Origin of the sequence: Geobacter grbiciae (genome assembly GCF_018531165.1) — a bacterium.
Classification (GTDB): Bacteria; Desulfobacterota; Desulfuromonadia; order Geobacterales; family Geobacteraceae; genus Geobacter; species Geobacter metallireducens.
On sequence record NZ_JAHDIW010000021.1, the window covers coordinates 1 to 51,702 of the forward strand.

At 54.4% G+C, this 51,702-nt stretch carries 56 protein-coding genes and 1 pseudogene; 19 read left to right on the forward strand and 38 right to left on the reverse strand.

All coding sequences use genetic code 11. The features are described 5' to 3' along the window. The first annotated feature begins 133 nt into the window (after positions 1–133). From KJB29_RS19760 to KJB29_RS17190, 3 genes are all read left to right on the forward strand, one after another. A complete protein-coding gene (locus tag KJB29_RS19760) occupies positions 134–3,010 on the forward strand; it encodes a DEAD/DEAH box helicase (RefSeq protein WP_343213578.1) in 2,877 nt (958 codons plus the stop codon). Next, entirely contained in the window at positions 3,007–4,392 is a 1,386-nt protein-coding gene (locus KJB29_RS17185) for a hypothetical protein (RefSeq protein WP_215735564.1), read from the forward strand. The genes KJB29_RS19760 and KJB29_RS17185 overlap by 4 nt, the downstream gene beginning before the upstream one ends. 63 nt (positions 4,393–4,455) lie before the next feature. Continuing rightward, positions 4,456–4,629: a hypothetical protein gene (locus tag KJB29_RS17190; RefSeq protein ID WP_215735565.1), complete on the forward strand. Its 174-nt coding sequence runs from the start codon at positions 4,456–4,458 to the stop codon at positions 4,627–4,629. 8 nt (positions 4,630–4,637) lie between these two features. Here the strand turns inward: KJB29_RS17190 and KJB29_RS17195 are convergent, their stop codons facing one another. Both KJB29_RS17195 and KJB29_RS17200 read right to left on the reverse strand, forming a co-directional pair. Beyond that, on the reverse strand, positions 4,638–5,285 hold the full coding sequence (locus tag KJB29_RS17195) for a hypothetical protein (protein ID WP_215735566.1): 648 nt from the start codon (positions 5,283–5,285) through the stop codon (positions 4,638–4,640). Next, a complete protein-coding gene (locus tag KJB29_RS17200) occupies positions 5,254–5,481 on the reverse strand; it encodes a DUF2188 domain-containing protein (RefSeq protein WP_215735567.1) in 228 nt (75 codons plus the stop codon). The genes KJB29_RS17195 and KJB29_RS17200 overlap by 32 nt, the downstream gene beginning before the upstream one ends. Before the next feature lie 170 nt (positions 5,482–5,651). On the opposite strand from KJB29_RS17200, the gene KJB29_RS17205 reads away from it, so the two are divergent. The 4 genes from KJB29_RS17205 to KJB29_RS17220 are packed head-to-tail and all read left to right on the forward strand — an operon-like array spanning position 5,652 to position 8,696. After that, positions 5,652–6,788 carry a helix-turn-helix domain-containing protein gene (locus tag KJB29_RS17205; protein ID WP_215735568.1) on the forward strand — a complete coding sequence of 379 codons (1,137 nt, stop codon included), beginning with the start codon at positions 5,652–5,654 and terminating at the stop codon, positions 6,786–6,788. After that, entirely contained in the window at positions 6,769–7,284 is a 516-nt protein-coding gene (locus KJB29_RS17210) for a hypothetical protein (protein WP_215735569.1), read from the forward strand. The genes KJB29_RS17205 and KJB29_RS17210 overlap by 20 nt, the downstream gene beginning before the upstream one ends. A 54-nt stretch (positions 7,285–7,338) precedes the next feature. Beyond that, on the forward strand, positions 7,339–7,974 hold the full coding sequence (locus tag KJB29_RS17215) for a hypothetical protein (protein ID WP_215735570.1): 636 nt from the start codon (positions 7,339–7,341) through the stop codon (positions 7,972–7,974). 2 nt (positions 7,975–7,976) lie between these two features. Then, on the forward strand, positions 7,977–8,696 hold the full coding sequence (locus KJB29_RS17220; RefSeq protein ID WP_215735571.1) for a hypothetical protein: 720 nt from the start codon (positions 7,977–7,979) through the stop codon (positions 8,694–8,696). A 365-nt stretch (positions 8,697–9,061) separates the two neighbouring features. On the opposite strand, the pseudogene radC reads toward KJB29_RS17220, so the two are convergent. From radC to KJB29_RS17345, 25 genes and pseudogenes are all read right to left on the reverse strand, one after another. Further along, positions 9,062–9,436 (reverse strand): annotated as a pseudogene (radC, locus tag KJB29_RS17225) (RadC family protein); the annotation flags it as partial. A gap of 193 nt (positions 9,437–9,629) precedes the next feature. Further along, entirely contained in the window at positions 9,630–10,145 is a 516-nt protein-coding gene (locus tag KJB29_RS17230) for a CHC2 zinc finger domain-containing protein (protein WP_215735572.1), read from the reverse strand. Positions 10,146–10,158: 13 nt separating this feature from the next. Beyond that, the gene (locus KJB29_RS17235; protein WP_215735573.1) at positions 10,159–10,680 is read right to left on the reverse strand and encodes a hypothetical protein; all 522 of its coding nucleotides are present in this window, start codon (positions 10,678–10,680) and stop codon (positions 10,159–10,161) included. Between the two features lie 2 nt (positions 10,681–10,682). After that, on the reverse strand, positions 10,683–11,381 hold the full coding sequence (locus KJB29_RS17240; protein WP_215735574.1) for a hypothetical protein: 699 nt from the start codon (positions 11,379–11,381) through the stop codon (positions 10,683–10,685). 84 nt (positions 11,382–11,465) lie between these two features. After that, positions 11,466–11,879 (reverse strand): hypothetical protein, encoded by a 414-nt coding sequence (locus tag KJB29_RS17245; RefSeq protein WP_215735575.1) that lies wholly within the window; start codon positions 11,877–11,879, stop codon positions 11,466–11,468. A 77-nt stretch (positions 11,880–11,956) separates the two neighbouring features. Then, positions 11,957–12,367, reverse strand: coding sequence for a hypothetical protein (locus tag KJB29_RS17250; protein WP_246561852.1), 411 nt, complete (start codon positions 12,365–12,367; stop codon positions 11,957–11,959). A 79-nt stretch (positions 12,368–12,446) separates the two neighbouring features. After that, positions 12,447–14,147 (reverse strand): group II intron reverse transcriptase/maturase, encoded by a 1,701-nt coding sequence (gene ltrA / locus KJB29_RS17255; RefSeq protein WP_215735576.1) that lies wholly within the window; start codon positions 14,145–14,147, stop codon positions 12,447–12,449. Positions 14,148–14,741: 594 nt separating this feature from the next. After that, positions 14,742–16,721 (reverse strand): DEAD/DEAH box helicase family protein, encoded by a 1,980-nt coding sequence (locus KJB29_RS17260; RefSeq protein ID WP_246561854.1) that lies wholly within the window; start codon positions 16,719–16,721, stop codon positions 14,742–14,744. 118 nt (positions 16,722–16,839) lie between these two features. Continuing rightward, on the reverse strand, positions 16,840–18,540 hold the full coding sequence (gene ltrA, locus KJB29_RS17265) for a group II intron reverse transcriptase/maturase (RefSeq protein ID WP_215735577.1): 1,701 nt from the start codon (positions 18,538–18,540) through the stop codon (positions 16,840–16,842). Positions 18,541–19,128: 588 nt separating this feature from the next. Next, complete coding sequence (locus tag KJB29_RS17270) at positions 19,129–20,085, reverse strand: DUF6094 domain-containing protein (protein WP_246561856.1); 957 nt, start codon at positions 20,083–20,085, stop codon at positions 19,129–19,131. Positions 20,086–20,178: 93 nt separating this feature from the next. After that, positions 20,179–20,403, reverse strand: coding sequence for a hypothetical protein (locus KJB29_RS17275; RefSeq protein WP_215735578.1), 225 nt, complete (start codon positions 20,401–20,403; stop codon positions 20,179–20,181). After that, positions 20,375–20,950, reverse strand: coding sequence for a hypothetical protein (locus KJB29_RS17280; RefSeq protein ID WP_215735579.1), 576 nt, complete (start codon positions 20,948–20,950; stop codon positions 20,375–20,377). Before KJB29_RS17280 ends, KJB29_RS17275 begins: the two co-directional genes overlap by 29 nt. Continuing rightward, positions 20,947–21,597, reverse strand: a complete 651-nt coding sequence (locus KJB29_RS17285; protein WP_215735580.1) for a hypothetical protein — start codon at positions 21,595–21,597, stop codon at positions 20,947–20,949. The genes KJB29_RS17280 and KJB29_RS17285 overlap by 4 nt, the downstream gene beginning before the upstream one ends. A gap of 86 nt (positions 21,598–21,683) precedes the next feature. Continuing rightward, the gene (locus KJB29_RS17290) at positions 21,684–23,399 is read right to left on the reverse strand and encodes a VWA domain-containing protein (protein ID WP_215735581.1); all 1,716 of its coding nucleotides are present in this window, start codon (positions 23,397–23,399) and stop codon (positions 21,684–21,686) included. A gap of 9 nt (positions 23,400–23,408) precedes the next feature. After that, positions 23,409–24,368: a DUF3150 domain-containing protein gene (locus KJB29_RS17295; RefSeq protein WP_215735582.1), complete on the reverse strand. Its 960-nt coding sequence runs from the start codon at positions 24,366–24,368 to the stop codon at positions 23,409–23,411. 81 nt (positions 24,369–24,449) lie between these two features. After that, positions 24,450–24,866, reverse strand: coding sequence for a hypothetical protein (locus tag KJB29_RS17300; protein ID WP_215735583.1), 417 nt, complete (start codon positions 24,864–24,866; stop codon positions 24,450–24,452). Next, complete coding sequence (locus tag KJB29_RS17305; protein WP_215735584.1) at positions 24,863–25,804, reverse strand: AAA family ATPase; 942 nt, start codon at positions 25,802–25,804, stop codon at positions 24,863–24,865. The genes KJB29_RS17300 and KJB29_RS17305 overlap by 4 nt, the downstream gene beginning before the upstream one ends. Before the next feature lie 93 nt (positions 25,805–25,897). Beyond that, positions 25,898–26,299: a TSCPD domain-containing protein gene (locus KJB29_RS17310; RefSeq protein WP_215735585.1), complete on the reverse strand. Its 402-nt coding sequence runs from the start codon at positions 26,297–26,299 to the stop codon at positions 25,898–25,900. Between the two features lie 40 nt (positions 26,300–26,339). Next, entirely contained in the window at positions 26,340–26,609 is a 270-nt protein-coding gene (locus KJB29_RS17315) for a hypothetical protein (protein WP_215735586.1), read from the reverse strand. Next, on the reverse strand, positions 26,606–26,806 hold the full coding sequence (locus tag KJB29_RS17320) for a hypothetical protein (protein WP_215735587.1): 201 nt from the start codon (positions 26,804–26,806) through the stop codon (positions 26,606–26,608). The genes KJB29_RS17315 and KJB29_RS17320 overlap by 4 nt, the downstream gene beginning before the upstream one ends. A gap of 85 nt (positions 26,807–26,891) precedes the next feature. Beyond that, on the reverse strand, positions 26,892–27,866 hold the full coding sequence (locus KJB29_RS17325) for a PD-(D/E)XK nuclease family protein (protein WP_215735588.1): 975 nt from the start codon (positions 27,864–27,866) through the stop codon (positions 26,892–26,894). 13 nt (positions 27,867–27,879) lie between these two features. After that, complete coding sequence (locus tag KJB29_RS17330) at positions 27,880–28,044, reverse strand: hypothetical protein (protein ID WP_010942798.1); 165 nt, start codon at positions 28,042–28,044, stop codon at positions 27,880–27,882. Positions 28,045–28,168: 124 nt separating this feature from the next. Beyond that, positions 28,169–29,125, reverse strand: a complete 957-nt coding sequence (locus KJB29_RS17335) for a hypothetical protein (protein ID WP_215735589.1) — start codon at positions 29,123–29,125, stop codon at positions 28,169–28,171. A 113-nt stretch (positions 29,126–29,238) separates the two neighbouring features. Beyond that, positions 29,239–29,658, reverse strand: coding sequence for a single-stranded DNA-binding protein (locus KJB29_RS17340; RefSeq protein ID WP_215735590.1), 420 nt, complete (start codon positions 29,656–29,658; stop codon positions 29,239–29,241). Positions 29,659–30,230: 572 nt separating this feature from the next. Next, the gene (locus KJB29_RS17345) at positions 30,231–31,151 is read right to left on the reverse strand and encodes an AraC family transcriptional regulator (protein WP_215735591.1); all 921 of its coding nucleotides are present in this window, start codon (positions 31,149–31,151) and stop codon (positions 30,231–30,233) included. 186 nt (positions 31,152–31,337) lie between these two features. Between KJB29_RS17345 and KJB29_RS17350 the strand changes: the two genes are divergently transcribed. The 7 genes from KJB29_RS17350 to KJB29_RS17380 all read left to right on the forward strand — a co-directional run bounded on the left by KJB29_RS17350 (position 31,338) and on the right by KJB29_RS17380 (position 37,503). After that, complete coding sequence (locus KJB29_RS17350) at positions 31,338–32,324, forward strand: aldo/keto reductase (protein WP_215735592.1); 987 nt, start codon at positions 31,338–31,340, stop codon at positions 32,322–32,324. A gap of 21 nt (positions 32,325–32,345) precedes the next feature. Beyond that, on the forward strand, positions 32,346–33,644 hold the full coding sequence (locus tag KJB29_RS17355; RefSeq protein WP_215735593.1) for a multidrug effflux MFS transporter: 1,299 nt from the start codon (positions 32,346–32,348) through the stop codon (positions 33,642–33,644). Positions 33,645–33,710: 66 nt separating this feature from the next. Beyond that, entirely contained in the window at positions 33,711–34,895 is a 1,185-nt protein-coding gene (locus KJB29_RS17360) for an iron-containing alcohol dehydrogenase (protein ID WP_215735594.1), read from the forward strand. 58 nt (positions 34,896–34,953) lie between these two features. Further along, positions 34,954–35,097 (forward strand): hypothetical protein, encoded by a 144-nt coding sequence (locus KJB29_RS17365; RefSeq protein ID WP_207163526.1) that lies wholly within the window; start codon positions 34,954–34,956, stop codon positions 35,095–35,097. Between the two features lie 106 nt (positions 35,098–35,203). Further along, complete coding sequence (locus tag KJB29_RS17370; protein WP_215735595.1) at positions 35,204–35,716, forward strand: (R)-mandelonitrile lyase; 513 nt, start codon at positions 35,204–35,206, stop codon at positions 35,714–35,716. Then, positions 35,709–36,449 carry a carboxymuconolactone decarboxylase family protein gene (locus tag KJB29_RS17375; protein ID WP_215735596.1) on the forward strand — a complete coding sequence of 247 codons (741 nt, stop codon included), beginning with the start codon at positions 35,709–35,711 and terminating at the stop codon, positions 36,447–36,449. The genes KJB29_RS17370 and KJB29_RS17375 overlap by 8 nt, the downstream gene beginning before the upstream one ends. A 232-nt stretch (positions 36,450–36,681) precedes the next feature. Next, positions 36,682–37,503 (forward strand): DUF169 domain-containing protein, encoded by an 822-nt coding sequence (locus KJB29_RS17380; RefSeq protein WP_207163523.1) that lies wholly within the window; start codon positions 36,682–36,684, stop codon positions 37,501–37,503. Positions 37,504–37,622: 119 nt separating this feature from the next. Here the strand turns inward: KJB29_RS17380 and KJB29_RS17385 are convergent, their stop codons facing one another. After that, on the reverse strand, positions 37,623–38,264 hold the full coding sequence (locus KJB29_RS17385; protein WP_207163522.1) for a TetR/AcrR family transcriptional regulator: 642 nt from the start codon (positions 38,262–38,264) through the stop codon (positions 37,623–37,625). Positions 38,265–38,324: 60 nt separating this feature from the next. Then, positions 38,325–39,251, reverse strand: coding sequence for an AraC family transcriptional regulator (locus KJB29_RS17390; RefSeq protein ID WP_246561860.1), 927 nt, complete (start codon positions 39,249–39,251; stop codon positions 38,325–38,327). A gap of 324 nt (positions 39,252–39,575) precedes the next feature. Here KJB29_RS17390 and KJB29_RS17395 point away from each other — a divergent pair, with 324 nt between their 5' ends. The 5 genes from KJB29_RS17395 (at position 39,576) to KJB29_RS17415 (ending at position 44,069) form a co-directional block, all read left to right on the forward strand. Next, positions 39,576–40,562 (forward strand): alpha/beta hydrolase, encoded by a 987-nt coding sequence (locus KJB29_RS17395; RefSeq protein WP_215735597.1) that lies wholly within the window; start codon positions 39,576–39,578, stop codon positions 40,560–40,562. Between the two features lie 174 nt (positions 40,563–40,736). Beyond that, the gene (locus KJB29_RS17400; protein WP_215735598.1) at positions 40,737–41,195 is read left to right on the forward strand and encodes a MarR family winged helix-turn-helix transcriptional regulator; all 459 of its coding nucleotides are present in this window, start codon (positions 40,737–40,739) and stop codon (positions 41,193–41,195) included. A 71-nt stretch (positions 41,196–41,266) separates the two neighbouring features. Further along, entirely contained in the window at positions 41,267–42,109 is an 843-nt protein-coding gene (locus KJB29_RS17405; RefSeq protein WP_215735599.1) for an SDR family oxidoreductase, read from the forward strand. Between the two features lie 258 nt (positions 42,110–42,367). Beyond that, complete coding sequence (locus KJB29_RS17410; protein ID WP_215735600.1) at positions 42,368–43,147, forward strand: type IV toxin-antitoxin system AbiEi family antitoxin domain-containing protein; 780 nt, start codon at positions 42,368–42,370, stop codon at positions 43,145–43,147. Continuing rightward, entirely contained in the window at positions 43,140–44,069 is a 930-nt protein-coding gene (locus tag KJB29_RS17415; RefSeq protein ID WP_215735601.1) for a nucleotidyl transferase AbiEii/AbiGii toxin family protein, read from the forward strand. Before KJB29_RS17410 ends, KJB29_RS17415 begins: the two co-directional genes overlap by 8 nt. Here KJB29_RS17415 and KJB29_RS17420 read toward each other — a convergent pair. From KJB29_RS17420 to KJB29_RS17460, 9 genes are all read right to left on the reverse strand, one after another. Beyond that, complete coding sequence (locus KJB29_RS17420) at positions 44,062–44,466, reverse strand: hypothetical protein (protein ID WP_215735602.1); 405 nt, start codon at positions 44,464–44,466, stop codon at positions 44,062–44,064. The genes KJB29_RS17415 and KJB29_RS17420 overlap by 8 nt on opposite strands. A gap of 22 nt (positions 44,467–44,488) precedes the next feature. Next, positions 44,489–45,973, reverse strand: coding sequence for a conjugal transfer protein TraH (locus tag KJB29_RS17425; RefSeq protein WP_215735603.1), 1,485 nt, complete (start codon positions 45,971–45,973; stop codon positions 44,489–44,491). Between the two features lie 37 nt (positions 45,974–46,010). Beyond that, positions 46,011–46,850, reverse strand: a complete 840-nt coding sequence (locus KJB29_RS17430; RefSeq protein WP_215735604.1) for a conjugal transfer protein TraF — start codon at positions 46,848–46,850, stop codon at positions 46,011–46,013. After that, positions 46,835–48,247 carry an HD domain-containing protein gene (locus KJB29_RS17435; protein WP_215735605.1) on the reverse strand — a complete coding sequence of 471 codons (1,413 nt, stop codon included), beginning with the start codon at positions 48,245–48,247 and terminating at the stop codon, positions 46,835–46,837. Before KJB29_RS17435 ends, KJB29_RS17430 begins: the two co-directional genes overlap by 16 nt. Continuing rightward, positions 48,244–49,569 carry a type IV secretory system conjugative DNA transfer family protein gene (locus KJB29_RS17440; RefSeq protein WP_246561863.1) on the reverse strand — a complete coding sequence of 442 codons (1,326 nt, stop codon included), beginning with the start codon at positions 49,567–49,569 and terminating at the stop codon, positions 48,244–48,246. Before KJB29_RS17440 ends, KJB29_RS17435 begins: the two co-directional genes overlap by 4 nt. A gap of 40 nt (positions 49,570–49,609) precedes the next feature. Beyond that, positions 49,610–50,332 carry a hypothetical protein gene (locus KJB29_RS17445; protein WP_246561866.1) on the reverse strand — a complete coding sequence of 241 codons (723 nt, stop codon included), beginning with the start codon at positions 50,330–50,332 and terminating at the stop codon, positions 49,610–49,612. Continuing rightward, the gene (locus KJB29_RS17450; RefSeq protein ID WP_215735607.1) at positions 50,319–50,825 is read right to left on the reverse strand and encodes a lytic transglycosylase domain-containing protein; all 507 of its coding nucleotides are present in this window, start codon (positions 50,823–50,825) and stop codon (positions 50,319–50,321) included. The genes KJB29_RS17445 and KJB29_RS17450 overlap by 14 nt, the downstream gene beginning before the upstream one ends. 80 nt (positions 50,826–50,905) lie before the next feature. Next, positions 50,906–51,184 carry an integration host factor subunit alpha gene (locus tag KJB29_RS17455; RefSeq protein WP_215735608.1) on the reverse strand — a complete coding sequence of 93 codons (279 nt, stop codon included), beginning with the start codon at positions 51,182–51,184 and terminating at the stop codon, positions 50,906–50,908. Positions 51,185–51,258: 74 nt separating this feature from the next. Further along, positions 51,259–51,702 (reverse strand): hypothetical protein (locus KJB29_RS17460; RefSeq protein ID WP_215735609.1); only part of this gene is annotated, 444 nt, incomplete at its 5' end.

A 51,702-nucleotide genomic window follows, 5' to 3' on the forward strand; every position in this document is an offset into this window, starting at 1 on the left:
CGTATTTGCCATGAACTTCTCCGCAAACACGGCCGCCGCTTGAGTTGGGAGTGTCTACTATTGACAGGACACCTCAATCGCCACGCGACTGACTTACCTGCCCAGACAAGTACGGTCGCTGCGAAAGAACAAGGTGAATTTCATCAGTCTGACGCCCGGCACCGCCTTCGACCATGCCCGCAGTCGAGGGGGGCATGCCGACGAACGGGCAATCCTCTATCGGATGCTGTATGACTTGCCCCTTGCGCAAAATGAACGGCGTAGGCGGTTGCGCATAGGCCTGCTCAACCTCCTGCAGGCGACAGCAGGCAAGGATAACTGGCGATCAAAGGCCAAAAACCTCCCTACGGAGGATCTGGATGCAGATCTTTCCAAGGCTTTCCGCCGGGCAGTTCTTGAAGATGCAGAACTGTACGCGGCACTGAAGGAAGGCTGTGAATGCTTTGCCTGTTACCGGGACTACAGCAGAATCCCCTGGGAGGATTCTGAGCTTCGTTACGACCTGATCGGAAAGCTCAGAAGCAAGCTGGCTTCAGTGTGCCTTTCCGCGCTTGAGCCCGACCTGGTCATCCTTGATGAGTTCCAACGATTCAAGCACCTGCTGGACGGCGATGACGAAGCCTCCATGCTGGCAACAGCACTCTTTGAACATCCCGACGTTCGTGTTCTCCTCCTTTCCGCAACGCCCTACAAGATGTTCACACTCGACCAGGAGACTGACGAGGACGACCACTATCCTGATTTCATCAGGACGCTGAATTTCCTGTTCAATGACTCCGGCAAAGTCGATGAGGTCAAGAGTCTCTTGTCAGAACATCGAACGACGCTTCACGTCTGCGCGAAGGGCTCGACATGTCATCCAGGGAAAAAGGCCGAACTTGAAAAGGCTCTCCTAAAGGTAATGTGTCGAACGGAGCGGGTCGCGACAACCCGTGATCACAACTCAATGCTGACCGAGATTGAACGGACGGCCCCCCTTACGCCGGCAGATCTTCAGCATGCCGCGACGGTTGACGCGGTGGCTATCTGTGTCAAGGCCGGGGAGCCAATCGAATACTGGAAGTCAGCGCCTTACCTGATCAACTTTCTGAAGCATTATGAGCTGAGGCATAAGCTGGATGCCCAGTTGAATGCTCCCTCAGATGCTCTTCGAGGGACTCTTTCCTCGGCAAATGGACAGTTGCTGACGAAAGACAAATTGGAAGGCTATCAGGCTCTCGACCCTGCCAATCCGAGGATGCGCGTGCTTTTCGAGGACACGATTGATAAAGGCATGTGGCAGCTTTTGTGGATGCCGCCGTCCATGCCGTATATCGAGCCGGGTGGTGTGTATCGGGACAAGGATGGATTGACCAAGGCTCTTGTGTTTTCCTCCTGGAGCGCCGTTCCAGACGCGGTTGCGTCAATCTGCTCTTACGAAGCCGAAAGGAAGATGATTGCCGGGACTTCGGTTTCCCACAGCGAACTCTATGACAAAATCAAGCCTTTGCTGCGGTTTGCGGTGGCCTCAAACGATAATCGCCTGACTGGCATGCCGATCATTGCCTGGTTGCTGCCATCGCCAACACTTGCCAGCAAGATAGATCCGCTTGAGATTGCTCTTCGTCGAGGCGGAACACTGAGCGTCCAAGAGCTAAAGGACGAGGTTAAGGCTGTTTGCCGCAGTTTGATCGAAACCCTGCCTGATGCCAGGGAAGGGACGCGGGCTGATGAGCGATGGTATTGGGCAGCTCCCATTCTTCTCGACTCCCACAACGGTCTGTCGGACTGGTGTAAAGGCCAGTCGGGATGGAGGTCCGCTACGCCGGACCATGAATCAGGCACCCGCTTCAAAGATCACATCGACCTGCTGCTCAGCATGGCAGAGGGTAACGAGAAACCTCTCGGCCCCCGGCCGGATGATCTGGTAGATGTGCTTTGCGATCTTGCTCTGGCCGGTCCTGGCGTATGTGCCTTGCGATCACTTCGCCGTATCGGTGCCGGGCTCGAAGCATCCGATCCGAACTTGCTGTCAGCCGCAGCCAGAGTCGCATCCGGCTTCCGATCTCTCTTCAACATGCCGGAAACGATTGCCATGCTGCGGGGCTCCGGCGAGGATACCTTTTGGAGGTTGACGCTTCAGTACGGTATCGACGGCAACCTCCAGGCGGTCCTCGACGAATATGTGCATGTCCTTCGAGAGTCATTGGGTCTCCAGGAGCACACCCCGGAAGAACAGGTGGCTGGCATAGCCGAGTGCATCCAATCGGTGTTGTCACTGCGTGCCGCTCAGATTGGAATCGACGAAATAAAGATGTCGGGCGAAGGCTTCGCGGTTGAACCTTTCAACACCCGCTGCCGTTTCGCGCTCCGGTTCGGGGATATTCGAGACGACAACAACCAGGCTCTTGTTCGCGCCGATTCGGTTCGTGATGCTTTCAACTCTCCATTTCGTCCCTTCGTTCTGGCTTCGACCTCAATAGGTCAGGAAGGATTGGACTTTCACACATGGTGCCATGCGGTGGTGCATTGGAACCTCCCTTCTAATCCCGTTGATCTTGAACAACGAGAAGGTCGGGTTCATCGCTATAAAGGCCATGCGGTCAGAAAGAATATTGCGGAACGGTATGGTCTGACTGCTCTCTCTGGGGCTCATGAGGGAGGCGACCCGTGGCAGACTCTTTTCCAAATCGCGGCCCGAGGCAAATCCAATGGGCATTCCGATCTCATCCCGTATTGGATCTTCGAGGATGGTTCTGCCCGGGTGGAGCGCCGCATTCCGCTGCTCCCGTACAGCAAGGAGGTCGGGAAGCTCAAACGACTGAAGCAGGGTTTAGCTCTCTATCGTATGGTTTTCGGTCAACCACGCCAGGAAGACCTGCTGTTCAGCCTCAGCCAGAATGGCAACCATGAATCAGTGGATTTGGCTGAGTGGCTGATTTCGCTTCAGCCCCCGGAAACTGATTTGAATGATAAACCGGAAAACTTGAGTTCTCGAGGGGAGATCTTGTTTACCCAGGAGGGGCCATGAATCAACAGGCGCTGCCGTCACCAAGAGAGCATCATTTCTACGTAGCGATTGCCAAGTTCCTTTTCCACCATCAGCAGCATGGCATTGTATCAGTGCAGGACCCGATCAAGATCAACGATGCAGAGCGATACGGGCTCAGCCCGCTTATACTCTATGGATTGACCGTTGCCGGGTTGCCCATTCGGTGGATGACCTTTACCCCAGTCGATCAGCCCAGGGCAGTCCGGGATGTTCTTCTGGAAGCGTGGCGTAACGCCGAGGGCTTGCGTGGCCGACCGGACATCTTGCGGATCAACCGCCACCTCGCGACGGCCAGCCCTGAACTGGCAGGGGAAATGGCAATAATCGGAGTCCAGGTTGAGGTCGCCGATGCCAGGGAGAAATCCCTTCCTGCTTCCCTGCGCTCAGCACAGGACTCCAGCAAGTGGCTGCTGGGGAAGCACGACAGAAAAGGCCGGTCTCTTACCGGGTCCATCCAGGCCCTTTGCCGGGACGCTCAATATGACCACGAATTTCATGTCAGTGGTCGTCTCAGAGGCGTTAACAGCCGTGAGGTGGAAGAAAGAATCCGGCAATGGCTGGCCTTACCGGCGCAAGTGCCGGAACCAACATTGACCGGTGAACTCGACTGGGAACCCGGTCAATGGCTGTCATCCTGGGAGACCTCCCTGCCGCCCGATCAGCCCCGTTATTTTAACCTTGATGGGTTTAATGGCAGGACCTGGCTGCTGACAGGTGAGAAGGCACCGGAGGATATCGTTGAGGATGATGATTTCTGGGCCGAAAGTGACCATGACAACGCAGCCGAGATCGCCAAGAACCTCGTGGCGTGCTGGCCCAATCCGCCTGCAGAGATTGCCAGGCGTGCAGGGGTCACCCTGCGGGAACTTCAGTGGTTCACCTCGGGAAAAGCCCCCCTTGACCGGCATGCGCGCTTTGACCTGGAAGACTTGCTCGGCATCGAATACGACGAAAGAATGGGTGGTTACGTAGGGGCCGGGCCTTATGTCCTGATGGCCAACAAACCCTTGGCCCTCAAAGAAGTCTATGAATCCATTTCCAAAGGCGGAGATGCATGCCCCTGTGAGATTGTCCCTCGACTGGGAGCCGCAGACCCAAGCTGGCGATACGTGTTGATCAACACGTATGGCGAGCCTCCGAGCATTGTGATGGCACCTCGCGGAGCAAAAATCACGGAGCGCCTTCCAGAGTTGTTTATGAATTATAACGGCATCAGGCCTGTCGCTCCGGAGTTTTACCGGGATGTCGTTTCTACCTGCGCCCGGGCCTGCCGTGAACCTGTGGCCAACATTCGCGAGATGAAAGACTTTGTGAAGCGCTACGAAGAACACTGGGTAGGTTGCGCCTGGCAGCCGGAGTAATCATCATAACATCGCATAGTATGTCCAAGATGCTAGGCATGCTATGCATGATATGGAGGCTTTGTGGTTGATTATGAAGACTTACTGGCAGCCCTTCAGGAGCTGTTGGAAGCATCCAGTGCCATGACCAGTGGCCAGTTGCCGACGGCAAACCAACTTGAACGTTACCAGCGTGCACGGGAGTGGGCGCAGCGACTCCTTGATCGTGAGGAAAAGGCCAAGAATTCTCGTCTGTAGGATTCTTTCTACTTCTTCGGCGGTGGGGACGTCGATGGACCCTGACCTGTTGAAGGGGTTGGCAGGCTTGGCGGCGAGTATCCTGCTCCTGGTTTTGGGTTGGATGGCAGTTGTGCTGGTGCATATCCGCGGTTACCGTTGGCTGATCCGATCTTGTTGTTCATTTCCGAGTACCTCCTGACGTTGAACGTTGTGAAAAGAATGGTGAGTATGAGCCCAGTAAAGAAAAGGGCGCCTGCGAAAATGTTTAGCCTGTTTGTCCGGTTGGTGTGCGGATTTGGTTGATTCGCACTCTCAAAATCACGGGCAATTTGTGATTCGAGGCGTTGCATCTGCACGTCAATGGCTCTTCTGCTTTCGTACTGAGAAATCAAAACACAAGCAATCGAACTGCCGAAGGCGCACCAAGCGGCAATGATCAGCGGAAGTTCTATGACATCCTTCAGCGGAACAATATCCTTGAGAAAAGTCATGGAAAGGGCGAGCGCACCGGCGGAAAGAGTCAGGATTGCTTTGTCGGTGTGCTCGCTCGCAGCCTTTCCGGCTTCCCAGAGATGCTTGCGGTATTCCAGATAAAGCGCATCATCGTTATTCCGGATTTCATTTCTGCGTCGTGGCCGCATGCTAACCTTTGGGCGGGAACGGGTCATTGCCATGGCTGTCTGATCCGGAAATTCTGCCGTCCTTGTTGTGAATGATGAATTCACTCCCCTGGTTCTGGCTGATCCTTCTCCCCTGATCAATCGCTTCTTTCTTCGTCTCGGTATGAACCGATACACGCTGTGCTCCCGGCTTCACGACATCCCATCCTCCATTTGAACCTGGTACTACATGATGTTCCTTGCGTGGCATGGTCATTCTCCTTTGATTGTTGATTTACTAGATGTGGTGTTAAGTTTACCGATATCGTCAATATATGGAGTGTGGGTTGATTTGTCAATGGGGTATATAATAAAATATTATATTATTGACAAGAAGGTATAATATTATTATATTTATGGTTAACAGAAAGGGGGATTTTGATGTCGAGAATGGAGTTGGCTGAGCGCCTGCGAAGAGCCCGAGAGGCCGTCGGGCTGTCAATCGGCGAAGCTGCTACACGGCTTGGTTTCGGTAATTACCAAACGCTGAGTAATATCGAGAAAGGTGATCGTGAAGTCAAGGCGAGTGAGTTGACCCAGTTCGCCAAGACCTATTTCTGCAGTCTGAACAGCCTCCTGGTGGGGGAAGATGTACCGCAGCCGGCAGTTCATTTTCTCTGGCGGAGAGCGCCTTCCGAAAGGAAGGCAGAAATTGAGGCATCGATAAAGCACAGGTTCGAGGAATATCATCTACTCGAAAAGCTGTTGGGCTTAGCAGAAGAAGGGACCGGGCTTGCAATAACGGTCTCGCCGGCAGATATTCGCAACTACCATCAGGTTGACGCGCTTGCGGCTAGGGTGAGCAACCTTCTGAATATGGGGAGTAGGCCGGCGCTGTCTCTCCAGAAAGTTATGGAGCAGGTACTGCGAACCAAGATCCTCTTCGTGGAGTTGTCAGAGTTTGGTTCGGCAGCCTCAACGGTACATCCGGATTTTGGCGCAGCAATTGTCGTCAATAGTGAGGAAGCTCCCTGGCGCATCAATTTCACGCTTGCCCACGAGCTCTTCCATATCATCACTTGGAATACGTTCAATCCTGCCGATCTTGAACAGGATGAAGTCCTTTTCAAAGACATCGAGAAAAAGGCCGAGCGTTTCGCATCGACACTTCTCCTGCCGGAAAGTGCTGTCCGGGAAGAACTGAGTGCGAGAATAAAGGAGCAGAAACTCTCTTTTTCGGACATAGTAGATGTTGCAAGGGAATTCGGGGTTTCAACAAAGGCTTTGCTCTATCGAATGGCTAACATGCGCTTGATCGAGTGGGATAAAGCGAACGATCTGGCAAACAACGACGAACTGCTCATGATTGACCGGCGTATCAGAAGGGATACGGCAATCGAGGCTCCCTCCTCGGAACGATTCTCACTTCTGGCAGTAAAATGCCTCCGGAAGGGGTTGATCTCGCGCGGCAAATTCTCTGAACTGCTTGACATTGACCGTGCAGATATCGACGAGTTTCTTGAATACCGGGGATTGAGTGAGGTGGAGGGCGAGTCGATTGAAATTATGGCTTCTTGATGCTGATGTTATCATCAAACTACTCGAAATCGATGTATTCGACAGGCTCGTTGCCATGCATGAACTGCACGTCGCCTCGACCGTGGTCGATGAGGTAAAGTTTTTCCGCAGAGGTGGGCAGAAATTTCAGGTTGATTTTCGTCAGCAGTATATTGAAACCCGTCGTGTGATTGAGACTACGGCAAACCCCGAAGAGATGCAGGATGTTCTTCGCCGGTTGCCGCCATTGCGTCAGCAAGCTGTTCACGCTGGCGAGATTGAATCGCTTGCAGTTCTTGTCAGACAGGAAGATCTCACCCTTTGCACGTTCGATTCAGCGGCAATCAAGACACTTCCTTTTCTTGATGTTACCGAGCGTGCGGTTTCTGCAGAGCGCCTCCTGCAAACTTCGGGACTGACCTTGTCGCCAGGCTTCAAACTTGATCCCAGGCTCAGCGAGGAATACTTTCGATCCAACATCGAGCAAGGCTTGCAAGAGTATATCTATTCACATTGAGCTGAATTTCGGTAGATCTGTTTACGCTGAATGAACAAAGGGAAGGAACAGGAAATGAAAGTATTTCGCGACTTGTACATCAAGCTGAACGGAGTCAAAGTTGAAGAACTTATCGAGCAGTTCACTGCTCGATGTGGCGATCATTGGCACCGTGCATTGGATCGAGAGAAGGATGCCGGCTCGATGGGGGAAAAAGCCTTCAGTTTTGAGCATACTGCGGAGGATGGACTTGAGAGGGCAGGACTTTCCTTGTTTCAGAAAGAGGGCGACACCTGGTACGTTCCTAACATTGTTCCCCTGGATAGCAGCCAGCTTTCTCGTGATCAGTACAACAAGATTCTGGAAGAATTTCTCAACACCATTGTGCGTCCGTCTATCGCAGGCCTCCCGGTAACAGCCGAATTGTCAGGAGACGTAGTGTTCCTGAAGGATGTTGTCGGTGAAGATGAGGCAGTGCTGTTCCATAATTTTTCAGTGTTGGCGAATAAATCAACCGGTAGCTCTCACCCGTGTGATCGGAATCGCTGGTTTGATTTCCTCATTGCTGTTCAGAGAAAACGAATCTCTCTCGACACTGACTTGCTGATTCATTCATTGATGGAGGAGGGCTGGTCAGAGGACAGAGCTCACGATCTTGCAATCGAGTACGAATTTGCGATTGGTCTTCTTGATTACAAAGAAGGCAGATGACCATGTTCATAGAAGTTGACGAGGTATGTGCCGCCATTACAGCCAAGCCGGCGCCGGTTCTTTTCCTCGATACATGCACCATACTGGATGTGCTCCGCGCTCCGTGCCGGGAGTCGATTGCCGTGGAAGAGATTTCAGCGGCCATGGCTTTAATAAGGCTGAACGGGCAACTTACTCCTGGCGTATGGCTTGTGACCAATGAAACAATTCATGGTGAATGGACTGCTAATCTCGACACCGTCAAAACCGAGTTGGAAAGGGAATCGAAAAAAATTGAGAGGCTTCGCTCCAGGCTTGTCGATGTTGTCGATATCGTCTATGGCAGAACACACGAAGTCGGTCATCGAGTTGAACACCTTAATCTTTCTAAGCACCTTGAGAACCTTTCAAGGCAATTGCTTTCCGTCTCACAGAAAGTGAGAATAGCCGATTCGCATAGCCTCAATGCTATGAACAGGGTCCGAAAGTATATGGCTCCAGCAGGTCGCGGCAAGCAGGAGGCAAAGGACTGTGAGATTTTCGAGGCTTTTCTTGATGTAGGCCGAACGTTACGCAGCAAAGGATTTGCAGGCTCCATCTGCTTTGTGACGGCCAATTCTGATGACTACGGAAAACCCATGGAACCAAAGAATCCGCTCGGCGCTGATCTGCTGGCCATAAATGCCCGGTATGTTGGATCGCTAACCTGGGCACTGGCTGTTGTCGAGGGACGCGTAAACTAATCTTTATTCCCTCCACATAACAAAATTGAAAAAAGGCGACCATATGGGTCGCCTCTATCCAGGTCGGACGGGTATCCGGCCTGAAGATGCTAGCAAGGTCTCCCGCCGGCATATATGGCAAGAACCTCGAATTCGCCACCGACAATGTTGTTCCGGTGCAGCGCCTTCTCAAATTCCTCCCAGCTCAGCGTGAATTCCCTACCGTTAATACGTGCTCTGACTGACATGACCCTATCCCCCTTGTAGTTTTTTGTGGTGGCCCAAAAGGGCTCCCTACAACCACCGCCGGAACGGTGGCTCTAGGGAACCCTCTTGAGCCGGGGAAAGAGTCGAGGGAGGGCGCCTGAACGCCACTCCCTCGTTATTTACAAAAGTCCCTGTTCGACAAAACTCAGGAACTCGTCATCACCGACAATGATGTGATCCAGTACCCGGATGCCGAGAATGTCGCCGCTCTCCTTGAGACGCTTGGTGATGGCGATATCTTCGCTGCTGGGGTTCGGATCACCGGTCGGATGGTTGTGTACAAGCAGTATGGCTGCCGCGTTGGACAGGCATGCCGTCTTGAACACCTCCCGAGGATGAACGATGGCCTGGTTGAGCGAACCGATGGATACCCGGTCGAAACAGACGATCCGGTTCTTGCCGTCGAGATGCAACACCACGAAATGCTCCTTCGTCTCACGCCGGAGATCCCGGAACATTTCATAGACCTGTTCTGGTTTCGTAAAACGCATCGACACCCATTCCGGGGCATCGTCACGCACGACTTCGTTTCGGTAGCGTGCCTCGATTGAGCGCACCATGATTCGTTTGGTGACCGGCGGTACCGGTTCACCGAAGAGATTGAGATTCATGTCCTCCTCCGATAGCGGGGGCGGACTTCCCCCTGGGGGCAGTCATCGCCCCCACAGGGTTTGAGATAGATTATGTTCAGCGCTGGAGAGCCAGTACGGCTTCCCGGAAGGTCACTCCATCCAGCGCCATCGTGGCACTGATTGAATCCCAGGTCCGGTTGCAGACGAAACAGTGGACGTGGTTTTCGTACAGGGCCATGGACGGATTGCGGTCCGCGTGAAACGGACAGCAGCGGTACCGCCCCTTGGAAAATTCGATGATGCTGGTGATGGGGTACTGCCGGGCCTGGTCGATCATCTCCGGGGTTATTCCGCCGGGCGCCTGCACCGTCTCCTTGCCGTTGACATGGTTGAGGAGCGCCGTCGCCTCCCGTTTCAGGGGGCGCAGCTCCTTTTCCTGGTCTCTGATGAAGGATTCGGACAGCGCCTTGATCAGCGGGTCTCGACTGCGATCCATCCGCCGTCGCGCTCCCCAGATTTCCCGCTCCAGATGCTTGATCTGCGGCTGCAAGAAGGCCAGCCGGCGCATTACCGCGTAACGCACCGGCACACCCATATCCCTAGCCGCCTGCAACGTTGCGTTCAGGGTCATTGTCAGCCTCCTTTCAGTCACGCAGCCGTTCGTCCCAGCAGCACTCGCCGATGAAGTGGGCGTAGTCGTCCCGCTGGTACAGGATGCGTGCGGATGTTTGCGGTATCATGCTGCCGCAGCCGACGCATTTGACTGCTCGCTGGAGCGGGCTGTCCGGGGCATTCAGCTCACGGATGAAGGTTTCGTCGCATTCCTGGCAGTCGTACAGCTCCCGGTCGATCCCCAACAGGGTGTCGGTACGGGTGACTTCCAGAAAGCAGCCGCACACCGGGCAGCCGAGCTGGCCGTTGTCGCCCTGTTCCGCGAGCCGTTCATGGTTGTAGTTGTTGCGGGCGACGCGAAGATTTTCCTCGAAGTCAATCTCCATCCGCTCACAGAAGTGCATCAGGTCGGTGAGCAGATCCTTCACATCGTCTTCGTCACCATCGAAGTCCCGCCCTTCGAGGGTCAGGCAGTAGGCCTGCATGACCGTGTCGATCCTGTCGGCACGGTCCTCGTTGGTCGGTTCGTCAGTCTGTCGGTTGAGAGGGCTCATGGTCACCACCCCCTCTGCTGCATCTGGCCGAACACCGCAGAAAGGTCGATGTCGGACAGGGTGATCTGTTCGATCCGTCCGACCGCCTGAGCTGTTGCTCCATTTCCCTGGGGGACATGGAGCAGTTCGTCAGCGTCGGCCCCCTCAACGTCATAGTCGAGGATGACCAGGTCCAGATCCGGGAGCCGCTCCGGCGCCGTGCTGACAACGCTCTGCACCAGACCACCTTCGATGATGACCCCGACAACCGGCCTGGCCGGGGGCGGGTCATCCGTTCCCGGGCCGATGTCGCCGGTTTCCGCTTCACTGATCCGCTGTTCCAGCCATTGGCCGGTGAAGCAGTACTGGATATCGTCGGCGGTAATGAAAATCGCTCCGCCGCCGAAACCATCTGGTCTCATCCGTGAACAGGTGTAGGCACTCTCCTTGGAGATCCAGGGGAGTTCGCCGTTGGAACGGCGGATTATCTCCTGGAAGCGGTTGAGAAGATCGTCCTCGGTGAGTTCGATTTCTTCCCCGCCGGGCTCCTCCGGATCGAGGTAACCGTTGCAGCACCATTCGTCCGCGTAGAGGTAGAACTTGTCCTCGCCGTCCGGTTCGAAGGTAATGCCGAACGTCTCGATGAAGCGCCGGTCCTCGTCGGTGAGCAGGTGCTTTGGAATGGATGGTCGGAATACTGATTGGTTCATGTAGTCTGCCATGGTCTGTCTCCTTTGATTGGTGGTGCGAGGAGACAGATCCCCCGAAGGGAGACGTGTCTCCCCGGTGGGGTTGGTGAATAATGATCAGGAAATTACGCACGCTTCCCGCTCATCCAGGACGTCCGGTTCATCGAGCGACTTGATCAGCACCGTATCGGTTTCCCACCGGACATCGGTGTGCTTGTAGTAGCCCGACCAGAAGAAATCGCTGTCGGTGACGTTCAGAGTGGAACACTCCATCCGCCCCTCGAACTCCTTCAGGGCTACCTTGCCTTTGTCCGGCTCGACATCCCAATCGGCGGTCCTGAAATCGCAGGTATGGTTGAATTCGCTGATCTTGTAGGACTTCATCTGCCTTACGACCACCGCCAGCTTCTTGATCCGCTCGATGAGGGCGGCGTCAAGATCGATGACGGCGTAGTCAGCGTTGTCGGAAAAGAACTCGCTGTTGTCGTGCATGGGGATGATGAGGCGCTTTACGGTGTTTGTATCGGTCATGGTCGGTCTCCTTGTTGGTTGCGGAGACCGATCACCCCCGGCGGGGAGTCGGTCCCCGCGAGGGTTGTTGGTGATGGTCAGGCCCGCTTCCGTAGGGGAGCGGGTTGGCGCAGATAGACGCCGAACAGGGTGAACTCCAGCGCTCCAGAATCCAGCAAGGTCTGGTACATGCCGAATGGCAGTTCTCGGGTGACCTCTCTGCCGTCTTCACAATGGATGACGGCAATGGATTGGGACGGTGGAGGTAGCGCCGGTTTGATGACCGGCAGTTGGATGATGTTATTCTTGATTGGTGTTTCTCCCTTGTTGTCCCCCCTGACTCTAGCGTTCTCGTGCTGGGTCATCTTCTTCAACAGGGACGACGGGTCCGTGTAGTTGAAGTTCCCCTCCTTGAGCGCCTTGGTCATCAGTGACGAGAACGACTGGCTGCTGCTGCATTCCGCCGGGTCGATGTCCGGGGTTTCCCCCTCCGCCAGCTTGGCAACCATCCTCTTGTCGGGTAGGTCGGAAACATCTCTGTTTCTTTCCCCCCAAAGAACCGTACGTGCCCCTTTCGAAGCATACGGCTCAGGCCTTTTGTAAGTTTCTCCTTCGAGAAACCGGCTTCTTCACAGTTAACTTTTGGCTGTGAACTTTCCTGTGGCAGTTGATGTGAAGCAACACTCTGTTCTGGTTTCCGTCTTTTCCTCCCTTGGATTTCCATACAACATGATGGCTTTCCCATCCTGTGGTTGCGGTTATCTTTTGGTTGCAGATCGGACAGATACCTTTCTGAAATCTCCAGAGTGCCCGAAGCGCCTTACTTCCACTGAGAGTGTGTTGCATCTTGAAGCCCAACCGCTGCTCAAAATACTCCTCCCACTTAGTGTCGAAGGGATTCGCTTCGGATTTAATCTTCACATGGCGACGTATGGGCACGGAAGTTATGTTACGTAACTCAATTCCGTTCCCGCAGGCGAAAATCCAATCGCGGGAGCCTTTTTGGATGAAGTACTTCCTCTTTACCCATAGAGCTCCTTTCTTTGGATGCCTGCGTTTTGCCCAATTCCACAGGGCTCTCCAAATCCTGTGTTCCATTAACTTGAAGGCATCGCCAGAGACATCGGATGCGTAGTAGTTTGCCCATCCTCTTATGATAGGATTGAGCAAGTTTATCAACGCCGCCTGTCTTGCTGACTTATTCTCCTTCAGGACTTTGCGGACATTCTGTAGTGCATCCAGAATGCTCCGCTTCGATGGCTTTATAAGGAGTTTCCCGCCATACTTGCGGACGTTTTTCCCTAGAAAGTCAAAGCCTTCCTCGATATGGGTGATCTTGGTTTTCTCCTGTGAGAGAACCAACCCTCTGGCGGCCAGGAATTGCTCCACGAGAGGTTTGACCTCGTTTTCCAGCAATTCTTTCGAACAGCCGGTTATCACGAAATCATCCGCATATCTGATCAGATTCACCTTCGGATTGAAACCGTTCTTCCCGTACGTTCTTCTGTACGTTCTGTTCAGTAGGTTTTCTAATCCATCCAGTGTCATGTTAGCCAGGACCGGAGAGATGATGCCTCCTTGGGGTGTCCCAGCCTCTGTAGGAAAGAGAGTCCTTTTGTCGATGAAACCGGCTTTCAGCCACTTATGGAGCATAACTTTGTCCATCGAGACATTATTGATGATCCATTCGTGACTGATGTTGTCAAAGCATCCTTTGATGTCCCCCTCCAGTACCCACTGAGCAGACTTGCCCTTGCCTAATGCTGCAAAACAGGCTTCGATTGCATCTGCACATGACCGTTCCGGCCTGAACCCATAAGAGTTGGGGTCGGCTGTGGTCTCGGCGATTGGTTCCAGTGCCAGCAGATATAGTGCCTGCATAGCTCTGTCTTTCATCGTCGGGATACCCAAAGGGCGACGCTTTCCGTTTGCTTTCGGGATGTAAACCCGCCTCAAGGGTTGTGCTTTGTAGCCACGCTTCTTGAGGGACAACACAGCTTGAGATTTGGACTTAGGAGTTGACCATGTTTCCTTATCAACTCCCGGTGTGTTCTTACCTCGGTTTTCTGTCACTCGTTTGACGGCGATTGCTTTGCCGCTAAATGAGCGGGTCAGTAGGTGCTGCAAGGCTTTCACCTTGCCCCATCTACCTTCCTGGACCGCCTTCACGATACGGGCTTGCAGCCTCCTTACATTTGAATGGGCTTTGCTCCAGTTGATCTGGTGCCATTCCAGTTCCGTAGGAGGCGCACAAACTGTCGCCGTTGAGCTTTCATGTTCAGTTTCCATTTGCTTTCCTCCTTTCGAGAGGTTCTGTAAGTTTTCTCGTGATTAAAGACCCGTCGGAAGTCTGCCCGGTTTCCCGTGGGATAATGTTGCTTGCGCTCAATCCCTATCCACCCCATTACAGGATGGCATTCGCTTTCTCCGACGTCCTTTACCCGCACCTCAATTCGGCTTTCCTTGCGGTCGGCTTACCTGTTTTAGCAGGAGAGATACGGGCTTACCTTGTTCCGCATAAATGACAAGAATGGGTTAGGTCCCGTCTATCCACCGGTAGCTTTGATGCCCATGTATTCCCACTAGAAAAGGGAATAGCCAGCTACATACCTTTTGGTTCAAGCCTGTCAGTGTCTTTGGCTTGTTCTACATCACGGCGTTTAACGACGGTTCACATGTGTTGACCATACCATCCAACCTAGCCCCCAATCCGCATTGACACTTGCAGAATCGGCTTCAACCTCACGGTCTTTGCTTACCTTTTCGGGCGGGGTTACATTGTCCCGATAGCTTCATACCCGGCCGTTACCAGCCACGCATGTATCGGTAGGTTACTGTTGATGGGACAACAGGTTTTCTCTTGTTGCCAAGGAAAACAATCATTTATGCGACTTCAAGTCGCACCTCCAGGGTGTAGGCAAGCTGTAGGGCCTGGACTTCCGAAGAGGTGAGATACCAATAGCGGACGGGACGGACTTCCCCGAACTGGGCCCGATGGATGTCAGCGGTATTGACGCGACGGATTCTGCCGTCTCCCTGTTCGGCCAGCCTGGTATTGGATGTGTAGTCGTACCAGACGAGGTTGTTGAACTGGGAGAGGTTGAGACCCGTGGCGACGCGGTGGAAGGAGACGACAACGACTTGGGCCGTTACCTGCTCGAACCATCCAACCAGCCGTTCAGGTGCAACCGAGTCGGGAAGGATCTCGATGCTGGCACCCTGGACGTTATCCCGAAGGATGCGTTTCAAGACGGGGCGCATGTCGATCTTCTGCGTGTTCCCGGTATAGACCAGTAGACGCTCTCCCCGGTCGATCACCCCTTGGGCGATACCAATCAGTTTTTCTTCTTTTTCCAGCAGCAGCTCCCCGTCGGGAAGCGACAGCCTGTGCAGCGTGCCGAGCGGAGCATCCCGCAACTTCAGTTCGTCGTCGTAATGCCTGAACGTGTCACTGACACGAAGAAAGGCGGCATTACGGACGGCTGCGGCTGCCAAAAGGTCTTCCGGCGGCAAGTCTGCCTTTTCGATGATGTTTTCGATGCTCCGGTGACAGGTTTCCACCAGGGCATGCGCCTGGCACTTGATGACCTCCCGTTCCACCGGGGGCAGATCATCGAAGTCGTCACTGTCCACATTGACGAAGTTGGGGAGCGTGTAGATCAGGGCAGCCGGCGAAATTCCGGCGGTATCGTAGGTGGTGACACGCTCCGATTCTCGGTGGCGGTTCTTCTCATCGGTTTTCCGGACCTCCTTGAAGGCTCCGTACTTGGTCTGGAAATCAGTGGCCGACTTCATTTCCCAACCGGCGTCGCGCATCTGCTGCGGATTCAGCCCCCACAGGATGTTGTAGACGGATTTCGCCATGCCGTTGGTCACGGTGGCGGTAAGGGCGAGCACCCTGGCGGCGGTGGCGGCGAGCCGGATGAACGCGGTCCCCTGATTGCTCATCAGGTTGGCCGCGTTATGGGCTTCGTCGAAGATGGCAAGGTCGAACGGTATCCGCTTCAGGAGCCGAATGTACGGCAACTGCTTGTTGTGGGTCCGGGCTTCCGTGGCGGTGCCGTGTGCTTCGATCTCGCTGATCCAGCGACGATAGGTCATGACCGGGCGGTCATTTTCAGGAATATAGGTAAAGAGCGGTTCGCCGCAATACGAGCACTTGGGTTTGTCACCCTTGCGGATCTTCTCGGTCAGAGGCGAACGGCAGGATGGACAGACCTCCGTGAATTCCACGGAGCTGTGACCATCCTTCTTGACGATGGTTTTGCGACTCCTGATGCATAGCCGGTATTTCGGGTGCATCCTGAGCCGTGTGTAGGCGATCAGGTAGAGACCGTGCGGCCTGGTTGCAGCAAGATCCTTCAGGACTTCCCAGGAGTCGATGACATGCACCTTGAACCCCTCGTTGGCGTATTCCCGTGCCAGTTGGGGGATGAGCTGCGGCTCCGATACCATCACCGTGCGTTTCGCATTGGTCAGGTACTTCACCGCTTTCGCCATCCATGTTTTCCCGGTGCCGGTATTGGCGCGAATACCAATGCCCCGGCGTCCTGAGCGGTAGGCCTTAATGACGGCCTTGACCGCTTCCCGTTGCGGGGGGAGCAGGCCGATCCCCTGTAGTTCATCAACCAGGTATGCTTCATCCTGGCCAATTTCGTGGAGGGGTTGGTAGAGCCGTGAGAGTTTCTGCAGAAGAACCGATGAGAGACGGCTGTTGAGTTCGTAATAGTCGAACCCATGTTCCCGGGCCGGTTTCACGTACCCGTGGCGGTCCATCAGAAATGCTTCGACGGTGGGCTTGCAGACCATCGTCTCGCAGTTGTTCTCCGGATCTTTGAAGGTCTCGTTTTTGGTGATGACCATGAATTTAGCCAGGAAGAAGTCGCCGTTGATGGTGACGGATTCTATGTCGGGTAGGGCGGGGACATTGCTATCCCTTTCCCCCCTAAGAACCGTGCGTGACCCTTTCGAGTCACACGGCTCAAGCCTTTCGTAAGCCCCTTTTGTGAGGAGCCGGTTTCCTTACCGATAGTTTCCGGCTGTGGACTTGATTATGGCAATTGATGTGAAGCAGCACTCTGTTTTGGTTTCCATCCTTTCCGCCTTCGGATTTCCGAATGATATGGTGGTTCGCCCACCCGGTATCAGCGGTTATCTTCTGGTTACAGACAGGGCAGATTCCTTTTTGACTTCGCCAGAGTGCCCGGAGAAGGTTCCTTCCGCTGAGGGAGTTCTGCATTTTGAACCCTAACCGCTTTTCAAAATACTCTTCCCATTCAGGATCGAAAGGATTTGCTCCAGTTTTGATCTTCACATGTCGTTTGATAGGAATTGAGCTAATTTCCAGCAGCTCTTTCCCCTCCGCCGTGGCAAATACCCAGTTTCTGGAGTTCTTCTGGATAAAGTATTTCCTTCTTACCCATTGTTTCCCTTTCTTTGGGTGCCTGCGTTTGGCCCATCGCCATAGGGTTTTCCAGATCTGATAGCTCGCCGTACTAAAGGTTTCCTTGGCGACATCGCTTTTGTGGTAATTTCCCCACCCTCTGATAATCGGATTGAGCAGGCCAATCAGCCGTCCTTGCGGTGCAGTCTTGTTACCTTTAGTGACTTCCCGGATGTTTTCGAGAAATCGCAAAACACTCTTTTTTGATGGTCTTATGAGGAGCTTGCCCTGAAACTTCCGAACATTTTTCCCCAGAAAATCAAAACCATCATCGACATGTGTGATACTGGTTTTCTCTTTCGAGAGAACCAGACCTCTTGTGGCTAGGAATTCTTCCACTACAGGTTTGACTTCATTTTCCAGAAGCTCTTTCGAGGCTCCGGTGATTATGAAATCGTCCGCATATCGAACCAAGTTGACTTTCGGGTGGAAACGTTTCGCGCCCTGGAAAAGTTTGAATCTTCTTGCCAGGAGCGATTCCAGTCCATCGAGAGCCATATTAGCCAGAACCGGAGAAATGATTCCTCCTTGGGGTGTTCCGGCCTCCGTTGGAAAGAGAGTGTTCAATTCGACGAACCCGGCCTTCAGCCATTTCCTAAGAATGTTCCTGTCTATTGGGATGTTTTCCAATAGCCAGTCATGACTGATGTTGTCGAAGCAACCTTTGATGTCTCCCTCCAAAACCCACTGAGCTGTTTCCTTGTTGCCAAGTGCTGTGAAACAGGCTTCAATTGCGTCAGCGCAGCAGCGTTCCGGCCTGAACCCATACGAATTCGGGTCAGCTGTGGTTTCCGCGATGGGTTCCAGGGCCAGCAGATACAACGCCTGCATAGCTCTATCCTTCATCGTTGGAATACCAAGGGGGCGACGTTTTCCGTTTGCTTTAGGGATGTAGATCCTTCTCAAGGGTTGTGGCTTGAATCCACGCCTCTTGAGCGACTTGACCGCATTCGATTTGGATTCCGGTGTTGACCAGGTTACCTTGTCAACGCCTGGTGTCCTTTTCCCGTGATTCTCGGTCACTCGTTTTACGGCTAATGCTTTTCCGCTAAACGAGTGGGTCAGCAGATGTTGTAGGGATTTCACCTTCCCCCATCTGCCTTCCTTGGTTGCCTTCACGATACGGGCTTGCAGCCTCCTTACGTTTGCGTGGCATCTGGACCAATTGATCTGGTGCCAGTCCACATCCGCCGGAGGTGCACAGGCTGTCGCTTCTGAGCGTTCATGTTCAGTCTTCATTTGCTTTCCTCCTTTCAAGAGGTTCTGTAAGTTTTCTCGTGGTGAAAGACCTGTCGGAAGTCTGCCCGGTTTCCCGTGGAGTAACATTTAAACCCCTATCCATCCCATTACAGGACGGCATTCGCTTTTTCCGACTTCCTCTACCCGCACCCCATTCGGGCTTCCTCGCGGTCGCCTTACCTGGTTATCCAGGAGGGATACGGGCTTACCTTGTTCCGCATAAGTAATACGAACGGGTTAGGTTCCGTCTATCCACCGGTAGCTCTAATGCCCATGTATCCCCAAGCCAAAGGGGGATAACCAGCTACTTGCCATTTTGGCCAGGGCTTATCAGTGTCTTTAGCCCATGATGATCACGGTGTTTATCAACGGTTCACTTGATGTTAACCATACCGCTCTAACCTAGCCCCCATTCCACATTGACACTCGCAGAATCGGCCTTGACCTCACGGGCTTGGCTTGCCTGAAAGGCGGGGTACATTGTCCCGATAGCTTCACACCCGGTTGTTGCCAACCACGCATGTATCGGTAGGTTACTGTTGATGGGGCAACAGGTTTCCTCTTGCATGATGCAATGGAAACAATTACTTATGCGACTTCAAGTCGCACCTGGCTGTTCATGGCTGCAAGTTGGACGGCATGCGCCGTTCGCAGGGTTGATATAGGCTGGATGCTGGTGTCGTAGGACGACGGATACTGCCGGTCCAGCACCATGCCTGCCGCTTTGTCGAGCCGGTCCTCGCACTCCCGGTATAACTCCGAGAGGTCGCGGGCCGTCATGAGCGGGCGGTTGCTGCCATTGCTTCCACCAAGGGAAAGAGTCTGGCGTTTGCCCGACACGGTGTACTTCCCCCGTACCGCTCCATCCCCCAGGTTGGCAACGGGCCAACTCTGATAACGCGCATATTGTTTGTAATATTCGCCGCTGTTGTCCTGGTTCTTTGCCAGAAACACGACCACCTGCTTGAAACGGGCGTATTCTTCGCTTTGGAAGGCGTAGGCAAAGGTAAACGTTCCCTGGATGATCTCCAGCAGTCTCCCTTTCAGCTCATACTCGGGAATGATGAGGATCATCACTCCTTCATAGGCCAGCAGCGGAGCCGTCTTTTCCATCCAGGTGACCAGTTCGTTGCCGGCGGCCTTGTTGTAGGGCGGATTCAGCAGGATCAGGTTGAACTTGCCGGAAAGCTCCACGTCGAAGAACGACGAGTTGAGTTTCTGGGTTGTCCCGTGAATCCTGGCGAACCTGCCGGCATCCAGTTCAACGGCATAGGAGAGGATTTCGTGAGGTGAACCGTTGGAGGCGGCAAAACGTCGCTTGAGCCAGCGGGTCACTGTGGTCAGGAATTCGCCTTCACCCGCGCAGGGGTCAAGGACGGATATGGTTTTCAGGGCATTGTAGCGCCGGCTTTTCCAACCGAATGACGGCTCCAGGATATGGAGAACCGTCTGAACGTCGGCTGGAAAGGTCGGGTAGTACCCCTTGTTCAGTTCATTCCCCCGGGTGCGGGAAAACGAGCTGTTGATGGTAGTGGTAAGTTCCATGCCTGTCTCCTTGGCAACAGGGGGCAGGCGGATTGAGGCACACTTGTCCCGTGGGGGAGGTGGTCAATGCCGCCTACCCCGAAGCGGGATAGTTTAGAGGACTTCGGTCGGGGACGTCCCCTGGATCAAACGGTACGTGTCGTAGTTGATCTGGTAGCCGTTCGACTGGATGACCGCCAGCAAGTGATTCCTGGCAGCCTTCATGTCGGCGTCGTCCTCCTTGGTGATGCCGCCGATATTGGCCCGGTCGAGCTCCCGGATTGCGCGGAGAGCGGCTAGCAGGAACTTCTTATCGGTCCTGTTGGCGAGTGTGCTCATGGCGTTCCTCCTTCTCGATGGTGAAATGCGCTGTTGCGGGTGGCATCTTGAGCCCGCCGTACTTGAGCCGGTTGACTATCTCCGACTTGAGTTCGTGGGCCCGGAATTTCCAGCACCGCTTGTTTCCAACAACAGGCTCTATTTCCGTGGATACCTCGTTGAACAGCGCCTCGTACCAATCGCGGTGGACAAACTCCCTTTGATCGAGAATCCTGGTAAAGACCTGGTAGCAATCCGCCTTCGAGGTGCCGATCAGAAAAGACGAGTCGGACGACGGCGTGATATACGCCCCCGAATACCCTTCGCCCATCTTCGGAATTATTCGCAGAGGATGGTTGCTCCAGATGTTGATCGATCTGTCTTCTTTACCGTGGCATTCAAGCGACCCCTTAATGGCCAGAATCTGGGCGAACGCCCGGATCTCCTGGGTGGGGCCGTAGGCGGTGAGATAGAAGAGATTGCGGGCACCGGCTATGGAATCATCCAGGATCAGATCCCGGCAGATGACCGTTGCCGATGCCTTGTCGTTTGCTATGGTGATTTTCATGCTGCACCCCCAACCGCACGGCTCACCTTCACCGTGCGGGGGACCATAATGGTTTCCTCGGCAGCCTCATTGTGTATCGCGAAGTCGATGAAGCGCCGGATGGCGGCTTCGACAGTCCTGTCGAAGTCCCAGACCAGATCCACCAGCGATTTAAGGCTGCAGGTTTCCCAGTCATCGTAGTCACCGGATGGCTCACCAATGGTTTCGCCGGTGGTGTACGGTGTCATGACCGGATGGGTGTAGTTTCGCCGTGGGTGTTTGCAGACTCCGCATACGTCGGTCCCTTCTTCGGCTATCCGGTAGTTTCTCTGGCCGCAGGCGGGACAGTACGACTTATAGCCGGTGTCCTTCCTGCCGCCGTTGTACAGCACCAGGTAACCGCCGCTTCTGCCGTTGCGGTGAATTTGGTAGCGGTAGTGGTTGCGGGCGTTGAATTCAGCGATGGTGTCGTCGAATTCCTCGAACGCCTCTTCGACGTCCAGCAGATCCCATGCTCGGCTGCGGATTTCACTGTCAGGGAATTGGATGCGGTGGAGTTTGATGTTCCGGGAGAATGAGGTTGCCCTGTTCCAACTCGACATGGTGTCGTAGCGCTGGTGGTTTGCGAGAAACGCCATCATCTCCTTGCGTGATCGTGGTTTTGCCATTGATGTCCTCCTTGTCTTGTGGAGAAGGCGGATCACCCCCTGACGGGGAATGATCCGCATCCCCGACGGGTTGGCAGTTGTAGGTGTTATGCGACCAGTTTTTCCCGCAGCAGTTCCAGCAGGGCCGGGGTGAACTGATCGAGGTTCTTGATGATCCGATGGTTGTCGGGCAGGTAGTGTCTGATGCTGTAATCCTGGATACCGATCCCGATCACCTCGATTCCCGACTCCTTCATCCGCTTGATGGCGGCGTGGGTGACGGGGCCATCTCCGGTGTCTCCATCGGAAAAGGCGATGCAGATCTTGCGGGTTTCCCGGCGCAGGCAGAGCTCGCCCCATGCCCACCAAAGTGCATGGCCAAGCCTGGTGCCGCCGGACCCGGTGATGTTGAACCTGCCGTGTTCCGGTTTTTCTCCGAAGCCGACCATGGGGAAGACGCAGTTGTCATGCCCCTTGAAGGTGGCTATAGATGTCCGGACGCCAGGGATGGAATAGAGGGCCTCCGCCGCAACGAAACAGGCGCGTGAAGCTATGCCCATCTTGTTGAGGACGGTTGTGTTGCCCATGCTCCCGGAACTATCCAGAAGCATGCAGACAGCCGTGTTGACTGCCCGTTTTTCCTCTTTCCTGTTGAAGACCCGGGTATCACCGACACGAAGCCGGGTCAGAACACGGGAATCCAGCCGTTGTCCGACACGGGCCGGGGTGGAGCGTTTCTGTTTCGATGCCTGGACGAGCCCCTGAAGGCGGGCCCGCAGAGCTGCCGTATGGACACGAAGAGCTGAGATGTCATCGTAGCCGCTGGCGTTTCGCAGTGGTTGGGCGGACGGCAGCCGTGGTGCAACTGCTCCAGACCCGTTGAATAAGCTTTCGGTTGCGTTCTGACAGAGCAGTTCGGCAAGCTTCTCACCAACGTTTCCGTAAGAGCCGATGCTCTTGCCGGACAGTGCTTCCGAGATGGCCTGCCGGGCTGTTTCAAGTGATGCGCCCGATTGACCCGGAGTTTGCTGCCCGGAAGACGCGCCATTGACAGAATGGCGTGAAGGCTGCGATGACGCTTGCTGCATGCCACCGTCCTTCGTCTGTTGACCACCATTTGTGTTCGTGGCGTTCTTCTGTGGCGATTGACCACCCTGATTCCCCTGGCCGGTATTTCCGTTATTGCCGGAAGCACGCTGAGGGGTTTGGGATTGGCCTTTTTCCTGTTCCTGTGCGACGTTCCCGATGAGCTTCATCAATTCATAGCGAAGCGCCGCTGTCTCGCGGGTTGACCGAAGAGTTCCGGTCCGACCCAGAAGCTGTACCGCCTGGTTGAAATGCTTACCAAGGATCTGCCGGACCAATGGTTCGGCGCTGTCCCTGGTTTGCCGCATCGAATCATGGCCCAGCACCGTGATGCGGGTCAGTGCCATGATCCAGGAAAGAATGCTCTGGGATGGATGGGATGGGTCCGGTTTGAACGCGCCATGCTGTTCAACCAGGATGCGCGTCAGTTCACGGAGGTTGGCGATGCAGCCGGGATACTCCCAGCCGATTGCCTGCTCGATCCTGACATCTTCCAGAATATTGAGTAGATCCCCCGCGAAATTATCCGTCAACTGAACGGAAAAGTCGGTGTACCGGACGTGCGCAGCTTCATGGTCGATATAGCCATGGGCAAGCGCTTCAGCATGATCTCCCGACACGACCGGGATGGTTATTTCCTTCCCGCTGGTACAGGCAATCTGTCCGGCAATGGTTACGGTCACATCGTATTTCCGGCCGAGGACCTTGGCGATCAGGGCGAGAGGACGTGCTTTCATGGTGTCCTCCTACCAGAACCAGACAGCCGGGGCTTCAACCTGTTTTGCCGGCTGTGGTCTTCTCGTGATGGTCTTTGTCGGAGTGATGCTCGGTGAGGCAGGGTCGACTTCAGGTTCGGGGAGAGGTTGCAGCATCTCATCCCGTTCCTCGGTCGTGATGAAACCGGCAATATCGGACAGCTCGCACAGTACTCCGACCAGGCTCATCAGGGTTGCCCCGGTAACAGGTCCTGATCTGGGTACGGTGGCGAGCGCCGCGTTCACGTTGGCAACGAGGGCGCTGATCTTGTCAGGGCCTACGAAGCTGAGGCTGGAGAGTTTGTCGAGAATCGACTTTAGGGGACGAAGTGCCTTCCGGGTCACGGAAGTTCGCCCCCGGTACGATTCTTCCCAGGTAGATTTTGCCAGGGCGCCGATCTCATGGATCAGTTGATCCGCAAGGCCTTCGACCTGACGTTCCAGTGGTTGTGTGGCTGAAACCGCTTCACCAGGAGCTTCCACTTTGAAGGCGGTAAACCCGCAGGCAAGTCGTTCCGCGACACGGCTGGCCGGCTCAACGGCACGGGCGACGATCTCCGACCATTCGCCAGCTTCGGCGAGCCAGTCTTTGAGATTGTCGTCGTATGCCGACAGAAAGTCAGTCTTTGCCGTGGCAAAGCTTTGTTCGATCTGTTCCATCTTCTCCATGAGGGGAATCAGCTTTTCCTCGGGAATGGCATAGCCGCCGAGGAATCGGACTCCCACCTCCTCGCAGGCGCGTTCGGCCTGGCGCTTCAGGGTGGCGAACACCTTGAGGGCATCAGGGGCGAAGATGCGCTTGGAACCGAGTGAGGCGAGTTTGTCGGGTGGCAGATTCGCCCCCTTGAGGTCTTCCGGTCGGAGTTTCTTCTTGCCGGACCAGACGGAGAAGCTGAGATGAACCAGGACAAGGCCCTGGAGGACCTTGGTGATGGTGGTTTGGCTGTTCATGATGTCTCCTTTCGAGGGTAGGTCATCCGGAAGGAGACTTCTCCCCGAGGGAGTTGGTCTCCCCCGGTGGGGTTGTAGTGATTACCAGAACCAGGTTTTCGGACCGTCACCGCCTATTTCAGGTGCCGGAACTGTTGGTTCAGGTTGCTTGGATGGTTGCGGCTTTGCGGCTACATCTTCATGGGGTAGGGGAGGGGAGAGCAGATCCTTCCAGACGTCGGGTGTGATGCCGCTGGCATACTGATACCCGTCGCCGTTGACCTGCGCCGCTTCCTTACGGGTCATGAGATTGCTGGCTGTGCGATAGTCGCGAAGGCATTCGCCACCTTTGAGGATACCGAGACGCATGATTGTGCCCCGGCGTCCATAGCGGTACAGGACGTCGAAACAACCGTCATCCCGCTCGAATACCGCCAAATGGTAGACCTTGTCGTGGTTTCTGATCCTGTCCAGCAGGTGCAGATCCACGGAGGATTTGATGCACCTGTATTTGGTCATGGCGTCCTCCTGTCACCGAAATGCCGCTGCAATACCGCATGCAGGGCGGTTCGGGTGTCGGGTTCAGCCCGGAAGCCGAGTGCCCGGTCGAAGGCCTTGGTCAATGTTTCGCCGTTGGACATGCCTTGACTTGCCGCGGCCCGTGCCTGGAAGGCGGTGATACGTGCCCACCTGGTCAGGGTTCGGGTCGAAAGCGTGACTTCCGCTTCACCCTTGATGAACAGGGCGCGGATTTCGTTGGCGATGTCCACCATGCGGTCTCTGATGTCGCTGCCTACCGATGGAGCTACCTCGGTCAGGATTTTCTTTTCGATCTCCGGATCGGGATAACCGACCTCGATCATGTAGAAGCGGTCCAGGAAGGCCAGGTTCTGCCGCAGAATCCCCTGATAGAGACCAGTGGCGTCACCGGCTCCGTTGGAATTGGCGGTGGCGATGAAACGGAAATCCGAATGTGCCGTCACCACTTCTCCCGTTTCCGGAATGGTGATAGAGCGGCCTTCGGCAACTCCGTTCAGCCCAGCTGCAGTGGACGGGTCGAGCAGATCGATTTCATCGATCAGGAACCAGCCACCTTCTTTCATGGCAATGATGAGCGGCCCATGCACAAAATCCATTCCTCCGCCGGCATTGAGCCGATAGCCGCCGATCAGTTCCGGTGTTTCCAGCCGGGAATGGGCGACAACGTTCCAGAGGGGGATACTGAGCCGTGCTGCGACCTCGATGATGACGGAGGACTTGCCGCAGCCGGTGGGGCCGGTGAGGTAGAGTGACCGTTCACCCAACAGATACCAGGTGAACAGGTCGGACAGGGTGGCCTGACGGAAGATGTACTGCTCGTCCGCCGGTGGAACAGCGTGGTGTCCCGGTGTCCTGCCTTTGATGGTTACCGTTTTGGGCGCATCGATTTTGAACGTGCTCCTGATTTCGTAGTTCATGTCTGCCTCCTGTGCAGGGTTGTCCCGACACGGAGACAGACCACCCCGCAGGGATGTCTATGCTCCCTGCCAGGTGTTGCTATTGGATTGGTATCAGATGAAGTCGTGAGTGCTGGCATTTGCTTCAGCCAGAGCTGCTTCTTCGATCAGCTCGTTGATGTCGCGGCCCGTTTCCAGATGCGCGAGCACAAAACGGATCGATTCAGCAACGCTGTTGAGACAGGTATTGCTTCCGAGGTGACAGCCTATGCCGCTCAAGGCTTTGAAAGCATCGGTCGGCTCAAGTCCCGAACGGAGTCCGTAGGAGACCAGGCGAGCGATACCGTCTGCCATGGCGGAACCACATCCTCCGGCCTTGCCGAAACGGATGAATACTTCCATTGGTGTTGCTGTTGTCGGGCACAGGGTTACCGTGGTGTAGATCTTGCCGCAGGATGACCGGCGTTCGATGGTGAAGCCGCTGGCAGCCTTGGGCCGTGGAGTTTTCGGGCTCATGATGGCCTCCTTGTGATGGCGGTAATCTGCCGTGAAATGTCTACAGGGGAGGTGGTACCCTCCATGCGGTGATAATCCTGGGAGAGCCGTTGACCAGTCGGGCAACGACCAGCACCCCCTTGTACCTGAACTTGAGTGGCTTACTGTTGAGGAGCGGCAGAAGGTGACGGACGCCTTCGACTGCCTCCAGTGGGATATCCCGTTCCAGAAAGCGGTTGGCGCCGTGCAGTGACAGGTTTACGTCATTCAGGACGGCATCCGGTATGACCGCTTCCTCGTCGGAATAGATCGTGATGGTTGACTCGATCATCCGCGTACCTCCTCCCAGCCGGCGGGATATTCCCTCGGTTCAGGCGGAACGGCGGCGATCATGACAAACAGAAAGATTGCTGCCATGAGGATCAGCGTCACAATGGTGTGCAGGGCCTCTTTCAGGTTTTCTTTTCTGTTTGTCAGAGAGAATGATTTAAGGTCGGGCGGCAATGTGCCGGTACGGTATGCTTTCATCGGTAATCTCCTTTCACTGGGGCAGACACGCCTCCACGAAGGGAGATTTCCCATGGGGAGCGTGATGCCCCCTGGTGGGGTTTGGTCAGGCCGCTTGAGATGCGAGCGGCGTGAATGGCTTGATTTCAAGTTTGACGTAACCAGACTTCGGTTTCGTCACTTGATCGTAGATATCGGGGTAGTTCCTCTTGAGCTTGGTGCCGTCGACGGTTATCGAATCAGCCACTGACGTGACATTGATCAGGATACCGTTTGAGGCCCCTTTGAACGTGCCATCCGCAAAGGTGAGGATGTCGTTTTTCAGTACCTCCAGTCGAGCGTCGATCTTTTTCTTCTGCTCGTTCAGTTGCAGGTATTTCCTGCCGGTTTCCAGAACCTCCTGTGGGAGATCCATACCGACGGCATGGGAAGGACAGCCGGTGCGAAACGGACAATAGCCGCAGAGTATACCCGGCTCGGTTCGAGGTGCACATTCGCCCCGCGTTGCCGCAAGGATATGCTGACCTTTTTCCATAAGCTGATTGAACACCAGCTTGTTTGGCGCATAGCTGTTGAATTCCCGGTACGTTCCCGCATTGAGGTCGACCACCAGGATCGATCCGCCGATTTCCACCTCCGGATCGAGGGTGAGTTGCAGCAGGCCCATCTGGACATGCAGTTGATCCACCCAGGATGCATAGGGTTCGTCGGGAATACCGTCGGTCGACTTCATCTCCACGATGTGCAGCCGTTTTGTCTGCCGGTTCGCATAGAACAGGAAGTCGATATGACACCTGATCTCGGGGAACTGCGGATGCTTTACTTCGACTTCTTCATTGAAGAGGGCACCGCCGGTCCTGAAGAACTCGGCATACATGGCTTGCGCAGCGTGACCACGGGAAAATCGGAGGAGTGTCTTGATGTCATGACCTTCCGGGGACTGTTTGCCAAGAGCCGCTTTCCGCGGACAGCCGGCAATGTCGGAGGCTCCGACGTACCCGGTACGGTCGCCAAGGTGAGATGACTGTTTCTGTTGATGGGTCGGAATAGCCCGTCCCAGAAATGCAGCGAGTTTGCTCATGGCTGTCTCCTTTTCAGATCAGAAACGGTAAGGTCCCGACTGCGGTGAGCAGGGAACCGAAAATAACGCCGGCAATGATCCTGGTGACATCGATGCTGATCTGTCGCTCCTTAACGGGCGCATAGACCGGCACCTGACAGCCTTTGATTGTAACGTGCTTGATGATGTGGGTAGTCATGATCTTGTCTCCTTGTCTGTGGGTTGTACCCGGCAGAGGAGACAAGACACCCCCGGTAGGGAGAAAGTCGTTGTCTCCCTGCAGAGGTTGGTTGTGAGTGGGGTTCAGTCTGGAACGTCAGGCACTACCGGTACTGCCAGCATTTGCCTTTGCCGTCCCATTTGAATCCGTGGTCTTTCAGCCATTGGCGGGCTGAGGTGTCGTTGAAGTCTGGGAAGGCGGAGATCTCCGATTCGTCTGCGGAGAGTTCCATCCTGATCCCCTTGGCCGTCAGATACCCGATGATCTCAGAAGTCGAAACGGGTTCGGCTTCGTGGGATGATTGGCTGCTGTCCGGTTTGGGACCCTGCGAAGTTCCGGAGGTGGTGCTGGTGCTGCCGGCACTGTTCCCTCCGTTGTTTTCCGTCTGTCCGTAAAGGTCAGGATCTTCCTCGATGTCCTGGGTGAAGATGTCCGAGGCAGCGGTCGAGGTAAGTACTGCATCCACCAAGCCGCGTTTTTTGGCCATTTTCAGGCAGGTGTTGTAAAAATCTGCAGGATTGTCGTGTTCGACTTTCTCTCCCTGTCTGGCGATTTTCCAGTTGCCGCTGTCATCCTTTTTTGCGCTGAAGCCGCGTCCACCAATGATCTCTTGCGCCTTTGCCGGGTTCTCCTTGCGGATATCCCAGTAATCCTTCGGCACCGGCTTGTTTGTCAGTTCAACTGGCCCGACACGGAAACGATACTTGCTTTCCATTGTCGAACACGAACCGACACCGGTACCGAGACGCTGGCCTGCTGGTGAGTAGAGCGTCACCTTGATGCGATACTCACGATGGCCGAGATGCAGGTCGATGGTTTCCACATCCACGTCGTTTGCCAGTCTGAAGGTCAGCATGAGCTTTTCGGCGCCCGGTTTGAGAAGAACTGCTTTGTCTCCGCAGCCGGGAATGGTGCCGTAATGCTCGCCTGATTTCATGACGTCACGCATGACGTACTGGATCAGGTTTACCTGCGCCTTCAGTTCACTAATGTTGACGGCGTGGTGAGTGAGGGATGATGCGGTGGGGCTGATGGGAATGATTTGAGCTGGTGCGTGCATCTGTCTGTCTCCTTTTCTGTGGGTTGTGTCCGACAGAGAAGACAGACCAATCCCTTTGGGGATTTGGTAATGTCTCCCCCAGGGACTGTTGAATTGTGGTTCCTGGTTGCTACCTAGAACGGATCGGTTTCATCATGCGGAATGTCCTCATGTGCCTGGCTGCTTGATGGCTGGTCGTCACTCCCGTCGGGAATGCTGCCATTTTTACTGCCCAGCATAAGAAGCTTGTCGCCGATGATCTCGGTTGTGTAGCGATCTTTACCGTCCCGGTCCTGCCATTTGCGAGTCTTGAGTTTGCCGTCGAGGTAGACACTTTTCCCTTTTGACAGGTACTCGCCAGCTACTTCTGCGAGACGTGCGTAAAGGACGATGTTGTGCCACTCGGTCCGGACCTCCCATTCTCCGCTTTTGTTCTTTACCTTCTCACTGGTCGCGAGCGAAAAACTTGCGACAGCAGTGCCTCCTGGTGTGTACCTGATTTCAGGATCACGACCCAGGTTGCCGATGAGTTCCACGCGGTTCAAACTTGCCATACTGCCTCCTTGTTGGTTTTCCCGAAGCAAAGAGACAGATGTCTGTCCCGTAGGGAGAGAACAAAATGTCTCCCGGTCGGGATGTGGTGAAAATATCCGCCGCTTACAAGGCTTGTCGCGGATGCTGAGCAATAAAAAACCCACTCCGGCAATTGCCAGAACGGGTCGATATTCTGCGGTATATGTGTGTGCTCCAGAAATTGGACGCACTACTGCTTGGATTTACGTCGTTTTACCCAAACGACTGATCGGCTGGCACGTATGCCTTCCGAATCTCATCCGGACAGGGGCAACAGCAGCCTGGTCTATCCGGGAACTCATCCCTGCCGGGGCGATTCTTCCTCGGGCTTTCCGAAGAAGTTTGTCCGGAAGCACACTGTGGCTTGCGGAGTCTCTTTCTATGAAAGAGTCTAAAATATACGTGTTTGATAGCAGATCACAACTTCATGTGTCAATAGCAAAATGTACTTGTAACTAACTGTAAATGCGCTGAAACATCCTGAAACAAATGTCTTATTGACGACTGATTGTTCAAGCTAAGTAATTCCGTACTTTTAATGCGGAACTTTTATCTATCCTCCAGCGGACATCTGACGGAGTTTAGAAACATCACGTAACGGCGGCGCACCGAACATGCGGTTGTACTCACGGTTGAACTGGGAAGGACTTTCGTAGCCGACCTGAAAGGCAGCGTTTGCGGCATCCATGCGTTCAGCCAGCATGAGTCGCCTGGCTTCCTGCAGTCGCAACTGCTTCTGGAATTGCAACGGACTAAGAGCGGTCAGCGACCGGAAATGATGATGAAACGTTGAAGTACTCATGTTGGCCTGCGCAGCAAGCTCTTCCATGCTTATGGCTTCAGCGTAATTGTTCTTCAACCAACCAATAGCCTTGGAAATCTGTTGGCTCTTACTCCCAGCCGTAGCTATCTGACGTAACCGCTCACCTTGATCTCCCACCAGAAGACGATAGATTATCTCGCGTTGAATGACAGGCGCCAGGATCGGTATGTCCTTTTCGTCGTTAAGAAGATCAATTAACCGGATAAAAGCGTTAACAAGCTGGAGTGTTACCTCGCCAGTTGCCATACCACGGCTTGACTGTTGAGGTCTTGGCTGAGGCAGATTACTGTCCACCATCAGTTGTGACACTTCGCGCAGATCAAACTTCAACCTGAGCCCAAGATACGGCTTCTCCGGACTTGCATCTATAATCTGTACAATTGTGGGGAGATGCACGGACGTGATCAGAAAGTGGTGCGCGTCATATACATACGTGTCGTCTCCAAGAATGACCCGTTTCGCCCCTTGAACTGCCATACAGATGCTCGGTTCGTACATGCCGCTGATCGGTTCGGTTGGCTCATCCCGCCGAAAAAGTGACAAACCAGTGACTCCAGTTGTATGCAGTTCGCCTTTTTCGGTGCATCGAGCAATGCTCTCCCCCAAAGCATCAATAGCGACTTCTAAGTTTTTATTGCCAATATCCTGCATATTTGCCTCCTTGCCGGCTATTTCGTCTGATTAAATACTATCTGACCGCTTATGGCGTTACAATATTTTTCCAGTGATATGCACGATTAGGCAATAAATCAACAGGATCGTTCTATCGCCTATTTCTTGTCGGGATGTAGGATACAATCATCAGCAGGTTGGCTGAACAGATGAAAGGAGAAAGAAATGCAAAAGCGAAAACTTGGAAATAGTGGATTGGAAGTTTCGGCCATAGGACTTGGATGTATGGGTATGAGCTTCGGTTACGGGGCGCCCAAAGAAAAGCAGGAGATGATTTCGCTTATCCGGACAGCCGTTGAACGTGGTGTCACATTCTTTGATACCGCTGAAGTCTATGGACCGTTCACCAACGAGGAACTCGTAGGCGAAGCCCTCGCACCGTTTCGCGATCAGGTGGTCATCGCCACCAAGTTCGGTTTCGATTGTGACAGCGGCAAACAGGGCGTTCTAAACAGTCAGCCGGCGCACATCAAGCAGGTCGTCGAGGCATCACTCAAACGGCTCAGGACGGACACGATTGACCTGCTCTATCAGCATCGCGTTGACCCGAATGTGCCCATTGAAGACGTGGCCGGGACCGTGAAGGAGCTGATTCAGCAAGGCAAGGTCAAACACTTCGGACTGTCCGAAGCCGGGGCTCAAACCATCCGTCGCGCCCATGCCGTCCAGCCGGTCACTGCGCTCCAAAGCGAATACTCGCTCTGGTGGAGAGAGCCGGAAGCGGACATATTGCCGACCCTGGAAGAACTCGGCATCGGATTCGTTCCCTTCAGTCCTTTGGGTAAAGGCTTTCTCACAGGAAAGATCACCGAGGAAACGAAATTTGACAGTACCGATTTCCGCAATCAGGTGCCCCGTTTTAGCGAGGAGAATAGAAAGGCAAATCAGGTCCTGGTTGATCTGATCGGTCGATTTGCGGAACAGAAAAAAGTAACCCCCGCTCAGGTCGCCCTGGCCTGGCTCTTGGCCCAGAAACCGTGGATTGTGCCGATTCCCGGCACCACGAAACTACATCGCTTGCATGAGAACATCGGAGGCGCATCAGTTCAACTTGCTCCGGAAGATTTGCGCGAGATTGAAAGCGCAGCAGCAAAAATCACGCTACAAGGTGCGCGCTACCCGAAAAACTTGCAGAAGCTGGTTGGACGCTGATCCAGGAGAGAACAGTAAATCATGATTGAGAAAACAACGGTACAACATCTGCACTCAAAAACACTACAGGATGACGGCGCTTCGGCGCTGGCCACCCCAGGTTGGCGCGTGCTCGCAGTCCTCAGTCTGCTGATGGGGTTTGCGGCGATTTCGACCGATCTTTATCTGCCGGCGATGCCACTGATGAGCCACGACCTTGGCGCAAATGCCGGTATGGTTGAATGGACCATTTCCGGGTACCTGGTCGGGTTCAGTCTGGGACAACTGCTGTGGGGACCGATCAGCGACCGCTATGGCCGTCGGTCCTCGGTAGGGGTCGGACTGGTCCTATTCGTGGTCGGCTCGGCCGGATGTGCTCTTTCGGGGAGCGCTTTGGCGATCATCGGCTGGCGGATTGTGCAGGCCATTGGGGCCTGTGCCAGCGTTGCCTTGTCTCGTGCCATGGTGCGTGATCTCTATGCAGGTAATCGGGCCGCCAAGATGCTGTCGACCCTGATAACGGTAATGGCGATAGCACCTCTCGTGGGGCCACTGGTGGGCGGGCAGATTGTTGTCCTTGCTGGATGGCGCACCATTTTCTGGACGATGGTCGGCATAGGTATCGTGGCCATTGCGGCGCTCTTCACGATTCCCGAAACTCTGCCCGCTGTACGGCGCAACCAGGAATCGCTTGGCCGTGCGTTGGCCCGCTACGGCGAACTTCTACGTGATCGCCGCTTTCTGGGCTATGCGACTGCGGGTGGGTTCTTCTACGCCAGCATGTTCGCTTATATCGCGGGGACGCCATCTGTCTACATCACCTACTACCATGTGCCAGAGCAGCTTTACGGTCTGTTGTTCGGTCTCGGTATTCTCGGCATCATGGCCTCCAATATGTTGAATTCCCACCTGGTTTCACGGTTCGGCTATGACCGGATGCTGCTGATCGGCACCGTCATCGCCGCGTTCTCCGCAGTCATGGTCGCAGTCTTCAGCCGCACCGGCTGGGGCGGGCTATGGGGGGTGGTCGTTCCTCTGTTCCTGTTTGTCTCCGCGACCGGTTTCATTGTCGCCAACTCGATCACGGGTGCGATGGACAAGTTCCCGCAGCGCGCCGGCGCCGTCTCCGCACTGGTCGGCGCACTTCAGTACGGCAGCGGCATCGTCGGTTCCGGTCTGGTCGGTCTCTTTGCCGACGGTACACCCTGGCCGATGGGCTGGGTGATTGCGGTGTGTGGAATCGGAAGCATGCTCTCCATGCTGCTGCTCTTCCCGGTGCCGAGGCTTTCAAGGGTAAGGTGCATACCGCCCCTCATCTGCAATGAAGCTCCAGGCGAGTAACCATGAACTTAACTGCATTGAATAGAAATAGAAAATAAAACATCCCATAAATAGAGGAGAATCAACATGGACAACTTCATCTTCAGCATTCCAACCACTGCCTACTTCGGCAAGGGACAAATCAATATTCTCGGTGCAACCATCAAGGCCCATGGCGGTTCCAAGGTGCTGCTGGCCTATGGCGGCGGCAGCATCAAGCAAAACGGCATCTACGAGACAATTCTAGAGCAGTTTAGCCAGGCCGGACTTGCCCATGTTGAATTGAGCGGTATCCAGCCAAACCCGCGGGTCGAAAGCGTGGAGGAAGGCATCGAACTCTATCGCAACAACGGTTGTGATTTCATCCTGGCCGTGGGGGGCGGATCGACCCTGGACGCCTGCAAGGCCATTGCCGCCGGGGTAAAATATGATGGCCCGGTCAACGATCTGTTCGTCGGGGAATCGAGAGGTGCCACTATCAGCGAGGTGGCTCCCCTGGCCACCATCCTGACCATGGCGGGAACCGGTTCCGAGATGGATATGGGGGGAGTCATCACCGTCGGTGCAGATCATAAGAAAAAAGTTATCATGCATCCGCTCCTCAATCCCCTATTCTCCATTCTTGACCCGGAGTACACCTACACGGTACCGGAATATCATTCCATGGCGGGTGTCGCTGACATCCTCTGCCACCTGATGGAACAATATTTTACCCCCGATGTCGCTGCCAAGGTTCAGGATCGCATGAACGAAGGGGTCATGAAGGTTGTGCTGGAGGACGCCCCGAAGATCCTGGCGAACCCGCAGGACTATGACGCCCGCGCCAACATCATGTGGGCCAGCTCCATGGCTTTGGCCGGGTTCCAGTTTCTGCTCGGCAAACCGAGTTTCGCCTTCCCGCTGCACGGCATGGGACACGAACTCTCCAGCAAGTACGACATGACCCATGGCGTCACCCTGGCGCTGCTGACTCCCGCCTGGATGCGTCACACCATGAGTACGGCTCCCGCATACCTGCCGATCTTTGCACGATTCGCACGCAACGTCTTCGATATACGTGAGGAAGACGATGCCAAAGCTGCAGAAGAAGGCGTCAAAAAGTTGCAGGCATTCTATTCCGCCATCAAGATGCCGGCGAATCTTCGTGAGGCAGGCGTCAAGGAAGAAGACCTGAACGTTATGGCAGAGAAGGCAGTGGAAAATGGAAAACTGGGCATCCTGACCCCGCTTGGCAAGGACGAGGTGCTGCAGATCCTGCGTGCGGCATTTTAATAACAAAGGGCGGAATTATTTATGAAAGCATTAGCTATAAACGGAAGCCCCAGGCCGGGTGGTTAAAGGCGAGATCAGTGGCGACGAGGAGGCCATGCGCAACATGAACCATCTCGGGCAGACCATTGCCTGGCTTGGAGCGGCCATCGCCTCAGTACCTGACACCTCTCCCTTTCCCAAGTTTGCCGTGGAGTTGCATTAGTTGCGCCAGTTGACGTACATGAAAGAGATGAACATGGGCAACAGTCAGTATGAGTTGATCACACTCAGATCCGTATAATGAACCGAGACTGCGCCGAGGAGGAACCGTGAAATTCACAACATTGCTCGTATCGCTATCTCTTCTTGCATCAATGGGTGCATTTGCCAGCAAGGCAGAAGCCGCGGAAGAAAACAAACCGTCCCAAAGCATAACCAGGGCCGGCACTCAGGCTTCAATCAAAGGATCAGCCGAATACTTTACCGGCAATGTCCGTGTCGATCCTCTGTTTGCAGCCAACGACGCGGCACCATTTTCCGGTGCCTATGTGACCTTTGAGCCAGGGGCCCGGTCAGCCTGGCACATCCACCCGACCGGGCAGCGCCTGCTGGTGACTGCCGGTGTCGGCCGGACCGGTGAATGGGGAGGAGCGGTGGAAGAGATCAGGGCCGGCGACGTGATCTGGTGTCCGCCGAAGGTAAAGCATTGGCACGGAGCATCACCAACTACGGCAATGACCCATATCGCCCTCACCGGGACAGCCGACGGCAAGAACGTCGAGTGGCTGGAAAAGGTCAGCGACGAGCAGTACCACGGCAAACCGAGAGGCAAGCATGAATAGACTGGTCACCGGGTTTCTGGCAATCATGCTGTTCATGATGCTGGTCATTGCAGCCATTGCGGAGGCACAACCCATGGACAAAAATCAGGCGCTGAGCGCAAAACAGCAAGGCATGATCCCCATCGCCGCTTTTACCGCCAAGGGTGATCTGGAAAAACTGAAAGTCTCCCTGAATGAAGGGTTGGATGCCGGCCTGAGCGTCAGCGAGATCAAGGAAATCCTGGTGCAGATGTATGCCTATACCGGCTTTCCGCGCAGCCTGAACGCTATCGGCGCCTTCATGGGCGTTTTGGAAGAGCGGCAGAAAAAGGGGATCAAGGACGTTCCAGGGAAAGAGCCGAGCCCCTTGCCTGCCAATAAGAGCAGTGTCGAGCTTGGCACGGACATTCAGACGCGGCTGGTTGGAAAGCCGGTCAGCGGGGCGATATATACCTTTGCTCCCGCCATCGATCAGTTTTTAAAAGGTCATCTGTTCGGCGATATCTTCGGGCGTGACAATCTTGACTTCCAGAGCAGGGAGATTGCCACCATTGCGGCTCTGGCCAGCATGGATGGCGTCAATCCCCAACTGCAGGCCCATTTCAACGTCGGGCTTAATACCGGCCTGACTGAGGTTCAGCTAAAGAGCCTGATTGACGTGCTCAGGGCCAAAGTTGGCAAAAATGAATCGGCCAGAGCTGCCAGGCTGCTAGATGAGGTTTTAAAAAGCAGAAAAGCTTCAAGCAATAACTAATCGAAAACATAGGGGACCCATGTCTTGGGAAAGTAGTCCAGTTGTGGATCGGGTCTTTCCATTCGAATCGACCGAAGAGGTTTTGGATTGCATTGATGAGTAGATGCGATTCAGTCACCTGTAAAAATAGACCGTAGGTCTATTTAAATTGACTCTCGGTCGATTTTTCCGTAGACTCCTTATTCGATGGGTGATGCCAACTTCGCCGAAAATTAGAGAAGGAGAGAATTCTATGGAATCTAAAATCGCCAAGGCTATTGGACTCAAGCACGACCCCGTCGCGGTTGTGCTGACAGATGAAAAACCGGAAGACGCCTCGCAGTTCAAACCCGGCAAATGGGGGTGTGTGATGTCTATGTTTGCCAATGCGGCAAGAGGCAGGACCACGGCTTTTGACGCACAGACCTACGGCTGCTGGGGTGGCGGCGTCGGTCTGGGGTTCGGCAATGCCTATGAGCAGTTTCCGGGGGGAGTCGACTGCTTTACCCGGTTTCTGTCGTCTGGCAATAAAGAGTGGGAAAAGGGAAGGCAAGTTGGAGAAGCTCTTGCCGGCGCTGCGGGAAAAGAGTTTGCAGACGACTTCCTGGAAGGCGAAAGATATGTAAAAAGCCCGGAACTGGTGGATCAGTGGCTTGAAGATCTGCCCATGACGGAAATAGGGTCCCGCTATGTGCTTTTTAAACCGCTTGCGGATATGGATAGCGAGAGAGAAAAGCCGGAAAACGTCGTTTTTATCGTGGATGCCGATCAGTTGTCCGCTCTGGTTATCCTTGCCAATTACGCCAGAAAAGGGATGGAAAACGTGACCATTCCCTACGCCGCCGGCTGCCAGACCATTGGCATTCTTCCCTGGCGCGAGGCTAAATCGGAGAATCCCCGGGCAGTCGTGGGACTGACCGACGTTTCAGCCAGAAAGTATGTCCGCAAACTTCTGGGCGCGGGGTATCTGTCGTTTGCCATGCCCTGGAAGTTGTTTCTCGAAATGGAGAGCACTGTAGAAGGGAGTTTTTTGGAGCGACCCACTTGGCTGTCTCTTCAGGACTCCAGGCAGTAAAGAAGTTACTCCAGATGCCACCTCAAGCTTGCAGGGTCATCTGCCGCAGGTGATCCTGCAAGCTTGAAGGCAGCCTTCGCAGGCAACTTCATCCCACCCAAGCGTCAGCACACGTTCCTTCACCCCTGCCCACCCAAAATTCTAAGAAACAGATCGTTGAGTTTTTTGGGCACGTCTTCGGCACGCTCTGTTCCCATCATGGCCTCGTCGCAAGCGCCGCGAAAGGCGTAAAACATGATCACAGCGGTCCAACGTTCGTCATCAACCTGCCAGGCTCCTGCTTTGCCGCCATCACGGATCAGTCCTGTAAGATATCGGGTGATTTCGGCCTCGGCCATGGTGTGCCGAAACGGCATTCCCAAGCTGTAGATCACGACGTCATGAAGTTCTCTTAATTTAAAGTAGGCCTCGACCGCTGCCTCGATCCAGGCAATGATGCGTCCGCGCCAATCATCGGCGGGACAGCTTTCAACGCGTGCACTGACCTTCTCCATGACCTCGTTTTCGAAAACTTCCCGCAAAACCCGAAGCAGTTCAGCCTTGTTGGAGAAGTAATGATAAAGCGTCCCCTTGGCAAAATTGGCGGCGGCAGCGATCTCATCCATGGTGGTGGCCTCGTAGCCCTTTTCCACGAATAACCTCCCTGCTGCTTCAATCAACGTGGCGCGTTTCAGATCGGCCTTGCGTGGACCCGCCGGCGCGCCACTCCGACGCATTGCTCCGCGATCCGCTCGATGTGAGCCTGAATCGGCCTCTTTCATACGTTTCTCCTCATCAGCTATGCCTCGCGATATCATTTATTCCTATTCCAATATTTCAAGTCACGGGTGCTTCAGTGACCCGGCGTCCGCCGCCAGTCGCCGCAAGCCGGTGATGTCGCGCAGCGGCGGCGCGCCGAACAGGCGGCCGTACTCCCGACTGAACTGCGAAGGGCTCTCGTAGCCCACCTGGAATGCCGCGGTTGCGGCATCCAGTGACTCCGCCAGCATCAAGCGCCTGGCCTCATGCAGACGCAGATGCTTCTGGTATTGCAATGGGCTCAAAGCGGTCATGGAGCGAAAATGGTTATGGAATGAAGACGTGCTCATGCGTGCCTGGGATGCCAGGTCATCGATGCGAAGTTGCTGGGCGAAGTTGTTTTTCAGCCATTCAATTGCCCGCGCTACCTGTTGACTCTGGCTTCCCGCCGCTGCAATCTGACGCAAACGTGCTCCTTGTTCTCCAACAAGCAGTAGGTAAATGATCTCCTTCTGAATTATGGGCGAAAGAATTGGAATGTCTTTCTCTTCATCGAGCAGGTCGATAAGACGCTGAAAGGCGGTGAGCAGTGGCAGAGTGATCTCGCTCGTCGCCATGCCGTGATCGGATTTTTGCGCACGATGGTGAGGGAAATTACTGTCAATAAGCATCTGGGAAACCTGCTGCATGTCAAACGTCAGCTTGAGCCCCAGTAATGGTTTCTCTTTGCTTGCTTCGATGACCTGAACAAACGTGGGCAGATCCACAGATGCGATCAGATACTGGTGAGGGTTGTACACATACGATTCATTTCCGAGCATAACGCGTTTAGCCCCCTGCACGACCATGCAGATACATGGTTCGTAGACTGCGCTAAATGGTTCGGTAGGGCCGTCTTCCCGGAAAAAGTATAACGCCGGGATCGCGCTTGGATTCTGCTCACCTTTGCTCGTCCATCGGGCAATACTATCTTTTAGTGTTTCGAGTGCCACATCCATCCTGCTCTTCATATAAACTCCATAACTATCTAACGTTGTTAAAATATTTTCGCTTCGTGCGATATGGTCATAATATCAAGCATGATGCTGCTTTACAACATTTGTGGATAGTTTTGTATGATTAGGCAAGATGTTTAGAGGATTGATCTATCGCCAGTTTTTTCATCCGGGGTAGGATGAATTAAACGAAAGGACATTAGCAAACGACGCTTTTCACAAACTGAAAGGAGACATCTTATGAACAATCGAGTATCTCGTAGGAAACTAATCCAGTGCTCTCTCATTGCGAGCGCAGTAATGCTATTTAGCGCTCTGCCCGCGGTGGCGGAGTTAAGCATGCCAACGAAAGGAGATGCCGTGCAACTGACCAAAACGTGGGATAAAACTTTCCCAAAAAGCAAAGCCGTCGATCATCAGAAAGTGACCTTTAAAAACCGATACGGCATTACCTTGGCAGCCGATCTTTATCTGCCTAAGAACCGTGGCAACCAACGTCTCGCAGCCATTGCCGTCAGTGGTCCATTCGGCGCGGTGAAGGAGCAATCTTCCGGTCTGTACGCACAGACGATGGCCGAGCGTGGATTTGTGACGCTTGCATTCGACCCGTCCTATACCGGCGAGAGCGGCGGCGAGCCACGCAATGTGGCCTCTCCCGACATCAACACTGAAGACTTCAGTGCCGCAGTTGACTTTCTCGGTCTGCACCCTGCAGTTGATCGCAACCGCATCGGCATCATCGGCGTCTGCGGTTTCGGCGGCATGGGCCTAAATGCCGCAGCGGTGGACAAGCGCATCAAGGCCGTTGTCACGACCAGCATGTATGACATATCAAGAGTTGCGGCCAAAGGTTACTATGATAGCCTTACCCTTGAAGAACGCACGAAGATGCTGGAGCAAATGAGCCAGCAACGTTGGGAAGACGCAAAGAATGGAACACCCGCTTCCGGCCCACGCATTCTGCCTGAGAAGCTGAAAGGCAACGAAAAACAATTCGTCGTGGATTACTTCAACTATTACCGCACTCCGCGTGGTTTTCACCAAAATTCACCAAACTCAAATGGAGCGTGGACGGCTACCAACACCCTGTCTTTCATGAATATGCCGCTGCTGACCTACATCAAGGAAATCTCGCCGCGTCCAATCCTGCTGATTGCCGGTGAGAACGCCCATTCGCGTTATTTCGCTGAAGATGCCTACAAAGCGGCAGCGGAGCCGAAAGAGCTCATGATCATCAAGAATGCCAACCACGTTGATCTCTACGACCAGATGGACAAAATTCCGTTTGACAAGATCGCTGAGTTCTTCAATAAAAACATGAAGTGAGATAACCCCTCCTCACATATGCAAAGATTAAAGCCGGTCATTGGGGGGATTCCTCAGCGACCGGCTTTTTTATGAGGGGCGGTAATCACTCGCACTGCTTATTTCAGCACCCATTCCGATGTTCCGCATTTTTTCTAGTTGACATATAGTTCGCCTACGAACTATATTACCCCTATGAAAAGAGCCAAACCATCCCCAAAGCACGACCAGAGCGCCATCATCGCCAGGATCGCCGGTATCCGCGAAGCGGCAAACCTGCTCATCGAGAAGGAGTTGCAGGCCCGCGGCCTGACCGGCATCGTGCCGGCCCACGGTTCAGTGCTCAACTTCCTCTTCCGCCAGCAGGAGCCTGTGCCGATCAAGTCCCTCGTCAGCAGGATCGGCCGGGTCAAGTCAACTGTCACCGGCATCGTCAACACCCTGGAGCGGCACGGCTATCTGTACAAGCAGGGGTGCGACCAGGACGCCCGCTCTGTCCGTATTGGCCTGACCGACAAGGGGATGGCGCTGAAGTGCGATTTCGAGGAGATTTCGGAAACAGTGCTCGGCCGGGTGTACGGGGACATGCCGGAGAATGACAGGCAGCGGCTGATGGAGCTGTTGGCAATTGTTGAAGGGAACCTTAAGGGGTAAAAATTTTTCGGCCAATAGTTCGGCCACGAACCAAGCGGCATATCAGCCGCTAATACGAAAGGAGAGAGAATATGAAAACCATACTTGTCACCGGGGCAACAGGGAGCCTCGGACGGGCGACCATGGCCACCCTCATTGCCAGAGGATTCAGGGTCAGGGCGGCCTCACGTCACCCACAACCCTCCACTGCCCCCAACGTCCAGACGGTCCACTTCGACTATACCGACCCAGCCACCCACCGGCCAGCGCTGGAGGGGTCAGACGGCGTGCTGCTGATCGCACCGCCGCTTGACGTGGAGTCACCTGCCAAGCTGAACCCAGTCATAGACCTGGCCAGGGAACTCGGGGTAGGGCATGTCGTTCTGAACTCGGCCCTGGGGGTGGACGCCGACGAGAATGCCCCGCTGCGCAGGATCGAGCGGCACTTGATAGCCTCAGGAGTAAGTTATACCATCCTGCGTCCCAATTTCTTCATGGAGAACTTCACCACCGGCTTCCTGGCTCCCATGGTGCGACAGGGGGAGATTTACCTGGCCGCAGGAGACGGGAAGACCAGCTTCATTTCAGCCTGCGACATTGCCGCCGTCGCGGCCGAGTCCTTTAGCGGCGCACACACCGGCCGCGAATACAGTCTGACAGGCCCGGAAGCACTCGATCACCATGAAGTTGCACAGCTCATCAGCCGGGCAGCAGGGAGGACGGTCAGCTACCACGCCATTTCGGAGGAGGAGATGCTCCAGGGAGCGATCCAAAACGGCCTCCCGGAGTCGGCCGCGCACTTCATGGCGCTCCTCTACAGCGTCGTGCGCAATGGCTGGGCCGCCGGCGTGACCGATGACGTGCAGGAGGTAACCGGTAAGGCGCCGCTCTCGTTCGCGGCATTTGCCGGAGAGAGTTCAGCTGTGTGGAAGTGATTAATTACTGGTAAGGCCTCGCATTGATATTGAGTGCTGGTAAAGTCGGTCCTTGGGGAATACCCCAGCGACCGGCTTTTTTTATTTAGGACAGGACAAGGCCGGGAACTCATCCCTGCTGGGGCACAGGTGGAGTCCGGGATGGTGAGTGATATAAAATATGTAGTAAAAGGTAAACTAATAGTTTACATATCATGCTGTAAGTTATATATTGATGCTTATGCACTCAGGTGGTTCAATTATAAGATAGGTGCTTAGATGTCAACTAATAGCTTACATTCAAGTAAAAATCTGAAAGCAGCACTCTTTTCCCTGCCGAATGGCATGCCGGTTACAACCAGTCAGATGGAACAGATGGGTATATCCCGCCAACTGGTACACCGTTATGTGCTGAATGGCTGGCTGGAGTCACTCGGGTACGGCTACTTCCTGCGTGCCGGTGATGAGCTTACCCGGAATGGCGCTGTGGCAGCTCTTGAAAGCCAGGGACATGATGTCCACATAGGCGGAAAATCGGCTTTATCGCTCAGGGGAGTCATACATTATCTAGCCCTTGGCAAAGATAAGCTGACCCTGTACCAGGTGTCACGAAAGAAAATACCTGAATGGTTTACCGCCAGGTTTGACTGCGAAATACGCATGAGTCGCCTTTTCGAGGAAAAAGGTGCCTTGGAGAACAGGCTGCACGTACGACGTCTCGATGAAGCCGACCGATACTCTCCATTTGTGTCCGAACCGGAACGGGCTCTCCTTGAGATGCTTGATGACGTGCCTCAGAAACAGAGCCTTGATGACGCCAGAAAAATCATGGAACCCCTGTTCACCTTGCGCTCAGATCTGCTACAGGAGTTATTGGAAGCCTGCACGAGGATCAAAGTCAAACGGCTGTTCTTCATATTGGCTGCCGAATTACAGCTGCCGGTAGTTGAGCAACTCGATGTATCCAAATTGGATTTTGGCTCCGCTTCTGTTTATGTCCGGACACTGAAAGGGAACTCTCTGATCTTACAGAATCCAGGAAAAGGAAAGAATGGATAGCCGTTACCTCGATATTGTACGGCTGCTTATCGACGCAGCCCCGTTCGTTTTTACCCAGCAGTGCTTTGCCCTCAAAGGGGGCACTGCCATCAACCTGTTTGTAGAAGACATGCCACGATTATCAGTCGATATCGATCTGGTTTTCACGGATCTCACTTGTCCCGATAGAGAGTCGGCGCTTGCGGCAATCGAGCGTGCCTTGCATGACGTGGCCGATCTGCTGCACAGCAAACTCGGTGTTACGGTTCGACCGACAATGTCCGGCAGCGACCATGAGTCCAAGCTGTTTATCTCCAAAGGGCCTGTACTTCTCAAGGTTGAGGTGAATCATGTCTTCCGGGGCACGGTATATCCCCTCGTCACTGGCAACTTGTCAGCGGAGGCGCAGCGACGCTTCTCCAGGGGCCTTTCCATTCCCATGCTCGATCATGACGAACTGTATGCCAGCAAGCTTGTCGCGGCGCTTGACCGCCAGCACCCTCGTGATCTGTTTGACGTGATGCTTCTCTTTGAACGCCAAGGCATTACTCCGAGGATTCGGCGGGCTTTCACCGTCTATCTCGCTGGCCACAACAGGCCGATCCATGAACTTCTGGCGCCCCACCGAAAAGACATCAGTGTCGAGTTTGAGAGAGACTTTGCCGGAATGACCACCCGCGAAGTGACCATTGATAAACTGCTTGAAGTCAGAGAGCAGTTGTTTGAACAGCTACCGGCAACTCTTGACGATGCAGAGCGCAACTTTCTCCTTTCGATAAGCCGGTGTGAGCCGGAAGGAGCAATTATCGCCATGCCGGGTATTGAAAACCTGCCGGCCCTCAAATGGAAACAGCTGAACCTGCAAAAACTGTCCAAGTCTAACAGGACAAAATTCAACGCCATGACCGCAGCATTGAATGATGTTTTTGAAACCGTCAGGTGACGGCAGGTTCGGAGACCTTCTTCTTGCTTCCCTTACTCTCACCTTCGACGTTTTTCGCAAACGGGTTGGTAAAGCCCCGTGGCGGCGTGTAGTCCCATTCCATCAGCTCGCACATCTCGGCATTCAGCAGGTTGATTTCTTCGCGAATCTGCTGGCTCCTCTCGATAAACTCCTGCGCCTTTTCAAACGTGATGTTCTTGTTACGGCCCATGGTCATGCGTAATCGATGAAGTACGTTGTCGTGGGTGTTGAGCATGGTGATGAAGTCGCTTTGATCCAAGGTCTTCCGGGAGATGACATCGATGTCATCCCGGACTACCTTTTTCAGTTTCCGATCCTGCCAGGACTGCTTTCCCGATGGTTTTTTTCCGCTTGATTCCTGTTTGTTGTCTGCCATGATTCCTCCCATGTGTCTGATGTTAGATTCTGCCGGTCGCCCGCAGGGCAATCCCTTTACCGAAGCGATCCGATAATTCCGAGAACACCGTGTCGTCGAACTTCTTCATGTTCTGGACGATCATCTCTACCGCATTGATCTCCGATGCCGCATTGGCGTAACTCTGCTGGGCCACGGTGAGCAGTTGCAGCGTCTTTTCCTCCAGAGTCTGGATGTGCTGCATCCCTTCACCGAGGAGCGCCAGTTGGCAGGTCTCCGGAGAGGCGCCGGACTTGTTCCCCTTCTGGGTGGACATGATGTTCCGGGCCATCTCCTGCAACTGCACCGCCCGCCCGAACAGGTCGAGCAGCATGTAATAGCCGTAGGCCCGGGCAGTCAGTTCAGCCAGCTTGCCGATGACTTCGCCCTCGGTATTGGTGGCCGTGGCGTTCTTGAGGATCAGACCGACCGACAGCGGCGTGCTCTTGAGAAACGTTTCCTCATCGGCGGTGAGTGCAGTCTTCGATTTGATCTTCCCGGCGATGGACTGCATCTTGCCGGCCACATAGACCATCAGGTTCTTGTTGGCGTCGGTGATGTCTGCACAGGCCCCGGCGGTATCACGCCCTTGGGCGGAGCCGCTGATAAAGGAGTCAAAGCTGTTGTTCTTGTCGCACGGGGGAACGTATTGGGCCTGGTAGGTGGTACCGGTAGTCGCCGGATTCTGGATCACCACATCTCCGATGAAACCGCGCACGAGCTTGACGTAGTCACTATTCATCCCTTTTTTGCTGGCCAGGTTTTCCAGGACCGAACCGTCACCGAATATCTGCAGGACTTCGGCTGGGCAACCGGCGGTGGCGCTGGTGGCCGAGGTCTGGGTAGTGCCCGGAACTCCCGGCTTGTTGCCGGCGTTGGCCTTCTGCTCGCTCTCGAACAGCTTGCTGACATCCTGGTAAAGATCCTTGGCGCCGCTCGATACCATGAAGTCGGTCTGGGCCGTCTTCATCTCAGCCTTCAGGCTGTCCGACATGACAGACGAAAACGGACTGGCAGAGGTTGCCACCAGCGCCTTGGCCGCCTTGCAGTCGTTCAACTGTAACGAATTCAGCCGGTCGGTGATGGCTTCGAGGGTTTTGATGGTGTCGGCCACCTGGGGCGCCAGGGTCTTCAGGGCGATGTCGAAGGCCGCTGCCGGAGCCGCCGACAGTATGTTCTGGAGCTTTTGCACCAGGTAGTCAACGTTCAGGAACGAGAAACCGCCGAGGAACATGTCGATGCCGCCGCAGCCGGACTTCAGCTTCGGTAGCGAGGCGGTGAACAGGTGGTCGTCGGTGTTCGCCCACCTGGCAGAAAAGCTCCCCCCGGTGTAGTAGCCACGTTTCGACCCTTCGTAATAACTGGGCGAGGTGGAGCTCTTCTGCTGCACCCAGTCATCAACCCAGCCGGACCAGGACAGGACGGGGTTCAGGGCTATCGTTGCCGCCAGGCAGGCGGCAATGGTTCTGGTACATACGGTTCGTTTCACACGGGCACCTCTTCTCTGTCGCGGTTGGGCCGGGACCTTACTGTTGCTCCTTGTCCTGGAGGCGGCGCTTCTTCACATCGAAGCCGCCTCCCTTCTGAAATTCGTAGAGCGAATATTCCTCCGGGGAGATGTCACCCTTCAGGAGGCGCACGGCCCGGTACGCCTTGTCCTCGATCTCGTCGGCGGAGATGACCCCGGCCGAGACCGGCAGGTAATCCTGATTCCCTTTCTGGATCAGGATCAGGGTTGGGGTGATCTCCACGCTGAATTTGGCAGCAAGTCCAGGGTTCTCACTGATGTTGACCCGCTTCACGGTCCAGCCGGTTTCATTGGTGAACCAGTCCAGGATGCGGGACTGTTCGTCGCAGTAGCTGCAGTCGGGCCGCTGGAAATAGATCAGGGCGAAATCATCCCGGTTGTCCCGCAGGACGCGCTGCCGTTCCTCATTGATCTGAGCGATCCGGGCCAGGTTGCCGGGGGTGGTGATCGGGTAGTCCTTTTTCGTGGTCAGCTCCGGGTATTTCTGCCAGACGAACTGTGCCACGTTCGAAAAGGCGAGCGCCTTCTTGCGTGCGATCTCCTGGACCTCGAAATACTCCTTCACATTCTCTTCGCTCGGCTTCTGGACCGCCTTCTTCTTCAGCGCCTCGGCGAACTCCTGGAACTGGTCCGGATGCATCTCCCATATCTGCTCGTAGGTGTAGTCCTTGAGGGACGGAGTGGGCTTGGCCGGTTTCTTCTTTCTGGCGGGCTTCTCGGCCTGCTTCTCCGGCTCTTTCTGGTACCACCACCAGCCAGTGGCTGAATCGGTGTAGTAGCTCGCAGAGGCGGACACGGACAGCAAGAGCATCGCTGCAGCCATCAGCGGCCAACGCATTGTTCCACCTCCTTATTCTTGGGTTTGATATCTTTCACCATTCGCTTCAGTTGCGGGGTTTTCTGTTCTTCCAATGCCGACGGCATTACACCGAATGATTTTGCCGTAAAGGGAATCAGGAGATGTGAAAGGCGCTTGCCACCTCCGGTAATGATGGAAACCTGCGACGTGAAGTAGCCGTCCGCAACATGTTCGGTTGCCAGGGCTGATCTGGTTCTGGCCAGTTCCGTTACGACGGTGTACATCAGGTTGCGCTTCTCCGACTCGAAGCCTTCCGATGCACACACCATGGGATCATGGTTGCTTACTTCCTTGATGGCTTCCCAGAGCGCCTCGGGGTTGACATAGATCACCCCGTTGGGCATGGAAACCACTGACCACTGCTCACCCTTCGGAGTGGATTCCACCAGATTGATCTTTTTCTTCAGCGAGGAAATTATCGCATCCGGGTCAATACATGCCGGGATATCCATTATTGTTGGCATGTACCTCTCTTTGGAGGGAGCAAACCCGAGAGGGTGCTCCCGTTCTTCAGAAGGGGGGTGTATCGTTCTGGCAGAGGCAGGCACGGATTCCCTCTGTGCGCCATTGCTTTCGAAACTGTTGTGCTTGCGTTCCCGCAGGTCGGCATAGAGGGTTGCCAACTCCGCTTGACGTGCCTCATGGTCGCTTTGCTTGAGGCCATCCGTAAGAATGTTGTCGCACTTCATCAGGTGGTGGCCGGTGACAGCGCGACAGATGTCCTCCCTGTTGGGGAGAGTCATGAACTCCGGAATCCCCTTCAATATAAGCCCGGCAATGATCGGGTGGTCACCGCTGCTGTACATGCCGTCGTGGTAGGAAGGGATCTTGCCGATGTCATGGGCCAGAGCAATGAGAATCATGTCTGCCAGCAGAGCTTCCTGGTCGGCCTTGGCAATAAAGTTGCGGGTGACAGTCAACGTATGGCGGTACAGCGGCACAGTCTCCAGCAGGGCATAGGAGTCTTCGGCGTAGATACGTTCCGCTTCATCCTTGTGTTTCCTGACAACAGAAGGGCAGTCTCCCTCCTTGTCGAGCAAGGTGAGAATCATGATGATCAGATCCCTGCGGACTCCATTGATAGAAGGCCGATGCTCAATCATTTCGCTGAAAAACTGCTCAATCTCATAGTGTTGAAAAGTAGGGCGTGGCGTATGTGCACGGTTCTTCCTTGTCTGCTCCCTCCAGAGGTTTGAAGCATCCTTGATTTCAACCTCATTGTCAGTCCAGAGGTGGCTCAAGTCGGACAGCCTGGTTACCTCGGACGGTTTTTCCTCTTGCGGCGCTGGTGTTTGGTTTGGCAGCCATTTTCTGGTGCCGTAAACGGCAAAGCCGATCCCAACAGCTGCGGACATACCTAACAGCATCGTATTCATGGTGGGTCCGTTGTCTCGGACTGGAAAGGTGACAGCATTGAGGTAATGACTGCCGGAGCCTCCGGGAATATGATCTTTATCTTGGGGTTTCGGGCGTCGAGAGTGGTCCCCTTGAAGCGTCCCGAGTAGGTCATCATGTAGAATTCCCGCGGCTGGAGACTCAAGACATCCTGAACCCGCAAGATATCCTGCTCAACCTCACGGGTTGTAACCTGATTCGAGCCAAAAATCCCGGTCAGTACGTTCTGTACGCCGAAATGCTTGACCACGTAATCGCTGGTCTCGGCATCGGAGCAGCGCATGAAGATCTTGGTGTTGGTGTTGTCGAGTATGCTCTTGCCAAACTCTTCTCCGATGACCGCATAGATCTGGTTCACCGATTGAGCGAAAGCGGTCACCATGACATCGGCTGATCCAGCCTTGGCGAACAGCTCTTCTACCCCCTGGTAAAGCAGGCTCTGTGCTTCATCGATAAAGATGGAAAGCGGTGGGTCGACCTTCTGTCGGTTGGAGAGGTAGACCCGACCCACAAAGGACTGGATCATAGAGAGAAGCACCTTACCGAGAGTAGCGGAGGCTTCGCGGGTGATCATGGCACCGGTATGGACTACCAGGATGACCCGCCCGCCGGCCTCCAGATTATTGATGAAACGATTGGAATCGGCCTGCCCGATGATCTTGCCGATATTTCCCGAAGACAGTTCCATCAGGGCGGTGCGGAGCGTCGAAGAAACCTTGGCGTAGTATTCCAAGGGGGATTTGAGGATGTCCTCCAACATCCCAGCGGTCAACGACGCCTCGGGAGAACCGATGCTGCGAAGTGACTTCATGGTAGTTTCAAGAGACTCACGCCGAATGTTCTGCCGGATGGTGTCAATGTTCATGATCGGCATGTTCCCATGCCTCTTGGCCAGGATGATGTAGGCGGAAATTACCGCAGTGGTGATCTCCTTGGCGATGTTCCGGTAAAATGGTTCGCGGCCACCCATGATGCCCGACACGATGTGCCCGACCAGTTCGTCCGGCATGAAATAGAAGGCCATCGGATCGACAACGGCTGAGTATTCGGGAAAGATGGGAGTTACGAGCATCAGCTCTTCCAGGCGACCCGCATCCCTGGCGACTTCATAGATCTTAGTGAAGATCTGCTGGTCCCCCTTGGGGTCGAAATAAACCACAGAATACCCTTTACGGATGTCCTGCTCGATCAGGTTCTCGCACAGGCGGGTCTTGCCGACTCCAGTGGTGCCAAAGACAAATGTGTGCCGTTTTCTGTCGGCATCGGGTATGGCGATGGGAACGATCTTTGTCCGATGATCCATGTTCACACCGGTGCCCAAGCTGGTCATCGGTCCGGCCGGTTTAGCGATGCGATTCTTGAATGGAAACATACAGGTGCTCTTCCAACTCCTTCCCGACTGAGTTGATGACGTCCTTTGATATTCGTGAAGGTGTCACTATGGTGCTGAAGGCTCCGGGAATACGTTTCTGGCACAGAATTCCGGAAATGCGGCTGCGCTCCTGCAAGAGCAGACGCGGCAGCTCCTTCGAGATGCGGTTCAGTTGTACCTGTACCTTGGTTGACCTATGGTTGACCATGACCGGGACGACGCTGGTGATATGGAATTCCTTCACGGTTCCCGGGATGTAACGTCCGCGCTCATGTTTGGGCTGAAAGCGGGTCGGGCAGATTCCGGAAAGGATCAGTCGCCGATAGTGGTCTGCTATTTCCAGAGTGACGATCAGTGAGCCATCGTCACCAACGCGTGTAATTTCCCCCGGGGCCGTATAGCCTCTCAGCTCCTTCAGGTGCTTCGCTTCATGCAGGGTCTTCCGCAGTTGCAGTTCCAGATCGACCTGGTGCTGCACATGCCGTCGCAGTTTCCGCTCGATGTCGCCAAGAGTAATTGTAGTAGGGGCTCCGCCACCGTATGGATAGACGAGGATCTGCAATTGATCCTCGACCCTGACAGTGACGCTGGTTTGGAAGGCATGGGTTAGCGTTCTGGCAACGGCGACCTCTATCGCATCCAGAGTCTCATCTCGGGTCAGATCGCTTTCAGGCATGAATTCATCGAGATTCAAGGCCAAATGCCTCTTCCCACGGAGTAGCGACATGGGTTGCTGATGCCACCTGAACCGGCTGTGAATGTGTAAGCTCGCGTTTGACGATGTGGGCTACTCTGGCGGCATAGCGGTCGCGTTTGGACGGTGTGCGTGAGTTGTAGCAGCCGACTGCCGACCAGGTGTATCCGTAATCCCGAATGCATTGGGAAAGAACCCAGGCGCCTACCATGACATTGGTACACGGATCGGCAAGGTTGTTCCAAGAGATGCCGAGCTTGCGCAGTGCCGGCTCCCATGTGGAATTGATCTGCATGAGGCCGTAATCGTAAGTGCCGTTTGTGTTGTAGTTGATAGCCAGGGGATTGAAGCTGCTTTCCCCCTTGGAGATTGCGTAGAGGAGTTGGGGCGAGATTCCGTACCTGTTGCCGGCTTCTTCAAAGCAGAATGCTCCGGCCGGTTTCGATGAAACCATAGAAAATGAAAGCAGGAATATTAGTGCGGCAAATCGCATGCCTCCCCCTACGACTATAATCTATAGGGGGGGCAGGTCTTGGTGGGGCAGAAGGTGTGTGGTGAGTGTGGGGGGAATCGCTATTGTGGATTTATTGAGCTTTTCAGGATTGTGCTCGGCTTAAAAGTAAGGATTCTTCTAGCTTCGATGACTATTGATTCCCCTGTTTGAGGATTTCTGCCTTTGCGGGCCCGCTTGGTTTTTACTTCGAATTTGCCAAATCCGGAAATCTTTATATCTTCTCCGTCTTCGAGTGTATTTTTCAGGATGCTAAACACCGACTCAACCATGTCGATGGCTTCCTTCTTGGTAATGTCACATTTTTCTGCAACTCTTTCAACGATATCTGCCTTGGTCACCGGTTGCTCCAATCTTATATAATTGAGTTGGCTTAGCGATAAAGCCGCATTCGTCAAAACTTGATTCGCTACACCTATGCTCTTCGAATTGTTTTATACCAACCATCAAGGAATGTCTCTGCTCCTCTTTTATAACTTGTTAAATTAAGCTTTGCAGCGAAACCAGACTGGTCAATGTCCAATCCTTGAATTATTGAACGAGCCTGATTTGCCCTGCTAAATAAATGTGGATTAGCAATAAACCTATTTTCTGTAACATCTCGTACGCCCAAAATGAAATGTGGGAATAGGGCGGCTTTAACTGCAACTTCCCGTTCAGATGGATGGATTGTGTTTCCACTGTAAAGAGGAAGCCCTTTTTCTTTCAAAAAAGGCTCGTACTTTTTTGCTCGTAAATGAGATACCGCAAAGTCATCAAATGGTTCAGGGATAATGTAATATCCTGAATCCGTGACGAGATTTTGTACGGACCGATAATTCATGGGATCGGGGGGTGGTTGAGCCTCCCGTTTTCCCTG

Coding starts and splice junctions, on each gene's coding strand:
- KJB29_RS17185 (WP_215735564.1), top strand. CDS start 3,007: ATGAATCAACAGGCGCTGCCGTCACCAAGAGAGCATCATTTCTACGTA.
- KJB29_RS17195 (WP_215735566.1), bottom strand. CDS start 5,285: ATGGCAATGACCCGTTCCCGCCCAAAGGTTAGCATGCGGCCACGACGC.
- KJB29_RS17200 (WP_215735567.1), bottom strand. CDS start 5,481: ATGCCACGCAAGGAACATCATGTAGTACCAGGTTCAAATGGAGGATGG.
- KJB29_RS17205 (WP_215735568.1), top strand. CDS start 5,652: ATGTCGAGAATGGAGTTGGCTGAGCGCCTGCGAAGAGCCCGAGAGGCC.
- KJB29_RS17215 (WP_215735570.1), top strand. CDS start 7,339: ATGAAAGTATTTCGCGACTTGTACATCAAGCTGAACGGAGTCAAAGTT.
- KJB29_RS17220 (WP_215735571.1), top strand. CDS start 7,977: ATGTTCATAGAAGTTGACGAGGTATGTGCCGCCATTACAGCCAAGCCG.
- KJB29_RS17230 (WP_215735572.1), bottom strand. CDS start 10,145: ATGACCCTGAACGCAACGTTGCAGGCGGCTAGGGATATGGGTGTGCCG.
- KJB29_RS17235 (WP_215735573.1), bottom strand. CDS start 10,680: ATGAGCCCTCTCAACCGACAGACTGACGAACCGACCAACGAGGACCGT.
- KJB29_RS17240 (WP_215735574.1), bottom strand. CDS start 11,381: ATGGCAGACTACATGAACCAATCAGTATTCCGACCATCCATTCCAAAG.
- KJB29_RS17245 (WP_215735575.1), bottom strand. CDS start 11,879: ATGACCGATACAAACACCGTAAAGCGCCTCATCATCCCCATGCACGAC.
- KJB29_RS17250 (WP_246561852.1), bottom strand. CDS start 12,367: ATGGTTGCCAAGCTGGCGGAGGGGGAAACCCCGGACATCGACCCGGCG.
- ltrA (WP_215735576.1), bottom strand. CDS start 14,147: ATGGAAACTGAACATGAAAGCTCAACGGCGACAGTTTGTGCGCCTCCT.
- KJB29_RS17260 (WP_246561854.1), bottom strand. CDS start 16,721: ATGGTCATCACCAAAAACGAGACCTTCAAAGATCCGGAGAACAACTGC.
- ltrA (WP_215735577.1), bottom strand. CDS start 18,540: ATGAAGACTGAACATGAACGCTCAGAAGCGACAGCCTGTGCACCTCCG.
- KJB29_RS17270 (WP_246561856.1), bottom strand. CDS start 20,085: ATGGAACTTACCACTACCATCAACAGCTCGTTTTCCCGCACCCGGGGG.
- KJB29_RS17275 (WP_215735578.1), bottom strand. CDS start 20,403: ATGAGCACACTCGCCAACAGGACCGATAAGAAGTTCCTGCTAGCCGCT.
- KJB29_RS17280 (WP_215735579.1), bottom strand. CDS start 20,950: ATGAAAATCACCATAGCAAACGACAAGGCATCGGCAACGGTCATCTGC.
- KJB29_RS17285 (WP_215735580.1), bottom strand. CDS start 21,597: ATGGCAAAACCACGATCACGCAAGGAGATGATGGCGTTTCTCGCAAAC.
- KJB29_RS17290 (WP_215735581.1), bottom strand. CDS start 23,399: ATGAAAGCACGTCCTCTCGCCCTGATCGCCAAGGTCCTCGGCCGGAAA.
- KJB29_RS17295 (WP_215735582.1), bottom strand. CDS start 24,368: ATGAACAGCCAAACCACCATCACCAAGGTCCTCCAGGGCCTTGTCCTG.
- KJB29_RS17300 (WP_215735583.1), bottom strand. CDS start 24,866: ATGACCAAATACAGGTGCATCAAATCCTCCGTGGATCTGCACCTGCTG.
- KJB29_RS17305 (WP_215735584.1), bottom strand. CDS start 25,804: ATGAACTACGAAATCAGGAGCACGTTCAAAATCGATGCGCCCAAAACG.
- KJB29_RS17310 (WP_215735585.1), bottom strand. CDS start 26,299: ATGAGCCCGAAAACTCCACGGCCCAAGGCTGCCAGCGGCTTCACCATC.
- KJB29_RS17315 (WP_215735586.1), bottom strand. CDS start 26,609: ATGATCGAGTCAACCATCACGATCTATTCCGACGAGGAAGCGGTCATA.
- KJB29_RS17320 (WP_215735587.1), bottom strand. CDS start 26,806: ATGAAAGCATACCGTACCGGCACATTGCCGCCCGACCTTAAATCATTC.
- KJB29_RS17325 (WP_215735588.1), bottom strand. CDS start 27,866: ATGAGCAAACTCGCTGCATTTCTGGGACGGGCTATTCCGACCCATCAA.
- KJB29_RS17330 (WP_010942798.1), bottom strand. CDS start 28,044: ATGACTACCCACATCATCAAGCACGTTACAATCAAAGGCTGTCAGGTG.
- KJB29_RS17335 (WP_215735589.1), bottom strand. CDS start 29,125: ATGCACGCACCAGCTCAAATCATTCCCATCAGCCCCACCGCATCATCC.
- KJB29_RS17340 (WP_215735590.1), bottom strand. CDS start 29,658: ATGGCAAGTTTGAACCGCGTGGAACTCATCGGCAACCTGGGTCGTGAT.
- KJB29_RS17345 (WP_215735591.1), bottom strand. CDS start 31,151: ATGCAGGATATTGGCAATAAAAACTTAGAAGTCGCTATTGATGCTTTG.
- KJB29_RS17350 (WP_215735592.1), top strand. CDS start 31,338: ATGCAAAAGCGAAAACTTGGAAATAGTGGATTGGAAGTTTCGGCCATA.
- KJB29_RS17355 (WP_215735593.1), top strand. CDS start 32,346: ATGATTGAGAAAACAACGGTACAACATCTGCACTCAAAAACACTACAG.
- KJB29_RS17360 (WP_215735594.1), top strand. CDS start 33,711: ATGGACAACTTCATCTTCAGCATTCCAACCACTGCCTACTTCGGCAAG.
- KJB29_RS17375 (WP_215735596.1), top strand. CDS start 35,709: ATGAATAGACTGGTCACCGGGTTTCTGGCAATCATGCTGTTCATGATG.
- KJB29_RS17380 (WP_207163523.1), top strand. CDS start 36,682: ATGGAATCTAAAATCGCCAAGGCTATTGGACTCAAGCACGACCCCGTC.
- KJB29_RS17385 (WP_207163522.1), bottom strand. CDS start 38,264: ATGAAAGAGGCCGATTCAGGCTCACATCGAGCGGATCGCGGAGCAATG.
- KJB29_RS17390 (WP_246561860.1), bottom strand. CDS start 39,251: ATGAAGAGCAGGATGGATGTGGCACTCGAAACACTAAAAGATAGTATT.
- KJB29_RS17395 (WP_215735597.1), top strand. CDS start 39,576: ATGCCAACGAAAGGAGATGCCGTGCAACTGACCAAAACGTGGGATAAA.
- KJB29_RS17400 (WP_215735598.1), top strand. CDS start 40,737: ATGAAAAGAGCCAAACCATCCCCAAAGCACGACCAGAGCGCCATCATC.
- KJB29_RS17405 (WP_215735599.1), top strand. CDS start 41,267: ATGAAAACCATACTTGTCACCGGGGCAACAGGGAGCCTCGGACGGGCG.
- KJB29_RS17410 (WP_215735600.1), top strand. CDS start 42,368: ATGTCAACTAATAGCTTACATTCAAGTAAAAATCTGAAAGCAGCACTC.
- KJB29_RS17415 (WP_215735601.1), top strand. CDS start 43,140: ATGGATAGCCGTTACCTCGATATTGTACGGCTGCTTATCGACGCAGCC.
- KJB29_RS17420 (WP_215735602.1), bottom strand. CDS start 44,466: ATGGCAGACAACAAACAGGAATCAAGCGGAAAAAAACCATCGGGAAAG.
- KJB29_RS17430 (WP_215735604.1), bottom strand. CDS start 46,850: ATGCGTTGGCCGCTGATGGCTGCAGCGATGCTCTTGCTGTCCGTGTCC.
- KJB29_RS17435 (WP_215735605.1), bottom strand. CDS start 48,247: ATGAATACGATGCTGTTAGGTATGTCCGCAGCTGTTGGGATCGGCTTT.
- KJB29_RS17440 (WP_246561863.1), bottom strand. CDS start 49,569: ATGGATCATCGGACAAAGATCGTTCCCATCGCCATACCCGATGCCGAC.
- KJB29_RS17450 (WP_215735607.1), bottom strand. CDS start 50,825: ATGCGATTTGCCGCACTAATATTCCTGCTTTCATTTTCTATGGTTTCA.